Here is a 57671-nt window from a genome sequence, read left to right as displayed (position 1 = left end):
ATTTGGATGTCTTCAATACTGACTGAACTGAAATCATCCGAGCGGAAATTCACCGATGCACCATTCAGGTTGGATACCTCAACACCATTGACTTGTACTACCGCACCTTCTTGGAAGTTAGTAATGTCACGGTTTTGCGTAAACGTTACACCAGAGAATGCTTCATTGAATTGCGCAAGCAATTGTTCCAGCTGCCCTTGGCTGTCGAAAGTTGTAACCGTGCCACCACCAACGTTCAAGGTAAAGCTACCGCCAACAGAATTCCCAAACTCATCTGCACCAGTGAAGACCAGTGGAATAACTGCAGGATCAACAATATCCGTAACATTGGTCGTATAGGTAATGTTACCAACTTTGAGTTGGAATGTTGCAGTATCGGTTGCAGTATAGGTGCCAGTAAATATCCCTAGCTTACCAGTACCAAGCTTGCCGATAAAATCAGCATTATCCTCAATCGTAGTGGTGATTATTGCAGGGCCAGCAAGCGCTGCAGTAGTATCGCCATTGGCAAATAGAGTGCCCTTTACCGCACCGACTGCACGCACACGGTCTACTGATAAACCATCACCTGATGTACCAGCAGCGATTGTACGATCTGCTGCAGTGCCAAGCGTAATGTTTGTCGCAGTACCTAGCGATGCTTCTAGTATATACGCACCATCCAGAGCACCACCTCCCCAGTTGGCAGTGATATTCGCACCTGTTGCCACAAAACTCAGATTCGACAAACGTGGGTCTGAATTTTCGTTGAGGAAACGTGCAAGGTTTGCGGCGGTTTCAGCAGGCGCGGCGCCTACCACCACTCTACCTGCGGCACCGGCAGTGCCAACTGCCGAAGTTGTAAAGGTAACCGTAACACCATTAACGGAGATGGTTTCTCCGTTACCTACAGCACCAGTGAATTGAAACACATCCGCCGCTGTTGTCGCAGAAGTGTTAGTGCCTAGTTGGACGTTACTTACCAGCGACTCCGCACCCGACAAGGTACCATCCAAAAGCGTCACAGAACCGAACTTGGTCGATTTTGCGATACGGTTAATCTCATCCGCCAAGGCTTGAAATTCTTGGTTGATGAATGAGCGATCCATGTCACTGACTGAACCAGAGCCTGCTTGCGCCGATAGTGCTTTCTGACGTTGTAGAATGTCCATCACTTGGCTCAATGCACCGTCCGCAATCTGTAGCAAACTCGTACCTTGCGAAGTGTTGAGCAATGCTTGACGCAGCACCGTAACACTACCGCGTAGCGCACCACCTGTTGCAGTAGCGGCCACATCGTCGCCTGCGCGAACAATGCGGTTACCACTTGAAAGACGTGTAATCGAATCTGCTGTATTTTGCGAAGCAGCCCCAATGCTGCGTTGCGCCGAATAAGCAGGAATATTAGAATTAATTGAACTAATAGACATGAGACTCTCCTATGCTGTGATATCGAGGCGATCACTCACCAAATGCACATACATCTGGGTCGGCAAATCACCGGGGTTAAACGTGGTTGAAAGATTGGAAACTTCTGTTGCCGCAGCATTACCGTCATTGTGGTCGGCCGCCTCACCCCACGGCTCTTTATTTTGACTTTCTTGACGTAGGTTAAATTCCATACTGCCCGCATCGGCGCGCACGCCGGCTTCTTGCAGCATGCGCTCAAGCGCACGTGCATCACGTTGCAGCAAATCAAAGGTATCGGCTTTATCGACGAGGAACGAAATCTGCGACATACCATCAGCCGCGATGTCCATCTTTACTTCGACACGACCTAAGTCCTGAGGGTTAAGCTGAATGGTGATACGATCCACACCATCACTAATTGCTTGCGTCACACCTACTTTTACCTGATCCATTACCTCGCTACGCAAATAGGCAAAATTTGCATGATGAATACGCACATTATCATGCACACGGTGCTCAGCACTTGTCGCGCTAGGCTGGTGTGCAAGACCATTAATGCTTGTTGGTTCGCCTTCTTTTGATGATGGAGAAACAGCTAAATCTTCAATAGCCACATCACTGGATGGCTCCATCGAGAGATCGGCAATCATTGCCTCAAACACATCTGGCTTGTTTTGGCCATGCGCGTGCTGATGTGGAGTATTTTGTTTAGTGGCCACAAGAACAAGCGCGTCATCGGCGGTGATTCCCTGTTCAACAGGGGCCGCTTCTGCAGTTCGAGTGTCAGGTAAATCAACCTCTGGCAACGTTGCAAAAGGTGCGTTACTAGCCATGGGCGATAAGATCTTTTCTGCTACGTTGGACACCACACGTGCTGGAGCAGACGTAGATTGAGAGGTTTCATCTGTAGGCACACTAATCTGACGAACCCAGTGCGGAATCATTTTCGCAACTTCTTCTGTTCCTTGCGTTTCTTTTCTTCGCTCTGACGCAGGAGTCGTAATTTCCGGAAAGGTAGCACCAGCGCTCATCGCCGCCAGCGCTTCCATAGGTGCAGGATTAGAGGTGAGTGCTTGTTGCAGCCATTGCAGGGCTCGCTGTAGTGTGGTCGCACGCTGCTCTGTTATTTCATCAGGTTGGCCTGCAGCTACTTGGCTAAGAATATCTTGTACGGTGCTTACTTCACCTGAAGCTTCAATCTGCTCTAGTGCTTCTTTAAGTGCTTCCGGTGGCTTCTCACCGTTAGAATTGCCACTGAATTGCTGTAATAATTCATGGGCCGTCTCCGGAGAAATTTTACGATCAAGAATATTTTGAATATGCGCTGCATGTGGATTCGTTACGCCTGATACAACGTGCCCATCTTCTTGGGCAACCATGATATTTGCAACGAGCTCGCGGACAAGATCGCCGCCGCTTGCCTGCTGCTGACCTTGCTGCGAATCGCTTTGCTGAGGGTTTGCACTTACCAATAACTCAGAAAACGCAGTCCCCTCTGATTCGGTGCCTTGCTTACCTTCTTGAGGTACAGCAGCACCAACCGCCGCAAGCTGCTGCGGCTGAATGCCTAAAAGACTTAGCAATGAAAATTGCATAAGATGCCCCGAGTTAATACGGGTCTATCTTTGCAATCACTATGCCAAGACAGTATAAGCCACTGAATCTAATGAATTATGCGGAAATCGTGACAGGTTCTTCAGGTGGTTGTGGTGGCACTTCCTGCTCATCTGCAACTTCTGGTGCAGCATCCTTTTCAGGCAAGCCGCGATCAATACGGTTCCACACGTCGCGCATTTCTTTGAGGTCTGCAATGATGCGATCGCAATCGGCGATATCATTGGTACGGTGCAGCGAGATAATGCGCATATCAATCGTTGAATAGAATCCATAAAGCACACGCGCCGCATCACCACCATTGTCAAAATCAAGGCTGGATTGCAGCCCCATAATAATCTCACCCGCCTTGATAAGCTTATTATAGCGTCCTTCGATATCGCGGCTTTCCATACAATCGCGCGCCTGCTTCAAGAAACGAATCATCCCGTCATACAGCATCACGACCTGCCGCGTCTTTGCAACGGTATGGCTAGCACGATGATAGGCTTTGACGTTCTGATAGTTACTAGGCGACATAAAGATTACCGCACATTATGCAGAGTTACGCGCATCCGCTTGCGCACCAAGTAGTTGTAACAGGTTATTGGCTTTCGACAACGCCTCTTCTAAACGACTATATTGCGCGATGAGTTGCTCGCGGTAACGTGCAATGAATGTATCAATATCGGTGATTTCCTCTTCATTGTTCGTCACCACGTCTTCTAAGCGGTTTTGCTCGCCAGTCAGCAAGCCTTCTTCATCATCAATGATGGATTCAATCGCATTGAAGAGACGATCACCAATGCCTTGCGTGAAGCTGACATCGAATGTTTCGTCGGTTGTTGCCGAGAAGATCAGCTCCAACCCCTCCAACACCGTACCGTTTTGCCCTTTGAGGAACACACCACCCGTTGATGTAATATCCGTACCATCTAGGTTCACTGTCACCGAACCCAATAGCGGGTCATTATACGTTGCCGTATAAATAGGCGTGACGGGGTCGCGATCGATCGTCAGCGTAATATCATTTACAGCAAGTGAGTTGTTGCGTTTGAATACCGCCAAGTTGGCGTTCTGCGAATTCATCTGAAATTCAAATACTGCGCGTACTCCGTCATAATTCGATTCAAGTGCCGACTTCAGTTTATCCGAATCCAACACGATAATGTTGCGAGTAAAGGGATTATCCTCGTCCCCTTCAAAATCTTGGAACTTAATACCAAGGTCCGCAAGTTGTGATGGGTTGCCACCAGTAATGCCAGATACCGTGCTTGAAACTTCGCTACTCAGCGTATTCATGATCGAACGCAACGTCGAGTTATTGGCCAGAACCGCCGTCTCAAGTGGCAGACCATCTTTGCCAACCTCGGATTGCTTGGATACAAACAAACGCAGTTCGTTATACACGTCTGCAAGCTGTGTAATCGCATTGGTAACAATTTCTGTATCAGGCTCGATCGTGAGCGCAACAGACGTTAGTGCAGGCGTAACCTGCTTGAGGTTAAAGGTGATACCATCAATCGCATCCGCCACCGAGTTGGTTTGGCGTTGAATCGCCACACCATCCAGTGTGAATTGTGAGTTGAGGGCTGACTGCGTGGTCGCAAAATTGAGGTTGGAAAGCACACCCGATGGATCAGAGGTAACGGTGGCCGCATTCTCTAAATCAAACGCCGTATCAAGACCTGTTTTCGTTGCCGTAAATACCAGCGTATAGGTATTATTCGGCACACCATCCGCTACCTTCAAGACAGTCGCTTGAATACCTGTAGCGCTCTTCACTTCATTAAATTTATTGGCCACTGTTTGCAATGAATCGCCTGCATCAAGCGTAATCGGCGTGCTGCCGCCACCAAGACGGCGCAAGTTAAACGTTCCTGCCGTGAATGTACCAGGCGTTGATACAGCAGATACTACCGAGCTAGTAATAGCATCAGGCAGCAAAAAGTTATCACTTTGCTGTTTCGTTTCACGCGCCAGTTGGTCTACTGAGTCAACCGTAAAGGTCTGCGTCGCAGCCCCCGGCTCTACGGTTGCGGTGACATAGTTACTTGCGGCAACACCCGTATTCGTGGTCAGCGTTGCTACACGATATTGGAAAATATTTTGCGCGGCATTGCCAACACCAGGAGGATTCCTGAGCGTATCCACCGCGCTTTTGAAGCGCGACATCAAACCGCGTAGATCGGTCAATGCTTCTTGCTGCTTACCGATGGTCTCGTTCTTCTTCTCAAGCGTCACCGCAGGAAGACGCTTCGCCTCAACAAGGCTGTTAATGATAGACTCGGTGTCGAACGCGGTTTGGCCACCCCCAACAACAGTCCTACCGTTTTGCTGGAACAAATTGCCCAGCTGTATCTGCGTTACCATGACGTATCTCCTACCGTTTCAGGCGCTGGGCACTTGCGCACCCAGCTCCCAAACTTCTTAAGCGATGCAAGCTCTATGCCAGAGCTTACACCACCTAAGCCTGAATTTCTATCAGCGATCCACCACCGCCACTGCTATGTTGCAGCAGCTGAGGCTCGGGAATGTAGGTGACCCTACCATCCCGAAGACTCGTGAACCGCGTAATATACTGACCCGACGCATCTTTATAGATTGAGAATGTATGGTCATTGACCGCGTAGACATCCTTGAAGAATGACTCAGCGGCTTTCTTGACCTGCTCAAAACGACGAACTTCTGCGGATGCAACATCATTCGCTTGGTTCGCGCCAGGCAGCGCACTCTCAACGTTCTGTGACGTTTTGACGACGGGAATCTCAGTGCCGCCTCTGGCGGCTGGAAGAGATTGGGGTAACTTGATACCCCCTCTTAGATTGATCTCCATTGTCCTTACTCCTTCTTGCCTCGGCCGCTGATCCGGTGGGGGTACTTAACCCAAAGTCCCCCACCTTTAATCAGCGCTAGGTAAACCCTAGACTCCCAGGCTCATTAATTACCCAATGAGCTTGAGCAGGTTCTGCGGCAGTAGGTTCGCTTGCGCGAGTACCGCAATACCAGCTTGGAGTTGCACCTGAGCCGTAGCGTAGGCTGTCGATTCGGCCGTTACATCCGTATCAAGCAATACGCCACGTGCTGCGTCTTGGTTTTGGACGTTCACTTCTAGAATCGAAGCAGCAAAGTCGAAGCGAGACTGCAAGGCACCCACACTCGCACGAATCGCCGTAACGCGGTTCAATGCAGCGTCAATCGCCGTACCAGCTGCCGAAGCATTGGCTTGGGTATCGACGCTCAAGGTAGCACCAGCATAAATGTTCTTAGTCTCAACGCTATCGATGCGTACCCCAAGCGATTCCGAAGAGGTGTTACCCACCTGGAACGTAAGAGCAGCACTACCAGCCTTAATACCAAACGCATCTTTCAAAGCAGACTCAATAGCATCTGCATTAGTCTGTGTTGAAAGGTTTAAGGCAGTTGTACCAGTTACAGCGACTGTACCCGTCATGAAGTTGAATGACTTGGTGGGGTCTTTCACGTTCTGCAAGGCAATCTGGGTGTTGGTGGCAATCTGGTTACCAATACCCGAGAAGCTAACGTAATCCTCACCATTGATACGTACCGTAATCTTCGCATCCGTTGAACCAAATGGAGGCGCTTCAATCTGAATATCTTCGATATTCATGCTGGTGAAGTTGCCCGACACAAAGTTCGCGCGCATGTTGTTGAAGTTAGCAACCTGAACGCCACCCACATTAACAATCGCACCTTCTTGGAAGGTGGTGATGTCGCGGTTTTGAACGAATGTTACACCAGCAAGGGAATCATTCATCTGCTCGGCAATCGAGTCGAACTCCGCCTGACTGTTCGCATCGGCAGCAGCAATAGCACCACCCGCGACGTTCAGTGTGAAAGTACCACCAGTGTTGACACCCAACGAGTTACGACCCTGGAAGACCAGAGGAACCACCGCAGCGTTCACCACATCCGTCGCCGGAGTGGTATAGGTGATGTCGCCCACTTGCAGTGAGAAGATGGCCGTGTCCGCAACACCTGTGTAGGTAGCCGTAATTTTACCCAGCTTACCCTCACCAAGCTTGCCGATGAAATCAGCATTGCCTTGGATACCAGTGTTCGCACCAGCAAAGAACGTGGTGATAGCTGGACCAGCCAATGCAGCGGTTGTACCACCAGTTGCGAAGATTGAACCAGTCACTGCACCAAGCGCTTTCGTGCTGTTCACGCTCAGACCATCTGCCGTCGTACCCACCGCAATCGTGCGGTTGGCAGCCGTGCCAACGGTAAGGTTGGTCGCTGTACCAGCGGCCACATCCAACACAGCAGCACCACTCAATGTGCCACCAGCCCACACAGCAACAACGTTCCCCGCGTTGGCGATAAACTGGTAGTTTTGCAAGCGCGCATCGGTGTTCTCGTTCAGGAACTTAGCAAGGTTAGCAGACGTTTGTGCTACAGCAGCACCCACGACCACTTTACCCGCCGCATCGGCTGAACCAAGCGCCGAAGTGGTAAAGGTAACCGTTACGCCGTTAACTGTGATGGTGCCACCGTTCGCTGGAGCACCCGTAATAGTAATGGCGTTGGCCGCGGTTTGGTTGTTGGTCGCAACACCCAAAGTCGTGTTGACACCGAAAGCTTCTGAACCAGAGAGTGCACCGTTAAGCAGATTGACCGAGCTAAACTTAGTCTGCGTAGCAATACGGTTAATCTCGTCTGAGAGGGCTTGGAACTCTTGGTTAAGGAATGAGCGGTCCGTATCGCTGAGCGAACCCGAACCCGCTTGTACCGCAAGTGCCTTTTGACGTTGCAGAATGTCAACCACTTGACCGAGCGCGCCATCAGCGATCTGCAGTAAGCTTGAACCCTGCGAGGTGTTGAGCAGCGCTTGTTTCAACGTGGTCACGCTGGTGCGCAGCGAAGTACCAGTTGAAAGGGCCGCCACGTCATCCGAGGCTTTTACAATGCGGTTACCGCTCGACAAGCGAGCGATCGACGCACCAGCACTATCCGACGCAGCGCCAATATTGCGCTGGGCTGAATATGCCGCAATGTTAGTATTAATGGAACTCAAAGACATGATGTTCTCCTACTTGGACGTTAATGTTACTAGGGCTACTTGCCCACTACATGGTCAGATGAAACTCCTTCTTGGAGTAACAGATTCCCACCACATAGCTCACCAATAACAGATCTTCGTTAAGAAACCGTTAATGGCTTAACCAATGCACACACATAGTTCGAAATTTTTTCGGGTCACTACATGAACCCATCAAAATTGCGGCTACGTGCCTGCATCTGGACAATCCGCGCTACTGCACAGACTACTCCCATAGATGTGACATTGGCATATTTTTGACGCTTTGTCATCAGGAATTTTATACATCACCTACTAGCGCTCTAAGGCGCGCTTCGCGTGTCCAGCCTGTCTCTTCATAGATGGAGAGGGAGAGTTGCGAATCCGCAAGGTGGTCCTGAAAGCGTGAAAGGCTTTGCACGATACGTACGACTTCCGTTTCAGGAATAGCGCCCTGCGCTTCAAAACACGCGGCCATCAGTGCTAGTTTCACGGTTGCGAAACGCACCGCAATAATGGTCACGCGTTCTGAAAGTGTCTTACCAAGCCCCGCAAAGGGGAAGAGATTCAAGCGCAATTGTGCTTGCAGATAACGCCGCAATATCGGCTGATACTGCGCACCATGCTCGCGCCACCAGGCCTGCATATTCACTACACGCTGCGTACCATCGGGGTGCAAATCTAGAATCAGCTTTTCCCAATTGAGCGTCACCCCAAGCGCACGCGCGGTCATCTCAATCACATTCATCAAGCGCTCGCGTGGTGATGCAGGCGCAGAATGCACAAGTCCCTGCAATGCGTTAAGCAGCATAAAGGGGTCAGTGGCTTTCAGTTCTGCCGCAGGAATTCGCCCTTCTGCCATGCGGAAATAAAACGGCACGGCTGCTTCCCACTGGTCTTTTGGCTGTGGCTCCAGCCCGCGCACCATCGCGCTCAGCCGCATCAGATTGCGTTCTGCGCTATGAGCTTCATTACCCATTTCATTCACGCATATTTCATGAATATTCAAGGCTGCTTCGGCTGAAAGCTCTTGCGGTGCATAGTTTCTTAGTGAGTGCGGCACGCGCTCAAATGTCGTTTCATGATAGGCAAAGGCACCATCTTCCGTAAGCATCAATCGCGTCGACTCAGGGCATGAAAGCGCCATCGTCATCACGGTAATGTCACCCAACGCGCGGGTTGAGCGCGGAAAAAAATGACACGCGTCCCCCAGATAATCACTGCCATACTTCTTGTGAACGCCACACCAGCCCGCCTGAAACTCGACACAATAATCGGTTTTCTCATCGCGCCGCATGATGAATTCAGCCTCACCACTCGTCACGCTTTGCATGAGCTCAGGAGCTTTAGATTGATAGAGATCGACCGTTTCCTTCGTAAGCTGCATGCCCCAGCCTTTGCAGCACGTATCCTCACACGCATCACCCAGACAGTTGAACTTCTGAGTCGCCACTGTCTGTAAATGCGTTGCCACCGCGTTAGAAGGCCAGCATATGGCGGATATTATATTTGCTCGACGCAAATACGTGCTGAACAGCCGTACGTTTCATCGCATTCACCAATAACGGCGCGCGCGCATTCACTGATAAACGTACACCGCTTGATTCACGATGTACGGATACAATCAGCAGCACGGTAAGCTCCGCAGCAGGAATATTTAATTCCTGTGCTGCTTGCGCTAAATCGGCAGCGTCAAAAATTGGATTGTTGTTATCAATCGGCAGCGTGATGAATGAAAGCGCATCATCCTCCAGCGATTGAAGCATTTTGAAACGTGCCATTTTAGGCGAAGGAAAATTCGTCAGACAGAATTCGCTACGATCTGGCATACCAAGAATGCCATTCGGGAATAAGATAGGGTTTTTGCGATAAACCGTCACCTTACCAAAGCGAGTGTCAATAACATCCGTCTCTGGCTTCGCATCCGTTGGTGCCATGGGCGGCATTGCCGGTGACCCACTACCCTTCATTACCATTTCTCCTTGCAACATATCGCCTCCCCTTTTTAATTCTTTGTCATATACTTCGCATGACGTAACACAGTAAAAAGGCTGGCTTTCTGCACTTTACCATAGTCACGCACGCTTGCAAGTATTCCGCTCATTTTTTCACTCAACCTATAAGTAATCCGACAATCGCAACTGGCTCAGTCGCGCATATACCTGAAACGTTGCCTGTAGCACTGCCTCATGGTTTGCAACTTCTGTCGCTGCTGCAACCGTATCTGTTTTTGACACTTGCTCCGTCACACCTTTGAGATATACGCGCATCTGGTCCAGACGTGCGCCCGTTTGGTCAATATTTACAATGGCGGTATTCACGCGCGAACGCGCCGCAACTAGCTGTTCCTGACCTCTTTGAATCAAGTCGAGGGCTTGGCCCAATTGCTGGTCCCCATCGGCTGCATCGGCTTGCAGCGCGAGATGATATCCCGCAATAATATTCTGAAATGCAACATCATCAGCACGCGCAGGGAATTCATCTTCAAGTCGATCATCAATACGGTACGTGATGTTCGTGTCCGAACCAAGGTAGTAATTCTTATCTGGAACCCCAACTTCGGTAGGATTCGGCAGCGGCTCCTCAACAGGTGGATTTGCCGTGTCGATTCCGCCAAAAATATAGCGCCCTTCAAATTGGGTATTCATCGAATTAGTGAGGCGTGCCATCAAATCTTCCAACTGCTGCGCAAAGGCCATGTTTCCTTCTAAACCCGCCGCACTTCTACGCAGGACAACCAGATTTTCAATATCATCTGCGGTTGCCACCATTTGGTCGAGCGCTTGGTCGGCCGTGCGCAAGCGCGCTTCGGTGACGGCGTTATTTTGTTTGAATTGCTCAATCTTACGCAGGCGTGCTTCTAGCAGCGTGAATTGCTCCACTTGCCCATTTAGTCCTTTAAAATTATCCGACTTGAAGCCGCTAGAAAGCTGTCCTTGCAGCTCAGCAAGATTGCTGAACGTGTTGCCGATATCGCGCTGTGTGCGATTAAACAACGAAAGGGTACTTACCCGACTAACTGCCATGACTGACTCCTATTATCCAAATGCGCCGATCAAATCTTCGAACAGCTGATTCACTAAACTAATGACCCGCGCATTCGCTGCGTAGGCGTTCTGAAAAGTAATGGTATTTGCAAGTTCTTCATCAAGGTTCACGCCACTGACTGACTGCTGACGTTCCGACAATCCGTTGAATAGAACTTGCTGGTTTTCAAATGCGCTCGTGGCAGACACTGCTTCTGATGCGACATAGCCGAGCAATTCACTTACATAGCCGCCAACCGTAAGTGTCGATGAGGCAGTACCACCTGCAGCATCGAACCCAACGGCTTTCGTTGAGAATGCTGCCATTGCCATGGCTGTTTGGTTATCACCGCTATAGCGCACATACGTATATTGCGGAATATCGTTCGGGTTACTTGGCTGGCGTTGCAAGACCATTTTGCCTGTAGCAATCAGATTGGGGTCACTGACAATCGCATCCTCAACCTCTAAATCAATTGCAGAGTTTTTGAGGTTTGTAGCTTCACGATAATCCAGATTGTCTTTGAATAGATTATTCAATCCAAAAAAGTGCGAGAACCCACGATTCGTGGCCATTGTCGTCGGCACGACATTGAAATCACCAAGCTGCTTAGAGTTCATCTCGTCGATCGAAATACTGAGGCCATCGCGCGCAACAAACTTCAAATATCCCGTATCTGCACCAATATAGCGGCCATTAATTTTCGGCAGCTCCATACCATCAGCATCCACAAGAATGGCGCTCATAAATTCTTGCGAATTATTCGGTATAACACGCTGCCCATTGCCGCCCACCGCCGTATTATCAAAGCGATCATTGAGCATATTGGTTTGATTGTTATTCACACGATAAGTGATCGTAGAGGTCACTAATGCACCTTGCTCATCGACCACCGCAACATCGAGCGTGATATCGTAGTAGGCCGAGCCAAAATTACCCGATAGATCGAGTGCAAATTGCCCACCCGAATCACGTGTGCGGCGCTTTTCACCTGCATCAATCGTATCATAGGCAGACTGCGCATAAACCGTCGCATCACTCACTGGGCCACCTGGGCCAGCAGGTGCGCCTGTCACCTGAATTTCGACTTGATTGCCTACCACACTGATTACTTGGAAATAACCCGTCAACTGTGCAGGCGTTAAGCCATTGACAGCGCCCGCAGGTGGCGAGAGATATATAGTGTCACCCACATTAACCGTAGGCGTGCTATTGAATGCCACTTGTACGTTATTAGTGCCCACAGTGGTCGTATAGGTGCCAACAGGGTTAAGCGTAATTTGCGGCGCACCCGTGGTTACGCTGGTGATGTTGGTCGCCGTATCATCCAGCACCGTAAATCCCGTAACGAAAATATTGGCATCGGTTTTTGAGATGTTATCGATATCCAAATCGAAGCGAAAATTCGGGCTAGCAACATTGGGTATAAAGTCGGTTGTTGAGACAAGCTGAATATTATTCGCATTGCCCACTTTGGCTTTCACTGGCGGTGCACGAAAGTGATTATTGATTTCATCAATAATCGTTTGCATGTTGGGACGACTCGTACCCTGCCCTGAATCAAGGAATGTCAAATCCAGATTGAGCGGTCGTGCCCCTGTATAGGCTTCATCCAAATAGCCTGCTGGCGCAGGTTCGCCATTCGCACTGAGCACACCAATGCGTACACTGCCTGTCCAGTTATACTGGTCAGCGCTGCTAACAAGGCGTGTACCCGTTAAGCTGGCGCGGCCAGGAAATGCTGACCCATTATTATGAATCGCATTCACCTCATCACGCAGGCGTGATGACAGCATATCCAGCATATCGAGCACATCCGGCAAGACCGTATCACGTAATTCTTGAAGGCCTTTCAATGTACCACCCGTCAACTGCGTAGTAACCGCGCTAGACTGGCCTGCTGAGATTAATGTCTGGGGGTTAGGCAGTAAATTGCCATTGCTATCTAACGTCGCAACCGAAAGGCTATTGAAGCTCGCATCATCAATAAAACTCTGCGCTGAGCCTTGCACCGAATACTGCAGGCGTTTTGGCGTTCCATCCACCAAAGAGATGCCCGACGAGGTCAGCACGCTCACCCTGCCCGATTCTTCGAAGAAGGTGGTGATATCCATGTAGCTGGCCATATCATTGAGAATAATATCACGCTGATCCAGCAAGTCTGGCGTCGATTGCCCAAGCGTGTAGCTACGTGAAATCGCTGTGTTTAATACATCAAGACGGCTCATCAAATCATTCACCGCAGTCACGGCCTGACCAATTTCGCGGTCCGCTTCATAGCGCAGATTTTCAATTTGAAATGCCAACTCAGAAATCTGGCTCGCAAGCGTTATCGCCGAGTCCACTGCACCTGTACGAAACGAGGTGCGCTCTGGCGTTTCTGCTAATTGCTGCAAACTGTTGAAGAATGTCGAGACATACTCATCCAACGAGTTACTGGCGCCAGGTTCACCAAACAGAATCTGTAAGCGATCATGGAATTCATCAATCACGTCAGTACGAGATAATGACGATTGTTGTGTCGTAATGGAGCGCTGCAAATAGCGATCAATATTGCGCACTACATCATTAATGCGTACACCACTGCCGACACCTCCAACCACCTGCGCTTCTTGGTTAACAATCTGGCGCGAATATCCAGGCGTGCTCACATTGGCGATGTTATGAGACAGCACGGCGATATTGCGCTGGGTGGCACGCAATCCCGTCAATGCATTATTCATACTGAGGCCAAGACTGCTCACACTATGCCTGCTGGTTAAGGTTAATCGACACGCCAGACATCTCCGCACCTGCGCGGAACTGCCCACCATTCTTGGTATAGACCGTCAAATGCTGCTGCTCGGCAATCGAGTCCGTGATGGCTTTCACCACCGTCTGATTGACGCTGCGCGCTGCCGCCACATGGCGGAAATTATGTTCCATGATTTTTCCAAATCCCGTGACAACGCTCACCAAACGTTCGCGTGTTTCAGCAGGCACTTCTTCAATGATATCGGGGCGCGCACGCAGCAAGGATTGGTATGACTCCAGCATCTGCGTCAGCTTCAATTTTTCTTGGTGCAACTCGGCCATTCCGCGCACATTCATTTGTGTCAGCAGCTCTGTTTCCTCATTCAGAATCTCCGCCATACGCACAGCAATCGCGATGAACTCTTCTGCATCAAAATGCAAAAGCATGTTGGGCGAAGGCTTCATTGTTGGTGATAGGTGGTCCATTATTCTACCTCCTGCATACGAATCATTTCGCGCTTCACGTGGTCAGCAACACCCACACCGCCAGCGCGTGAAATCAGCTTGCCATATTCATCGACCAGCAGAGACTTATACATCTCCTCACCTTCGCCACCGCCGAGCGCCTCATTGGTACCAACGGTTGAGAACATGCTACCCAGCATCTGCGAGAGAAACTGTGCCTCGAATTCCTGTGCAACCTCATCCAGCTTCGCTTCGCTCATACCGCGCGCTGCCGCTTTTGCTTTATTCATCTGCGCCAGTTTCGACTGGCTACTGGTAATTCTCATGGTCTCTACATCCACTGGACTGGTTAGGTCACTCATGGCCTCTACCTCGTTTCAATGTCGGCTTGCAGAGCGCCCGCCGCTTTGATGGTTTGTAAAATGGTAATCAAATCGCGTGGACCCACACCAAGTGCGTTCAAGCCAGTCACTAAATCTCTGAGTGTTGCGCCCTCTTGCAGCACCGCAATCTGATTGCCCGCTTCTTCATCCACCGTCACATCGGTACGCGGTACGAGCAGCGTCTGCGCACCTTCGGGTGCAAATGGGTTGGGCTGCGATACTTGGGGTGTTTCTTCAACTTTCACCACCAAATTACCTTGCGCTACCGCCACCGTTGAGATGCGAACATTCTCACCCATCACAATAGTACCCGTTGCCTCATCCACGACGATGCGTGCGGGTTGGTCGGTTTCCACTTGTAGGGTTTCAATATCGGCCAGCAGCCCTGTAACGTCACCATTATACGCTGCGGGAACAGTTACATTCACTGTACCAGGGTCCTCAACGCGTGAAGTGCCTGGGCCTACTTGTAAGTTAATCGCTTTAGCGATGCTATGCGCCGTAGAGATATCAGGGTTACGCAATGCTAAGCGCACGGATGGCAAATCGTTCAAGCGGAAATCAATCTCGCGCTCCACCAGTGCACCGTTAGGAATAAAGCCATTCGTCGGCACACCTTTTGTAATCGCCGTGCCTGATTGGCCAGATGCTTCAAATCCACCCACCGTTACAGGGCCCTGTGCCACCGCATAGACATTACCATCTGCACCAACGAGCGGCGTAGCCAGCAACGTACCGCCTAGCAAACTCTTCGCATCACCCATCGCGCTGATATTGACGTCCATCGTCGCACCCGCTCTAGCGAATGCAGGCAAGCGCGCGGTAATCGTCACGGCAGCAACGTTTTTCGATTTAAGTTCTAAGCCGCGCGTATTCACACCTTGGCGTTCTAAAAACGCAATCAAGCTTTGCTCGGTGAACGCGTTGTTTTGTAATTTATCGCCCGAGCCATTCAGACCAACGACAAGACCATACCCCATCAGCATGTTGTCGCGAACACCTTCGAAGGCCACCACATCTTTCACACGCGCTGCATGAGCTGGCGTTGCCGACATTACCAAGGCAATCGCCACCGTTGCCAACGACATCAACCACACGCCGCCACCAATCCGATCCTTGATTCGTTCGCCCATGGTCATCGCATCTTTCTGCTGCATCGTCCGCTCCTGACGGTTTCACGCTTATTAGACGTACGTATCTATGCGACTTTCGTGCCAACTATGAGCCAGCCAATAATTGCTTTTAATACAGCATGTTAGATATCGGTCGACTAGGGTCCGAAGGCCCAATCATCGCCCGTTGGCGCAAAGGGGCAAAATTTGCCGCCATACACATGGGTAACCACGATGTTTGCCTGATGGCTTCACCTTCGTTATAGTACTCGAATGATTAATAAAATTGGCTACACCAACCCCACGAATCCGACACAACGTACCAACAATGTTCGCCGTACCAGCAAAACTGGTAGCAGCAGTTTCGTTGATGCGTTGGACGGTGTCGGCGAAGTTGAAGAAGCACAAGCGACCACCCCCGTCGCTGCAATGAGCGGTATTGGCGTATTGCTCGGCGCGCAAGAAGTCAGCGAAGAAGAAGTGCGCCGCCGAAAGGCATTCAAGCAAGGCAAACTCACGCTCGATGCACTGGCAGAGCTGCGCGACGCGCTCATCATCGGCAACTTGCCGCTAAGCACCATCCGCAATCTTGAATCCATCGTCGCACAAGAGCGGGGCACCACCAATGATCCCGTGCTCAACGGCATCTTAGACGAAATCGAATTACGTGCTGCCGTGGAAATCGCCAAACTTGAAGCGGCAGGCGTGAGATTATGAGCGAAGGTAAAATTCGCCTCATCTCTACCAAGCAATGCAAACGCGCTCGCGCGCTGCTTAAATGGAACCCGCTCGACTTAGCCAGTCGTACACGTATTCCCATTCGCCATTTGGAAAAATTCGAGCGCAATCAAGCGCGACTCACCAAACCAGAGAATGACGAAATCGTGAAAGTATTTGACCGCCACGGCATCGAATTCCTGCCAGATGGCGAGGTCATTCTGCATGCTGGTATCTCCGAATTCGATACGCATGAGACAACCAAAGAATTCAAACATTATAATCTGGATAGCGGCGATGCTACGGAATCAGATAAAGACACCGCCAGCAAAGAAGCTGAGGAAGCCAAGCGTAAACGCGAGCGCGAAGAGGCTGAGCGCCGCAAAAAGCAAGGATAAAATCGTGTGCATAGCCACAATTTGTGGCTTGCAGCCCCCTTCCACGAGAGTAGAATCGACCCTCGTACCTTAAAGGTGCGGAAGTGACGTTTTTACTAACTAATCGCAAGGAAACTATCCTATGGCAAAAGCATCGGCAAAGAAAAAACCCGCTAAACCGGCAGCCAAAAAGTCGGTAAAACCAGCCGCTAAGAAACCTGCTCCTGCAAAGAAACCGCTTAAAAAAGCCGCTGCAAAGCCAGTAGCAAAAAAACCTGCCCCAGCAAAAAAAGTGGCCGCAAAGCCAGCCGCCAAGGCAGCACCAGTTAAAAAAATTACCCCTAAAATGGCCGCGCCAGCTAAGCCTTTAGTGAAGGCTAAGCCACGCAACAGCTACAAGCCAGCCAAGCTACCTCAGGGGTATAAGCCAAGCGAAAAAGAAGAATACATGAATGCGCTTCAGTTGGAGTATTTCCGTCAGAAATTGCTCAAATGGCGTGCAGACCTTCTTTCTGAATCACGCGAAACACTCGAACATCTGCATGAAGAAAACTGGCATCAGGCCGATATTGCAGACCGAGCTTCCTTGGAAACCGAGGCGGGCGTAGAATTGCGCACCCGCAATCGCTACCTGAAGCTCATCTCGAAGATCGATGCGGCGATTACCCGTATCGAAACAGGCGAGTATGGCTATTGCGAAGATTCAGGTGAGCCTATTGGCCTCAAACGTCTTGAGGCACGCCCTGTGGCCACCCTTTCTATCGAGGCACAAGAGCGCCACGAAAAGATGGAACGCCAATACACCGACGAAGAATAGCCAACCAGCAACGCTCTCTATTTAGTTTTGCTAGACGTCCGAGGCGTTTTTACGTGCGCGTAGGCCTCCTGCGTGAGCAAAAATGACCGCAGGACAACAGCACAAATGACAAAATATAGCGCGTTAACGTTCTTTTAACTTTTAGGGTCTATACACTCCCCATCAACACCACCACGCATTCAAAAACATCCGGTGGGCATAACAGGGAGAATCGGCATGGAAGCGTTACAAAGTTACAGTACTAGTCCGTCAACCGAACCATTCGCGACGTTCGTTGCAGCCTTCAAGCGCGATCGCCACGACCCAGAAACAGCGTTGCAAGAGGCGCTGCGTGAAATGGCCGCGAGCCTTAACAGTGACATGGGAAATGCACCCGTGCTCTACACGCCTGAGTCTATCTTGCAACAAGAAGCCATTCGTCATGGGTTTGATAACGCCCGCCATTTCCGCGAAGCGCTATTACCCGCGATCGAGCACCGTGCCTTGCAATTCTGCGCCCAAGATCTTTTCGCACACTAAAAAAACCCCAGGCCTTCCTCGCACAGGAAGATTGCAAGCACGACGACAAAGCGTTAGGTTAATTGGCAATGTTCTTGCCATCTAACATTACGCTTCAGTTCGGCGATACAGGTGAATTTGTTGCCGAGCTACAGCGCCGCCTAAGTCTCATTAATCTGTTTAATGAAGCCTTCATCAATGCGACCTTTGATGGCAATACCGTCAATGCGGTTAAAAGCTTCCAATCCATGCAAGGCCTACGCGTAGATGGCATTGCAGGGCCAGAGACACTTCGCCGCCTTAACGGCATGATTTCTGGGGATACGAGCAGCACCACCTCCTCCAGCAGCAATCAGGAAGAAGAGCAAAATAAAGTACGCGCCACCGCTTTGATGGTAGACGCCATCTTTGCCGACGCACAGCAGCAACCCATCGACCCCACTTTAATGGCTGCGCCAGAAGAAAAACGCGAAGCACCCGCCGCAGAAAAGCCATCTGTGCCTGTCCCGCCGCCACGTAATGACCTTGCACAAGCACAAGACACGCAGGCGCAACAGCAAAATATGGAGTTGCTCAAGCAGCAAGAAATGGCGCGCCAACAGCAGCAGCCTCCACAGCCTACTGCTGAAGAATTGCAAGCGCGACTCATGCAACAGCAAGCTGAAATGGCACGACTGCAAGAGCAGCTTAATCAACAACAAGCACCTAAGCTGGAACAAGCAGCCAAACCAAAAGAAGAGCCTAAAGCCAAAGAAGAGCAAGCCGTTGTAGAGCGTAAGCCGCTTAGCGCCATGCTGCAAAAACTGGTCGATTATATTGAATCGAAATTACCACGCTCTGTGGTCGATGAGGTAAAATCTATCGGGCTCGCCATGGCTCGCGCAGGTGTGCGCGAAGCCGCTATGCCTACTGAAGCCGTCGCCCGCGCCCCAGAGCTCGAAGCAGGTCGTGGCGCACAACAGCAGCAACAACGCGGCTAGTATTTTTTTAGAATAAGCACCGACCAGCGCCCGCGCCTAATACGCTTCGTAAGCCTCAATCCGTGATAGCGGTGCGCAGCAAGCACCATGTTTTCTTGATGATTTAGCAAACCCGATAAAATCAATGTGCCATTCGGCGCAACCGACTGGCTGGCTGCACGCGCCATGCGCATCAGTGGCCGCGCCAGAATATTGGCCACCACGACATCGTGTTTGCCTTCGCGCTTTACGCGCTGAGTCTTGTAACCATCACTGACATGCGCATGCATCCGTCGCAGACGGTTACATGCGAAGTTCTCGCGCGAGGTGCGCACTGCGCCCGCATCATTATCATAGGCGCTGATTCTCGCACCGCGCCAAAGCTTCGCTGCTGCAATCGCCAAAATCGCCGTGCCACACCCCATATCCAGCACGTGCCGCACATGCTTTTGTTTTTTCTTCAACCATTGCAACGCTAACAAACACCCCGCCGTCGTGTCATGCTCGCCCGTGCCAAATGCCGCCGCCGCATCAATCTTCAGTGGAATCGAATTGGCGGGAATAGGCTGCGTAGCGTGCGAACCATAAATATAGCACCTGCCCACCATGAACGGCGGAAAGTCCTTTTGCACCTTCGTCACCCAGTCAATATCACGCAGCATCGCGCCATGGATTTTCGCAGACTGCGCCTGCTGTTTCGCGATATCGTGAATACGCGTTTCAATCGCTTTCTGATGTGCGTCTTCAATCAAAAGTATCAGTTGCGGCGTATGCGTATCAATCGGCCGCGTGATTGAAAGCACCTCGTCTTCCAGCACCAACTCCACGATATCGAGGGTCTCTTTCGGTGCTTCAATGGTGAGCTGCATTGGCAGCTTCGGTTGTGCGAATGGGTTTTTCATCGTCCTATCAACGCAAACCACTCATCTTCCGTCAACACTTTCACGCCATACTTCTCGGCGTCCTTCAATTTGCTGCCCGCCTCTGCTCCCGCGACCACATAATCCGTCTTTTTGGAAACACTCCCCGCCACTTTCGCACCGATTGACTCTGCCTGCGCTTTCGCCTCCGCACGGCCAATGCTTTGCAGTGTTCCCGTGAATACCACGGTTTTTCCAGCCACGGGCGAATCCGTGCGCGCTGCAGCTTCTGGTGTAAATTCCATGAACGACTGCAATTCATTCAGTAACGTTTGGTTATGCTCTTCATGCACAAAATCAATGAGTGCTTGGGCAACCTTCGCGCCAATCCCATCAATCGCCAGCAATTCCTTATAGGCATCGCTCTCATGGTCATGCGCGGCTATCAGCGCATCGAATAGCGCCTCATACGTGCCATAATTCTTAGCGAGCAGCTTCGCGGTCTCTTCGCCAATATGGCGGATTCCAAGCGCGTAGATATAACGCGAGAGCGTCGTGCGCCGTGCCTTTTGAATCGCCGCAAACAAATTGGTGGCCGACTTCTCGCCCCAACCTTCACGATTTTTCAAGCGGCTCAGGTTCTGCGTATCCCGCGCTTCGAGCGTAAAAATATCGGCAGGGGTTTTCACCAAACCTTCGGCAAAAAACGCTTCAATTTGCTTGGCGCCCAGCCCGTCAATATCCAGCGCATTGCGCGCCACGAAATGCCGCAATCGCTCCACCGCCTGCGCTTCGCACACCAACCCACCCGTGCAGCGCTTGGCGACTTCACCTTCTTCCCTCACCGCTTCACTACCGCAGACAGGGCAGTGATTCGGGAATACATAAGGCGCACCATCACCACGCGTCTTGACCTCAACAACCTGCGGGATCACATCCCCCGCGCGTTGAATCACCACCATGTCACCAATCCGTACATCTTTCCGCGCAATCTCGTCTTCGTTGTGCAGCGTGGCGTTGCTCACCATCACCCCACCCACATTCACGGGCGTCAGGCGCGCCACAGGCGTCAGCACACCCGTGCGCCCGACCTGAATATCAATCGCTTCGAGCTTTGTAACCGCCTGCTCCGCCGGAAACTTATGCGCAATCGCCCAACGTGGTGCACGTGCTACCTGCCCTAACCGCTTTTGCCAATCAAGGCGGTTGATTTTAATCACCATCCCATCGATTTCGTAATCCAACAGTGCTCTATTCTCTTTAAGATCATCATATGCATTCATGGATTCAGGAAGATTAAAGCAACATTGCATCCGTGGATTAATATGAAATCCCATAAGCCCTAGACGCGTTACAGCATCAAAATGTGTATCCGCTATTGGCTCACTAACTTCACCCCAACCATATACAAAATAACTCAGTCTGCGTTTAGCAGTAATAGCTGGATCTAGTTGTCTTAGTGAACCCGCAGCAGCGTTACGTGGATTGGCAAATTTTTCAGATTCCTCACGTTCGCTGTTGAGAATTCTAAAATCTTCATTCCTCATGAAGACTTCACCACGCACTTCCAATAGTTCTGGAGCATTCGATAAGTTTTGGGGAAACCCTCTAATAGTCCTTATATTTGCGGTAATATCTTCGCCAACCTCACCATCTCCGCGCGTCACTGCATATTTCAATGCTCCGCGCTCATATCTTGCACTAAATGATAAGCCATCAATTTTAGGCTCACACACAAGTTCTATATTTACGGCGCTATCCAAATCCAAAAATTTTGCTGCACGAACTATAAATTCCTGAACATCAACCTCATCAAACGCATTCGCCAGTGAAAGCATCGGCATGGAATGGCGGATTTTTTTGAAGCCTTCACTGGGTGCAGCACCAACCTTTTGCGTGGCGCTATCGGGCGTTACGAGTTCAGGGAATTGGAATTCCAGCGCCTCTAATTCGCGACGCAGCTTGTCGTAATCAGCATCGGAGATAACAGGCGTGTCTTTTTGGTAGTAATGGGCGTCATGCTCGCGGATTTCCGCGTTCAACTCCGTATGGCGTTTTCTGGCTTCATCGAGCGTCATGACGCCTGCAGCAATTTCTTGGCGGCTTTACGCGCTTCGTCAGAAATCGTCGCGCCCGAAAGCATGCGCGCCAATTCTTCCGCCCGGTCACTCCGTGACAGGGTTTTTACTTTTGTTACGGTAGATCCAGCCTTTGTCTGTTTCTCAATATGCAAATGGTGATTCGCCTGCGCCGCCACTTGCGGTAAATGCGTCACCACCATGACTTGCTGATTCGCCGATAATTCCTTCAAACGCTGGCCAATAGCCTCGGCTACGGCGCCGCCTGTGCCTGCATCAATCTCGTCGAAAATCGCGCTGCTGGCCTCTTGCGTTTCGCGCAGCACCACTTTCATCGCCAACAGTAAGCGCGACAACTCACCGCCCGACGCCACCTTGTTCAGTGCCCCAAATGCCTGGCCTTTATTAGTCGAAACATCGAACTGCACCGTGTGTTTCCCCGCCTCGCCCCACTGCGCTTCGGGCAGCTCGGTCTGCGACACTTTAATGCTCGTCGCCGCCATCATCAGCGCTTTGAGTTCTTTCTCCACTGCCTTGCACAGCTTCTCGCCTGCCGCTGCACGCTTATCAAAAATCTCTGCCGCTGCGGCATCATAGGCCGCACGGGTTTCTTTCAATCGCTTGGCGGCGGCTGCGCGCTCAGCTTGCTGATTATTCAGCGTGGTCAATTGCTGCTGCGCCGTTTTCAATACGGCTTCCAACCCGTCGACCTGACAGTGATATTTCCGCGCGGCGTCACGCAAGGCAAACAACCTATCCTCTTTCGCTTCCAGCGCCGACTCATCCACGTCGCCGCCACTGAGCTTATCAAGCTGCACCAAGGCTTCGTCCACCTCACGGCTGGCATTGGCGAGCGTGGTGGTGAGTGCTTCCAAACCAAGCCTGCCCGCCAATTTCTCGGCCTGCACCAAACGCCCCACAATCGGCTGTCCACCTTCGAGCATCTCGCGCAACTGGTCAAAACTCTCGCGCAATTTCTTCGCTTGTTGTGCTTGCTGGCGCGCATCAGCCAACTCAGCTTCCTCACCCTCAACTGGGTTTAGCGCGCTGAGTTCCTGAACCGTATGGCGCAGATATTCTTCCTCTCGTAACGCCTTCTCAATTTCGGCTTCGACGTTTGCTAATGCAGCTTCAGCCGCTTTCCACGCATGGTAATGCGTGGCGAGTTGCGTCAATAATTTCTCGTAGCCACCGAATGCATCCAGCGCTTTGCGATGTTCTTTCACTTCCAACAAACCGCGCTGATCATGCTGCCCATGACGCGCCACCAGCAGCTCACCAATGCGCTTCAAACCTGTAACACTCACTGCCTCATCATTAACAAAAGCTTTGCTTTTACCGTCTTTAGAAATCGTGCGGCGAATGATGAGTTCATCTTCAACATTCAACCCAAGCTCATCCAGCACGCTCTTCAATAAACGATTCTCCTCGACATGAAATGTCGCGGTGACGGAGGCTTGGTCTTCGCCTGCGCGAATCAGTGCCGCGTCGGAGCGCTCACCGAGTACCAACCCGAGCGCATCAAGCAACATGGATTTACCCGCGCCTGTTTCACCCGTAAGCGTGTTGAGTCCTGTACCAAACTCCACTTCCTGCGAAGTGAATAACAACAAATTACGAATGGAAAGTTGTGAGAGCATTAGAGCACCTTGAGGTACTTATCGAACACATCTTCTTTTTCTTCAGGCGAGAGATTGCCCTTAATCATTTTATAGCTGTACTGGTACCAGTCCGAACCTGGGAAGTTATGTCCCAATACCGCCGCATATTTCTTGGCTTCACCCACCACACCAAGGCGCAAATAACATTCCACTAAGCGGTGCAACGCTTCAGGGATGTGGCTGGTGGTTTCATAGCTATCCACCACATATTTGAAACGACTCACCGCCGCTGCATACTCGTCGCGCTCTAGGTAGTAGCGACCTATTTCCATTTCCTTGCCTGCCAAATGGTCCGAAGTCAGGTCGAGTTTTAGCTTGGCATCTTGCGCATACTCACTGTCGGGATAGCGCGCAATCACGTCTTTGAGGGCTTGGCGAGCTTCTTCTGTCATTTTCTGGTCGCGGCCAACGTCGGTAATCTGGATATAGTAGCACAACGCCTTGAGATAATAGGCATAGGGTGCGGCTTTATGCGTCGGGTGAAGTTTGACGAAACGATCCAGAATCACAATCGCGTCCTCGTAGTAGCCGCCACGATACGCTGAATAGGCCGCCATGACTTGCGCTTGGCTAGCCCACGGCGAATAAGGGTGCTGACGCTCTACCTCTTCGAACTTTTCGATAGCAGGTTTGTATTCTTTTGAATTGAGCGTATTGAAAGCCTTATCATACAGCGCATCCACCGATTCGTTCTTTTCGGCAATCGCCTCATCGTCAATCGGTTCAGCACCACAAGCAGCAAGCACACCCATCACCAACAGTGATGCGCCTAACCGTGTTGTCTTATTAATCATGCTCATGGGAATTTTATAGCGCGCGCCTCACTTGCACGCAATCAGATTGCAGGGTAATACACAAGCTATGCGCACGGCCACCAAATATACCATTCGCGAGCTGAAACCCTCAGAAATGCAGGGCATATTCCCGCTCATCAGCCAACTTAACCCAGCGATGAGCAAGGCACTGTTCACCAAGCGCCTACGCACCATGCTTGCCTGTGGCTACCGCGCCGTTGCCGTATTTGAGGGCAAAAAGATGGTAGCACTTAGCGGTTTTTGGATTCGCACACGCTTTTGGTGCGGCAAACAACTCGATATTGATAACGTAGTTGTGAACGAGACTCATCGTGGCAAAGGGTTGGGAGCATTGATGAATGATTGGCTTGAAGCCCTCGCCAAGCAAGAGTCTATCGAGCTCATCGTGCTTGATTCCTACAACACCGCGCATACAGCGCATGCATTTTATCACCGCCAGGGCTACGGTATCACGGGGTATCATTTTACCAAGGATCCGCGCAGCGGCACGCCCTTCAGGAAGTCAAAATGAAGCCAGCACTACCAAAATCTGAAACACATTTCGGCACCAATTTACTTGGCTTCTTCGTTGCGCTTGCGACTATTTTTCTACTGAAAGATGTGGGATTAACAAAATTTGATACAGCCTTGGCCGTGTTGGCCGCCAGTGTCGTACCTGTATTGCTCATTGAATTCTTTATCTTCAAACGTCACCGCGAACCTAGCGCTTCACTGACAGCATTACGCCCTGCGAGCGTGAAGCGCGTAGCGGTAAAATGTTTCGGTCTATTGGCAATTCTCGGTTTATTTGCGGCACTTTACACGCTGTTCCCAGAATATGATAAGCGATTCTATGATCCAGCATGGCCTTTCTATTTAGCCATGTTACCAGCGGCTATTCTTATTGCGCCATTTTATTTTACATGGTGCGATGCGCGCCAAGATATCCCCGAAGACGGCTACTATCATCTTGGCCGCATGCTACTGAAATATAATGCCTCGGTTGATACGCATGCCATTACGTGTTTGCTGCGAAATTGGCTGGTAAAGGCTTTTTTCTTACCGCTCATGTTCGTTTACACGCTTGAGGCGATTTATCAATTGCAATACATGGATCTCACGCCGAGTACCTTCATAGAGCTATTTCTCATCGCACAAGCCATCATCATGTTCGGTGATCTACTCTATGCAACGCTTGGCTACATCTTCACCTTGCGCATATTTAATGCTCATATCCGCTCCAGCGAGCCAACATTCTTGGGCTGGGCCGTTGCCGTTCTTTGCTACTACCCGTTCTGGCAATTGCTCTTTTATAATTCGTATTTCACCTATCAAGATAGCTACGAATGGATGCAGCTTATCCCCCAAGGCATTTGGCAATATGTTTGGGGCAGCACCATTCTTGTATGCCTAGTGATTTATGTTTCTTCGACCATCAGTTTAGGCGTTCGCTTTTCCAACCTTACCTATCGCGGCCTCGTCACAAACGGCTGCTATCGTTTCTCCAAACACCCAGGCTATGTGGGTAAAAATCTCAGTTGGTGGTTGATTTCTATTCCCTTCATTTCCAACGAAGGTATTGGCACAGCCATTGCGCACAGCGCTGCACTGCTTGGTATTAATGTGATTTATTTCATCCGCGCCCGCACCGAGGAGCGCCACCTCAGCAATTACCCTGAATATGTCGAGTATGCGCTAGCGATGAACGAACGAAGTATCTTCGCGCCACTCGCAAAGCGCGTTCCATTCTTAATCTACAAGAAACCTGAAACTCTACCGAGAGTATAAACTACGCCGCAACGGTGATTGCTGCTTCTTCACGCACAAGCGGTTGTGCCTTAGCAGGCGCTTCAGCTTCAATGATGCGATAATTTGCAGGGTCCGCAAACAAGGCACGCAGCAACTTATTGTTGATGCCATGGCCTGGGCGCAGCGTTTCAATATTACCTTGCAACATGCCACCTGCGAGGAAGTAGTCGCCAACGCAATCAAGTGCCTTGTGACGCACGAACTCGTCATTGTAACGCAAGCCGCCTTCGTTCAGAATACCATCATCCGCTAGCACGATTGCATTATGCAATGAACCACCTAGCGCAAGACCCATGCTGCGCATTTTTTCAACGTCACGTGCGAAACCAAACGTACGCGCGCGGCAGAGCGCTTGCTTGAACGAGGTCGCAGCAAAATCATACACGGCTTGTTGGCGGTTGATGAGCTTGTGTGGGAAATCAATCGTAATATCGAGAGTGAACCCTTCAGCCGGCGAAAGCGTCACGGTCGATTCTTTTTCCTGAACAGTGATAGGCTTCAACACTTCAATCACACGCTTCGCTGCGCTCTGTTCGGTACGACCCGCGCAATCAATCAAGAAAATAAAGGGTTCCGAGCTACCGTCCATAATTGGCACTTCAGGGCCATCCACTTCGATGATGGCGTTATCAATACCCGCACCCCAAAGCGCTGCCATCACATGTTCAATCGTTGAAACAGTCACGCCGAACTCATTCGCAATCGTGGTACCCAAGGTGGTTTCCGTTACGCGATCATACGTGGCAGGCACAACATTGCGGCCTTCTTCCACATCGCGGCGCACGAACACAATACCCGTATTTTCGGCTGCTGGTTTAATCAGCATATCCACCATATCACCTGTATGCAGCGATACACCTGCGCAGCTCACGGGAGCAGCGATGGTATGTTGCATGAGAATGTTGCGTGACTGGGTCATAATTGTGGCCTTTGTTATTTCTGTACGATTGCAACCTAAGCCTTTGACTGTCCAACATCAAATCACGCTTTATGACGGAATATTACATGCTCCGGCCTCGCACACACCGTGCTCGCCTTCGCGCCGCTTCGCGGGCTCATGGCTGACTCGGTCCTGCTGAACCTCGAATAACAAGATTCCTATCGCTCCTGTTCGGAGTTATTTTGGATGAAATGCTAGAGGTTACAACTATACCACTAATGCGTAGCGCCGCAGCTGCGCGAGCCGCGTAGCGGCGGAGGGGGACACGGGGGAACGAAGCGTTCCCCCGAACTTAAAACTAATTCGCTTGGCGACGGAGGAACGCAGGAATATCATAGAATTCCTCTTCCTCAGCGCTTGCTGACGGGGTTTCACGCACCTCAGCCTTGCGAGCCGTGGCCTCGTTTCCTGCGCTCACTTGCACTTCACGTGCACGTGGCTCAGCCTTAACGGTGAATGCTTTTCCCACGCTAGCTAATCTACCAAAAAGCCCACCAGCCGCATTGCTGGTGCTTTCGCTGGTGATTTCCTCATCTTCTAAAATAGGAGATGCGGCGGTATGCACCATGCGTTGTGCTGGCATTTCTGGCTTAGGGCTCATGAAGAGCGGACCTGCATCATCATGAATAGGAGCAGCAGATTTCGCCTGCGCAGCAATACGCATTGCTTCATCAACACGCGCTTGTGCCTGAGCAGCCGCTTGCGCGTCTAGCTTGGCACGCAACTCGTCTTCTGCACGCACATTCTCATCGATAATGCGAACTACGGGCTGTGCAGCAGCAGGTGCTGTTGCCACCGAAGGAACCGTATGCACGCTTGGCGCTGCAGCGCGCGGAACGCTCACCGAGGCCTGACGCACAATCTCAGCAGCCGTACGCTCACGCGTTGGCGCAGGAGGAAGAGTCACTTCTGCTTTTTTGGAACCAAACATCAGCGGCTTTTTAGACGCCTGAGACACGCTCGCTGCGAGCTGCTCAGGCTGCTTAGGGCGCAGCGCTAACTCCGCCGCATCAATTCCCGTCGCTACCACTGATACACGCATTCTACCTTGCAATGCATCCGAGAAGGTCGAACCGAAGATGATATTTGCTTCTGGATCAACTTCATCACGAATACGATTCGCTGCTTCATCTACTTCAAAGAGCGTCATGTCTGGGCCGCCCGTAATGTTGATCAACACCGCACGCGCACCTTTCAGTGATACATCGTCCAGTAGTGGGTTGCTGATTGCCGCTTCCGCCGCTTCAAGTGCACGGCGCTCGCCAACTGCTTCGCCCGTACCCATCATCGCTTTACCCATTTCGCTCATCACGGAACGAATATCCGCGAAGTCGAGATTCACCAAGCCAGGCTTCACCATCAGATCGGTAACGCCGCGAACGCCTGAGTGCAGCACTTCATCCGCGAGGCGGAACGCTTCAGCAAAGGTCGTTTTCTCATTCGCGATACGGAAAAGATTCTGGTTTGGAATCACAATCAGCGTATCAACATATTCTTGCAGTTCTTTAATGCCCGCTTCCGCCATTTTCATGCGGTGCGCACCTTCAAACTGGAATGGCTTGGTAACAATACCAACCGTCAGCACGCCCTGCTCTTTTGCTAAACGCGCAATCACTGGCGCAGCACCCGTACCCGTACCACCGCCCATACCCGCAGCGATGAACACCATGTTCGAACCTTCAATCAACTGCGCGATATCATCGCTTGCTTCTTCTGCTGCTTGACGACCCATATTCGGATTCGCACCCGCACCAAGGCCACGCGTAACACTTGCACCAAGCTGAACGATACGTTCGGTCAACGAACCCTCGAGCGCCTGCGCGTCCGTGTTAGCATTAACGAAATCGACACCCTCAAGGTTCGCAGCGATCATGTTGTTGACCGCGTTACCACCCGCGCCACCTACACCAATCACGGTGATTTTTGGCTTCAGCGTATCAAGTTGGCTTGGCAAATGCAGATTAATAGACATAGGTGTCTCCCCTAGGAATGACGTGTTTTCAACTGCTTACTGCCGGGTGTTTTTCACTAACATATTGGTATATGTAGCGGTTTTTTGAATTTGGATAACACTATATGTAGTGTTAGGCAAATTGTAAAGCCGATTGTGCATAAGTTCACAGATTAAAATCAGAAGTTCTCTCTGATCCAATTCATGATTTTCTCTGGCACGAAACGACGTTTCGACTGCTCCGCCGATAAAATCTCTTCTTCCCATGGGCGTTGCGTCACGTAATTCAACATGCCGATCACCCCTGAAAACGCAGGGCCAGACACTGCATCCGCAAGTCCATTCAGTGGCATAGGTTTACCTTTACGCACTTGTTTGGAAAGCATGCGCGTTGCAAGTTCCGTAACGCCAAGCATTTGGCTTGCGCCACCCGTAATCACGCAACGTCTGCCGACTTTATCCATACCGCTTGCTTCGAGTTTACCACGAATCAATTCAAAAATTTCTTCCATGCGCGGGCGAATCACCCCAATCAACATTGAGCGCGGCATCGTCGTTGGTTCATTTTCGTCTTCACGCTCGCCCAGTTGCGGCACATCAATCATCACCTCGGTGTCTTTTGCTGCATTCACGGCGCTGCCATGCAATGTTTTCAAACGTTCTGCATGATGCAGTGATGTCGAAAGACCTTGCGCAATATCACTCGTTACATGGTTGCCGCCGACGGGAATCGAATCGCTGTAAACACTGCGCCCACCGAAATAAACAGCAAAACTCGTAACACCACCGCCCATATCAATCAGCAACACACCAAGATTCATTTCATCTGGCTCAAGCACTGCCAAAGCACTTGCATGCACACTCATCACATATTCGGAAATGTTGAGGTGCGAACGCGCAATACATTGCGATAGATTGCGTAAATACGAAGGCTTCGCCGTAATGATCTGCAATTCGGCACCAAGCTTACTGCCCACCATGCCGCGCGGATCGCGCAAGCCCTTTACTCCATCCAACATATAATTGGTTGGGAAGCAGTGAATAATCGTCGCATCATCACTTTGCAGCGAAGCGCAACCTTCATGAATAATGTCAGAGATATCATTATCACTTACACCATCCGCGAGTACATCCAGCTCTACCGATACTTGGCGCGATTTAAGGCTCGTGCCATTCACATTCACAATCACTTCTTCCACTGCATCCACGCCTGCCATTTGCTCAGCCGTATGTACCGCCGCAACGATAGAAGTCTCCACCTCACTTACATCGGTAATCACCCCAGACTTAATGCCTTTCGCCAGTTGATGACCAACGCCGGCCACAGTTAGTTGCCCATGCTCGTCTTTTCTAGCGATGATACAGGCGACTTTTGTTGTGCCAACATCCAGCGCGGTGATGATTTGTGTCTTGTTCGTAGCCTTACTCATGTATCTCTCGCAGTCGCAGTCGTTAAAGTGATGGGGGATTGATTCTGTTCTAGCGGCGTGATGAATACGCGGTCGTCCATGCGCATATCCACTTGGCGCACTGCCTTGCTCAGTAAGGCTTCATTTTTCACAAGCCCCGCAAAACGCTGCCATGCTTTATCTGGCGCATTCTCTGGCAACATAACCGTCACACCGTTGGCGAGCTTAACATTCCATCTGCGCTGGCCAACACGCACCACCGCTTGCACATCAGGCTTCATTTCTGGTGCCACATTCAGCAACGCAAGAAGCTCACTCAAATGCTCTGGCGCACCTTCGCCCACCACCACGGGTAGCGGCTCAGTAAGCGTATATTTCTTGCGGTCAAGCACGTGGCCCTCTTTATCCATCAGCACCTGCTTACCGCCCGATTGCCACACCACCGCAGGTATGCGCTCGTTCAGCGTAATGCGCAGCGCGTTCGGCAATTCACGAGCCACGCGCGCATGGTGCACTTCAGGAATTTTCTCAAGTCGGGTTTGAATCTCCGTCAATGAGAGGGCGAGAATTGGCATACCAACCTTCACATTTACCGCCGAGTTAACCGCCTGCTTGTCTGCATGCATGCGCCCTTCGAGATAGACCTGCTCCAACTTGAAGCCTGCTTCGGCCAAGCCGCGATACATTCCATTCTGCGTGTTGCGAATCGCATTATCCAACTTATGCTCGCCAAAATATCCCGCCACCGCAAAGGTGAGATATGCAATCATGCAGCTACCCAACCCAAATGAAATACGCTGCTGCAATTGCCTGCGTTTGGCGCGCGCTTTCTTGCGCGTCACCTCCGCCTGCATTTCACTGCGGGTCGTTGCTTTCTTCGTTACGCGTGCGCGGCGTTTAGCCATCGAGTTGTGCTCCGTCGAGTAAACGCTTCACCAGTTCATTAAAACTGATACCGCGCATGGCCGCCAGCTCTGGCGAAAGCGAAAGCGGTGTCATGCCTGGTTGCGTATTGGTCTCTAATATATAGATCTTGCCATCGCCTTTTTCATCATAGCGGAAGTCACTGCGCGAAAGACCACGGCAACCCAATGCCTTATGCGCGACAAGCGCCATGCGCATCGCCTCGTCATAGATAGGCTTTGGCAAATCCGCAGGGCAAATATGGGTCGAACCCCCTGCCGTATATTTATTGTCGTAATCGTAAAAACCGCTTTTGGTCGTTATCTCCGTCACGCCAAGCGGCTCATCATCGAGCACCGCCACGGTCAATTCGCGACCGGGGATATATTTTTCCACCATCACTGCGTAACCATAAGGCCAGTTATCTTTTGTGAATGGCTTATCACCCTCAAACATGAGTTTCACGCCAACGCTCGAGCCTTCATTATGCGGCTTAATCACGTACGGGCGCGGCAATACATCACGCGCGATCACCTCATCACGACACGCCATACGGCTTTCAGCTACATTGAGCCCTGCGGCTGCGAATACCTTAATTGCCATGGGCTTATCCATCGCCAATGCCGAAGCAAGCACACCCGAATGTGTGTAGGGAATTTTCAGAATCTCCAAAATGCCTTGAATGCAGCCATCTTCACCGAAGCGACCATGCAATGCATTAAACACCTTATCAGGCTTTACCTGCGCCAGCACTGCAGCAATGTCAGACTGCACATCAATCTCGGTGACGTCATAACCAAGTTCACGACACGCCTTTGCACACGCAGCGCCAGAGCTAAGCGATACCTCGCGCTCCGCCGACAACCCGCCCTTTAATACCGCAACACGCATACGCCGCGCACCTTATGATGAACGTTGAGTTACACTTGCCGATAGGGATTTTTTGATTTGCACTAAGTCTAGCCTAGGATTTTCGCAGGTGCAACGAGGATTTAACGACGACCTATGCGTTTGATTTCCCACTCAAGCTCAACCCCCGAATGGGCTTTCACCCGCTTGCGCACTTCGTCGCCCAAGGCTTCGAGCGCGGCGGCGGTCGCATTGCCCGTATTAATCATGAAATTACAGTGCATAGGCGACATTTGCGCGCCATCAATCGTCAGCCCGCGGCAGCCTGCCCCGTCCACCAATTGCCATGCTTTATGGCCTTCGGGGTTCTTAAAGGTGCTGCCGCCAGTACGTTCACGCACGGGTTGCGTCGCCTCGCGCTTGGTCGTAATTTCGGTGATGCGTGTGTGAATAGCCGCACTTTCGCCCGCCGAAGTCTTAAACCACGCCTTGGTGAATATGAGCCCCTCTTGGCCACCAAAATGGCGGTACGTATAGTTGCAATCCTCCACGCTGAGCGTGTGAATCTTCCCTGCCCTATCGACTGCCTCGGCCTTAATCAGAACGTCTTTGGTTTCGCCCTCATAAGCGCCTGCATTCATGGCGAGCGCACCACCAATCGTGCCCGGAATACCCGCATAAAACTCTAACCCTGCACGGCCATGATCAGCGGCGAAGCGCGCCACGTTCACATCTAGCACCGCAGCACCTGCGACCAGCACATCGCCTTCAATCGTGATATCCGTAAATCCGCGACCAAGGCGAATCACTACACCTTCCAACCCACCATCACGAATAATGAGGTTCGAACCCACACCAATCACCGTAACGGGAACGGAAGCGGGCACTGCCCGCAGAAAATCCGCCAAGTCTTGTGCATCCGCAGGCTTGAATAAAACATCCGCCACGCCACCCACACGAAACCAGTTCGTCGGCGCAAGCGGCACGTCAAAGCGATAGCTGCCTCGCACCGTCGGCAAATCATATTTCGAAGATTGGGCGGCAGGCTGCGCCATTATGCACGCGCCTTTGTTTTCATGAGCGGCTCAAGTTGCGCTGGCAATGCATAGGCCCATTTCGAAATGCTACCCGCACCCAAACAAATCACGAAGTCATTTGGCTGCGCAATCTCCGCAATCATAGCGGCTAACTCAGCCTCGCTCGGTAATGCCAGCACATGCTTGTGGCCGTGCTGTTTCATGCCTGCGACAAGCGCATCACGGTTCGCACCTTCAATCGGGTCTTCACCCGCCGTATAAACATCCGCCACCAGCACGGTGTCGGCTTGGTCGGCGCAGGTGCAGAAATCTTTGAACAGGTTCGAAAAGCGCGTGTAACGATGCGGCTGAATCACCGCAATCACCTTGCCCTTCTTCGCTTCCACCGCCTGACGCGCCGATGACAGCGTCGCCATAATCTCCACCGGGTGGTGACCATAATCGTCAATAATCGTCACGCCATTCACTTCACCCGTTTTGGTGAAGCGTCGCTTCACGCCACCAAATTCTTTGAGCGTTTTTTTGATGGTCGTTTCGCTCATTCCCAACTCACGCGCCACCGCAATCGCCGCCAGCGTATTGCGCACGTTATGCAGCCCATACATCGGCAATTCGATAGCCTTGAGTGTCTGCACTTTCTCGGTTGCGCGATCGGTAATTTCCACATCGAACGTTTGGCCGCCCGACACTTGCGTAATATTCACCGCGCGCACATCCGCCTGCGGGCTGGTTCCATAGCTAATGATGCGGCGATCCGTGATTTTCGCAATCAGCGCCTGCACTTCAGGGTGGTCAATGCACAGCACACCGAAACCATAGAATGGCAGTTGCGTAATGAATTGATGGAACGCTGCCTTAAGCGCCTCAAAGTCGCCATAATGATCGAGATGTTCAGGGTCGATATTGGTAATCACCGCCACGGTCGAGGGGATACGAATAAACGTCCCGTCCGACTCGTCGGCCTCTACCACCATCCACTCCCCTTCGCCAAGGAAAGCATTGGTTCCGAACGCATTGATGATACCACCATTAATCACGGTGGGGTTCATATCCGCACCTTTCAGCAAGGTCGAAATTAGCGACGTCGTCGTGGTCTTTCCATGCGTGCCCGCAACCGAAATCGTTGCCTTTAGGCGCATCAACTCAGCCAGCATTTCCGCTCTGCGCACCACCGGAATACGCTGCGCGCGTGCCTCGACCACTTCTGGGTTATCTTGCTTCACAGCCGAAGAAATCACCACCACCGACGCACCTTTAATATGCTTCGCATCATGCGCGCCGATATTCACCGTCATGCCCAATTTGCGCAAACGATCAATCGTGTAGCTCTCTGCAATGTCCGAACCCTGCACCGTATAACCCAGATTATGCAGCACCTCGGCAATGCCGCTCATGCCAATGCCACCAATGCCCACAAAATGCAGCGTGCCGATATTGAGCGGCATCGTCTTTGCAATCGGGAAAATTTTCATACTACTCATTTTTACCACATAACTTTTTATAGATTATATCCAACCATATGCACACTAGCGAGAAACCAAAGAAAACCGCCATTCCAACATAATTTGCGCCACCCGCAATTAATAAACCAAGAAAAAAGATTATAACTACAAGTTTCTGGATAAACGTCATGCCGCATTCTCCAACTTCTCACGTTCACTGGCGACGTTTTCGACGCCAGCCACATTCAATACCAAGTTCGCCAACCCATCAGCCGCATCCGGCTGGCCAAGTGGCTTCATGTTCGCCGCTGCTTCGGCAAGCGTTTTGGGTACACGCAAAAATGTCTCCAGCTTCGCTGCTAGCGCATCCGCGGTGAACCCGTCTTGTGCCATCACCCAACCACCGCCCGCATCTTCTACCGCCTCGGCGTTGAAATATTGGTGGTTGTCAGTCGCAGCAGGTAGCGGCACCAAAATCGCAGGGCGACCCGCCGCCGTCAATTCCGCCACGCTCGATGCACCCGCGCGGCTAATCACCAGATGCGCACCCGCAAGTCGTGCTGCCACGTCGGCAAAGAATGGTGCAATATCCACCTGCATACCCATCGCCTGATAAGCAGCTTTCGCGTGTTCGATTTCACGCACGCGGCATTGCTGGTCGAGTCGCACACGCGCGCGCAGTTGTGGCGAAAGTTTTTCAAATGCCTTCGGTACGACATCACTAAATACGCTCGCACCTTGCGAGCCACCAATCACCAGAATCTTGAGCATGCCGTCCAACTCAACATGCGGATACTCAATTTTCGCGAGCGCCTGAATCGCCGAACGCACGGGGTTGCCCGTACGCGTCGTTTTAAGCCCCGCCTTAACTGGCATGAATTGCGTATTGCGATAACTCACCGCAATGTGATTCACGAATCGTGCGGCAAGACGATTGACGCGCCCCAGCACCGAATTCTGTTCATGGATAATGGTTGTCTTACGCAGCAAGATTGCCGCCACCATTGTCGGGAAGGAAGGGTAGCCACCAAAGCCCACCACCGCCACAGGCCTGATACGGCGCAGGTGATTCACCGCCTGCACGATACCAACTAGCAAACCCACACCATTCAAAATGATTTTAAGTATGCCACCGCTCGGCGAGCCCGCGCGAATCGTATGGATGGGGATACGCGACAGCACCGCATCCGCATTCAGCTTGTTATAATCATGAAAGCGATGGTCGGTAATAAGCTCAGGCGTGTATCCACGCGCCAAGAGCACCTCGGCCAGCGCTTCCGCAGGGAAAATATGGCCGCCTGTACCGCCAGCAGCGAGGATGATTGTCTTGCTCATGGACGGAATCTAGCCCCAGACGCTGGGATTATCAAGCAAAGCGCGTATTTTTGCTATCGCCTACCCTGCCATAGCGTTTACGGGTCAACGCCAGCATCATACCCATGCCGCCTGCCATGGCGATTAACGAGGAACCACCGTAGCTTAGAAACGGCAGCGTCATACCCTTAGCGGGCAACATATTCACGGCAACCCCCATATTCACGATCGCTTGAATGCCAAACTGGGCGAGCAACCCGCCTACCGCAATCACGGTGAACATGTCCTCTTCTTCCCAAAGCTTCACAAGGCCACGCACCACGATAAATGCGAATAGCGCAATAATCAGCACACAGAACACCAAGCCAAATTCTTCGCCTGCCACTGCAAAAATAAAGTCTGTATGTGAGTCAGGGATATGTTGTTTCACCACGCCTTCACCTGGCCCAGCACCCAGCAACCCACCATGTTTGAAGGCCTCCAAGGATTTGGCAACCTGATAGTTATCGCCTGAGCTTGGATCAAGAAAACTGGTAATGCGCTTTTCCACATGCGGGAACGCATGGTATGCGCCAACCACTCCCGCAACGCCTGCGAATATCATTAAAATCACCCACAAGAACGGCATACCCGCCAAGAAAAACTGTACCGCAAACATGCCCGAAACCGTTACCACCATCCCGAAGTCTGGCTGAATAATCAGCAAGAACGCAGCAATCATATACATCGCCGTTGCCAAACGATAACTTGGGAAATCCGCACTACGGAAGCGCTGTGCAAAAATCCAAGCCACCACAACCGCAAAACACGGTTTCATAAATTCGGAAGGCTGAATTGACATGCCACCAAGGCGAATCCAGCGAATCGCCCCTTTATTCTCAAAACCAATGAATGGCAGCAATATCATGAGTATTAGGCTCGCCGCCAAGCCAACTAACGCCAATCTACGGACTTGCGGAATCGGCAGACAGGAAACCGCAATCAACGTCGCCACTGATATCGCCAAGAATATCTGGTGGCGCGTTACAAAATAAAAATCCGAAAGACCGATACGATTAGCCACCGCAGGGCTTGCCGCCGCAACAAGAAAAATTCCGATCGATACCAGCACCATCATTGCAAAGAATGCAGGGCGGTCCACTGTCCACCACCAACGACCAAGCATCGTTGTATTTCGCCTGTCTAGATGCAAATTCAGTTTAAGCGACATCCTTGAGCTCCTCGAATAACTTCATAAACACCTCGCCACGGTGCTCGAAATTCCTGAACTGATCGAACGATGCGCAAGCAGGCGACAGCACCACTGATTCACCAAGCTGCGCGTTCGCACGTGCCGCAGCAAATGCGCGCTCAAGTGTTACACATTGAGTATGCGGAACCGTATCACCTAACGTTGCAGCAAATGCCTCTGCAGCTTCACCGATCAAATACGCATGTTTGATTTTATGAAAATAATGCTGCAGCGTTTCAATGCCACCCTCTTTGGGCACACCGCCAATAATCCAGTGCATCTTATCATAGGTTTTGAGTGCTTTCTCCGTCGCATCCGCATTGGTTGCCTTGGAGTCATTCACATACTGCACACCATTCACTTCGCCCAACCACTGCATACGGTGCGCCAGACCAGGGAAGCTATGCATAGCGCTCATAATCTGTTCATGTGATAAACCATGCACAAAACATGCAGCATAGGCTGCCGCAGCATTCTGCCAATTATGTTCACCTTGTAGAGATTTAATGGCAGCAATATCAGCCGTCACTTCTGCATCACCCAATCGATTATGCAGCACTGCATCACGCACAAAAACCCCCTTCTCCAACACCTGCGTGGTGCTGATGGGAATCACGCGTTGCTTTTGCGCCGCTAGCATCTCACGGCACATGGCTTCGCTATAGGGCTCATCCACCCCTAGAATTGCGATATCGCTTGGTTGCTGGCGGTCAAAGATATGGCGTTTTGCTTCAATATATCCTGCCATGTCGCCATGCCTGTCCAAATGGTCAGGGCTGAAATTCAACAATACGGCAATGCCAAAACGTGTCGTCTCCAACAAGTCGAGTTGATACGAAGATAGCTCCAGAACATAGTTCTCCGAAACATCAAAATTCAGTACCGCACGGCCGAGATTACCACCCACATCCACCAACTTGCCGGCCGTCTTCATGATGTGTCCAACAAGGCTTGTGGTGGTTGATTTTCCGTTGGTTCCGGTGATCGCAATATAGCGCGCATGTGGCTGCGCGCGATAGAGCAATTCAATATCACCAATAATTGGGCGCTGATGTTGCTCGGCGAGCTCGACGACCAAATGCGGTACAGGGTGCGTAAGCGGCACACCTGGGCTTAACACCAGCGATTCGATTTTCTCCCATGGCCACGCTTCAGGTGGTGCAACATTGACTGCAGCAATTTCTGCTTTTAGCAGCTCAGTGTTTTCCTGCTTATCGTCCCATGCATAGACGTCTCCGCCTCCTGCAAGAATGGCGCGAGCAGTGGCGTTTCCGGTTTTCCCCAACCCGAACAGCCCGTAGGTTTTGCCTGCAGCAAAGTCGAGTTTCATTAGCGCAACTTCAAGGTGGATAAGCCAATAAGCGCAAGAATCACCGCGATGATCCAAAACCGAATCACAATGGTGGGTTCCTTCCAACCGAGCTTCTCGAAATGATGGTGAATCGGCGCCATGCGGAACACGCGCTTGCCCGTAAGCTTAAAGCTCGCCACCTGAATCATTACCGACACCGCCTCCAGCACAAAGAGGCCACCAATTATCGCGAGCACTATTTCGTTCTTGGTAATCACACTAATGGTGCCGAGTGACCCACCAAATGCAAGGCTGCCCGTATCGCCCATGAATACCATCGCGGGTGGAGCATTGTACCACAAGAAGCCCAGACCAGCGCCAATCATCGCTGCACAGAATACCGCAAGCTCACCCGTACCCTTCACCGCCGTAATTTGCAGATACGATGAGAATACTGCGTTACCTACAAGGTAGCTGATAAGCGCAAAGCACCCCGCAGCAATCATGATGGGCACAATGGCTAAGCCATCCAGACCATCCGTTAAATTCACGGCGTTGGAGGCACCAATCATCACCAAAATTGCAAACGGGATATAGAGAATACCGAGGTCAACCAACAAATCCTTAAAGAAAGGCAATGCTAAATGCTGCGCGATATTGGGCGATGTCACATGCGAAATCCATAGTACAGCCACCAGTGCAATCACAAACTGCGCCAGCAGCTTTTTCTTACCTGAAAGCCCCTTCACATTCTTTTTAGAAACCTTGAGATAGTCATCTGCGAAACCAATTACGCCGAATCCAAGCGTTACGAACAGAACGATCCAAACATATGCGCTCTGAATATCTGCCCACAGAATGGTTGAAACACTCACGGCAAAGAGCATCATCAAACCACCCATGGTTGGCGTACCCTTTTTGGTAAGCAGATGCGTTTCTGGGCCATCATCGCGGATTGGCTGGCCACCGTGCTGCTTGCTTTTGAGCCAACGAATTAGGCGTGGTCCAATAATAAAACTAATAATAAGCGCGGTAATAATCGCGCCGCCACTTCTGAACGTCAAATAGCGAAAGAGGTTGAAGAACTGGAATTCATCTGCAAGCGGGAAAAGCAGTTGATAGAGCATTTCTATTCTCCTATTTTTTCAATCGCATCGACGACAACATCCATACGTGAGCCGCGCGAACCCTTAACCAGCACCAAGTCACGTGCCTGTAATGCAGAAACCACTTTTGGCGCTAGCGCAACACTATTAGCTTCGTATGCGCCCTTCATTTGCTCTGGCAATGCCTCGAACAAATGGCGCATGAATGCACCTGCAGCAAATACCAAATCAATCTGATTATTCACCAGCGTTGGCGCCAATCCAACATGCAAATCACGGCTATGTTCACCCAACTCTAACATGTCGCCGAGTACCACTACCGTACGCAACGGCTCTTTCGACGCAGCACGCAGTTCCGATACTTTCTCGATAGCGCCTTTCACAGCAATTGGGCTAGCGTTATAGGCATCATCAATCAGGCGCAGATGTCCGCCTTTTACTGACAATTTGCGAATCTGGCCTCTGCCTTTTGGCTCGCTGAATACTGCAAGCGCTGCAGCAGATTTTGCCAAATCCGCGCCCAACGCATCCACCGCCGAAAGTACCGCAACGGACATCAGCGCCCAATGTTTTCCGATCGTGCCAATGCGGTAGCTGATGTGCGTTCCAGCAATCGTTGCCTCAACAATCGAGTGCATATCTTCAATCTGATAACTGAGCATGCGCGACAATGCATTATCACCGCTACCAAAAGATATAATGCGATCCAAATCCTGCTTCACCGCATAGGCGCTAAGACGATCATAATGCGCGTTATCAGCATTGAGAATCGCCGTACCTTTACCACCCATGCCATCAAAAATTGTCGCCTTCTCATCGGCGATGCCTTCAACACCATTTTCAAAAAACTCGATATGTACCGCATCCACCGTGGTTATGATCGATACATCTGGCTTTGCCCAGTGCGAAAGCTTGGCAATTTCACCAGGGTGATTCATGCCCATTTCCAACACGACATACTGCGCATCAAGCGGCATGTTGACTAAGCTTAACGGCACACCCAGATGGTTATTCAAGTTACCCTTGGTAGCGTGAGTTTTCCCAATCGCCGAAAGCGCTGCTGCCAGCATTTCTTTGCAACCCGTTTTGCCAACACTGCCTGTAACGCCAATATATTTCGCAGCACTGCGTGATCGTGCAGCAATTCCCAAATTCTGCAGTGCGATTTCTGTATCATTCACCATTACTAATTGTGCAGCATCCACACCATCAATCGGCGCACTAACAACGGCAGCAACCGCCCCTTTAGCAAGCGCTTCACGCACAAAATGATGACCATCCATATTTGCACCTTTAAGTGCAACATAAAGCGCGCCACTTTCTATAGAGCGTGTATCAATGCTGACGCTCGTCGCCACCCACTGGCCACTGCATTGGCCATTCGTGGCCTTTGCTACTTCTTTGCTTTCCCATTGTGTCGTCATAGCGCCCTCACTGCGTTTTGAATCTCTTCCGCATCATCAAAATGATGGGTTTGCCCGCCGACGATTTGGGTGGTTTCATGTCCTTTGCCTGCAACGACTAGAACATCTCCCTCTTGTAGATTTTTAACTGCATGGGCAATCGCTTGCTTGCGATCGCCAATTTCGGTAGCGCCCTTTGCTGCAGCCATAATTGCTGCGCGAATAGCATCAGGGTTTTCACTGCGCGGATTATCATCCGTTACGATAACATGGTCTGCAAACTGGCTAGCAGCCTTACCCATTTCTGGGCGCTTGCCTGCATCACGATCACCACCGCAGCCAAACACAACATTCAGTTTTTTTGCGGTGTGGTGGCGCAAGGTCTTTAAGATGTTCTCAAGCGCTGCGGGCGTGTGCGCATAATCAACAAAGATAGGCGCACCATTGGGATGCATCGCCGCACGTTCTAATCTGCCGCGCACACCTTGTAGTTTAGCGAATAAGGGCAAGAGGTCATTTTGCGCAATTCCCGTCGCGCGCAACAGCCCATACGCAGCAAGAATATTGTAAAGCTGGAATGCACCATAAAGCGGCAGAGAAACATGGGCTTCAGAACCTTCCAGATGCAGCACAGCATCCAACCCACCCGCATGTGGGGTGAGCGAAACAATGCGATAATCCGCACCTGATTTTCCAAAGGTTTTGAACTGTAATTTGCGCTGCTTGGCAATGTCCTGCAACTGCGCAACATAGGGATCATCTGCATTGATGATAGCAGTACCCTGCTCAGGCAACAGCGTATCAAACAAGCGGGCTTTTGCTGCAAAATAATTTTCTAACGTACCGTGATAATCTAGGTGATCACGTGTTAAATTAGTAAATGCGGCCGCCGTTAATTTGAGCCCATCCAAACGCTTCTGGTCAAGCCCATGGCTTGATGCCTCAATCGAAATATACTCAACACCTGATTTGCTCAATTGCTGCAAAGTCTTATGCAGCAAGACTGGTTCAGGCGATGTATTATTAGGCGGGAATGCTGCGTTCATCTGCGCATCAGGTGAACGCAAACCCAACGTACCCATCGACGCTGCCTTATGCCCCAAAAGCGAAGCCATTTGGCGCACGAAATCTGCGGTAGAAGTCTTGCCATCTGTACCCGTCACCGCAAGACAATAACGTGGCTGCTCAGGATAGAATGCTGCAGCCAGAGCACTCACCGCCGCGCGTACGTCTGCCACACGAATGACAGGCACGGTAGCAATCACATCGCTCTTCGTTTTTTGCGGAAGCAATAGCGCCGCCGCACCCTTCTTGAGTGCATCGGGAACGTATTGCGTACCATCCGCCGTGACGCCAGGGATAGCGATAAACAACGCATTTTTTTCCATTGCGCGTGAATCAGTAACCACAGAAGAAATAGCAACATTGCTGTCGCCTGTTACCGCAACATTGGCCATGTTCGCACGCGCAAGTAACTCAGTAAGTGGCAGCATGAATTGCCCTTTCCTGAAGTTTTTGCATGCGACGTGTATTGATTTGCTGCACGCGGTTTTCTGCGTCCGCCCACCAGCCATCAATCTCGGCGTCGTCATAAGTAAAGTCTGGCGCCATGCCAAATAGCGGGGCCATGCGTTGTACCACGCGTCCTACTGCTGGCGCAGCAACCCAGCCGCCTGTCGCATACCCATACGTCGCCTTTGTGCCCTTCGGTTCATCCACCATGATAAGAATTACATACTGCGGATCGTTTGCCGGGAAGGCTGCAACAAATGAGGCTAGCTTTGCGTTTGCATTATAAGCACCACCCGTGTTCTTCTCGGCCGTTCCCGTTTTTCCGCCAACTACATAGCCTGGCGCATCACCCGATTTGCCCGTGCCATGCTCCACCACAAGGCGCAGCAATTTACGAATCTTTGTCGATGTCTCAGCAGTTACAACACGCTCGGCCTGCGGCTTATCTTTATTACCGTCCTTCATCAAAGTGAGCGTGCGCTTTGTGCCGTCACCCACAAGCGATGCAATGGCCTGCACCACATGCAACGGCGAGACGGAAATGCCATGACCGAAGGAAATAGTCATCGTATTAATCTTGCGCCAGTCGCTTGGCACTAGCGGCTTTGCGCGCTCTGGCAATTCGATGGATACAGGATCCAGAAGCCCTAGCTTTCTCAAATATTCCTGCTGACTTTCGGTGCCCAAATCGAGCGCCATTTTCACCATGCCAATATTCGAGGAATGCGCAAAAATTTCGCCGACAGAAAGCCAGCGATTCTCAGGGTGCGAATCATTAATCGTAAAGCTCGCCACCTTAATGGGATGACTAGCATCATACCCACCCGTCACATCCACTGTCCCCTTATCAAGCGCGGCAGCCAGCGTGAAGGTTTTGAAGGTCGAACCCATTTCATAAGCGCCAAGACTTGCACGGTTAAACGTCGCGCTTGGATTGGCGTTTGGATATTGCGGGTTGAATTCTGGCAAGTTCGCCATCGCAATAATTTCGCCACTCTTCACATCCGCAATCACGCCCGTTGCACCAATAGCGCTAAAGGTTTTTACCGCCTGCGCCATTTCATCACGCAATATGGACTGCGCACGCAAATCAAGCGACAACACCAACGGCTCACGCTCAATCGGATGCTGCAACTTCGCATCGAAAAACTTCTCGATGCCCGCAATGCCTTTATTGTCCGTATCAACATACCCCAATACATGCGCAAACAGCCCACCATAGGGATAAACGCGGCGCGTGTCGGTCTCGAAGAACAAGCCGGGAATTCCCAAATTATTCACTGCTTCTTGCTGCGCAGGCGTTAAGTGACGACGCATGTAAATGAAGCTGCGCTTCTTATTTTCGAGCTTATCCAGCAGCACCTGTAATGACTGGTCAGGAAAAATCCGCTGCAACTGCATAGCAACATCCGACTCATGACGAATGATAGTAGGGTTCGCAACCAGCGATGCCGTTTTAATGGAAGTCGCAAGCACATACCCATTACGATCCGTAATCTCACGACGCACGATATGCTGCGTGTCCGCCGCTTTCGAAATGTCGATTTCTTCCTCACGCTGAAGCAATAATTGCGGCTCACTCACCAAACGCTTGAAGGGCAAATCACCACCGCCCACCAACGTTACCTCAAGTAGTCTCAAGCCCAATGCTGCAAATGAGAGTGCAAAAAAGACTGCAACACAAATCAAGCGCAGGCGTGATTGCTCAAGCGCTTTATGCGAACGCGATTCACCGCGAACAACACGCTGAGCAGGACGATGAGAGGAAAGACGCTGGTATTTGCGCACTAAAACCCTCCCACCGGCTGAAAGAGCTGAGATCTTTCGCGTACCGATGGGATAGTTTCTTGTTCTTGTATACGGACAGGCAGTGCCTGAATATTGGTCATTTTGCGCGTATCAAATGGCGCAAGCGTTAAATGCTTTTCTGCCATCGCGCGCAGGCGCTCAGGACGATTCAAATACGCCCACTCGGCATTGAGTAAATGCAGCGATTCTTCTTCCTGCTTTAATTCCGCAGCTAAGCGATTCACTTCTTTTTGCATGTCCTGCACCGTGTATTTGACGAGGTATAAACCAAATGCCGCCACCGCAAACATGCCCACACCCACCAACCACGACATCATGCGCTGCTTCATCATGCGGCCACTCCCGAACGAATAGCCGAGCGCAATGTTGCAGAACGTGCCCGTGCATTTTGCGCTATCTCGTCATCGCTTGGCAGCACGCGTGATACGCTGCTGAATGCTGCATTCTGCTGAGGCGCGACAAGCGCTAGCGGCATGTGGCGCGACGAGCCCTGCGCCTTATCGCTATTGCTTTGCATGAATTGTTTGACGATGCGGTCTTCGAGTGAATGGAAGGTCACCACCACTAAACGACCACCCGGCTTTAGCAGCGCAAGCGCTGCATCAAGCGCCGCCCGAAGCTCCGCCAACTCCTGATTCACTTCGATTCGAATCGCTTGGAAAGTGCGGGTTGCAGGGTGAATTTTAACATGCCCGCGCTTGAAGCTCACGCGATCAACAATGGTTGCAAGCTGCTTGGTCGTAGTGATTTTACCAATGCTGCGCTCCATCATGATTTCATGAGCAATGCGCTTAGCATTTTTTTCTTCGCCATACTCGCGCAGAATGCGCACAAGCTCGCTCTCAGAGTAGGAGTTTACCACGTCATAGGCGCTGATGCCCGAGCGCTCCATGCGCATATCAAGCGGCGCATCCGCACGGAAACTGAAGCCGCGATCCCCCTGATCGAGCTGCATCGAGGAAACCCCGATATCGAGCACAATCGCGTCCACCTTCTCAATACCAGCCTGATTCAGCAGCGACACCATCGCGCCGAATCGGCCAGGCAGGAATAAAAAATGCCCAAGGGTTTCCCGGGCAAGCGCATCGGCAAGTAACTGAACATCAGGGTCGCGATCCATTGCAACCACACGGCACTTCGCAGCACCTAAAATTCCTCGACTATAGCCGCCCGCACCAAAGGTGCCGTCCACGACCACGTCGCCATCTTTCGCATCAACCGCTTGCAAAACTTCGCGCAACATGACGGGAACATGGCTCATTGCGCACCCCCCGATTTAAGCGTTGCACGCTTTGCTTTCGCGGTATCACGCGCCGCCGTTTCATGTTTCGCAAATGCAGCGGGCGCCCAAATCTCAAACGTTGCACCCTTACCGATGAAGGTCGCATGCTCCGTAATACCCGCACGCTTGAGCAGCGATTCAGGCAACACCACGCGGCCCTCATTATCGAAAGCAAGTTGCACAGCCGAACCCAAAATCGCCGTAGTGAACGCATCACGCTCCTCACTGAACGGATCGAGCGACTCGATTTGCGCATAAAGTTTTTCCATACGGTCCATGCCGCAGGCCTCTAGGCACTCATGCACAAAGGATGGATAAACGATGATGCCGTTAAAATTCTGATGGGAAAGCACAGCACGGAAGGTTGGCGGCACACTCACGCGCCCCTTCTTGTCGATCTGTTTTTCAAAGGTCGATAAAAACAGCGCCATGGCTGCGACCCCTTCCCTCTATTCGGTGCCCCCGCAGCCTGCAATCTGGCTTTGGGCGCGGTTGGTGACTATCCCCTGTCGTGCTCGCCCGCTTGAACAGACGTCCACATTTTCCAAATAAATCTTTGTTTTTAATTCAATCGGTTAAAAGAAGAATGCACCGACCAAACGTTTCGTTCATGACGAAGCCCAAATTGGTAAGTTTTGGGGTTATTTGGAATATTTTGGGAGATTATGGGTAAAACTTGGGCTGGTCAAGGGGTTTATTGGGATTTTTATGAATTGGCGAAAAACCCCCTGAACTGTCACGAAAATGCCATGGTTTTGGGGTAGGTTAAGCGAATGCCAATCTACCCCGATAGCGCCCTATTACGCCGCACCCAGTTCGCCAACGACGCGGGCAAAACGGGTATCATTTCGATTGCGGCTTACAGGACTTCAGAGGGCGATGTATCGATCCAGATTCGCCTAGCGGCGGATGTTCCCAGTATAGGCTGGGACGAATTAATGCCTAGACTAGAAGCAAAAGTGAGAAATATTACAGGTCACAGTAATGCCATTCAATACGACCCCAACATGCTTGCGCAGCACGAACATCCCATCGATCGTTTCGATTTTAACGGCGATGTTATGACCATCAAACATATCCCGTTAGAGAAACTCGATGAAGGCTTGGCCGCCATTGTCGGCGCATTATCGAGCGGTGTAAGCGTGCGCGATGGGCAAGGAATCAGCGCACCATTACTGACAGATGCTGCCGCCACAAAAGCCGTTCATGAGTTAGGGTTGAAACCGTTTGTAGAGGCGTTGCGCACACAAGGTTACGGCGGTGCTTCACGTCGTGAAACACCATAATACGGCCCTGAAGCTTAGCATTCGAGGATTTACTGGATTTTCGCCGCCATTTAGCGTATATCCCCTCTTGCCAGATGGCTGGATGACCGCGGGGTTATCGTATGTCGCAGCGAGGCTAAACCTCTAACGCGGCCCAATCAATCCCGAGGAAAGTCCGGACTCCAGGGAAACGGTGGCGGGTAACGCCCGCCGAGCGTGAGCTTAGGGAAAGTGCCACAGAGAACAAACCGCCAACTTCGGTTGGTAAGGGTGAAAAGGTGCGGTAAGAGCGCACCGCGTTGCTGGTAACAGTGACGGCATGGTAAACCCCACCGGGAGCAAGACCAAATAGGCGCACATCAAGGCTGTCCCGGCCGTGCGCGGGTAGGTTGCTTGAGCGTATGAGCAATCATACGCCTAGATGAATGGTCATCGACAACAGAATCCGGCTTACGGGCCATCTGGCGAGTTTTTTAATGCTTCGCAGCTCACTACTGAATCTCGAATAGCGGGAATGGAACGCCGCAGGATAACAAAGCGCTATCTCAATTTTGATTGGATACTAGGAGTTCAAGGCGAGGAAGGTTGAGCGTAGCAGCGCTACATGAACGCCTGACGAGACCGATGAACGACGACGTAGGCAACAAAATTCAGATAGCGCCATGCAGTGCGGCTAATATGCTTGCACACTCACCATCCCACACACCATCGACCTTGTCTTGACGCCAGTGGCGCTGAAACGCGATGACGCATTTTTCCGTCTTCTCGCCATACTCGCCGTCGGTCTTCAGGCCATAACCCCAGTTATTGAGCGATTGCTGCAAGCGCATCACGGGCGTGCCCGTCTCACCGCGCTTCATCTCAATTCCCACCATTGGCTTCACATCCTCTGGGAAAATGCCAACACCGTTTTGTGCCAACCATTTCCAGTCAAACAACTCACCCGGGTCCATTTTGCGAAGGAACGCAATGTCCGAGTGCCCCACCACGTTTTGCGCGGGGATGCTGTGCCGCGCTAGAATTTCTTGGCTCAATTTCAGCACGGCATCCATCTGCACCTTTGGAAACGGCGTATAACCTTCCGTGTGGCCAGGGTTGGAAATTTCGATGCCGATCGAACGCGAATTGATATTACTCACGCCACGCCAATGGCTTTCGCCAGCGTGCCACGCACGCTCCGACTCCTCGACCAATCGAAACACCTCACCTTCACGCGAAATCACATAATGCGCCGAGACTTTTGCTGCAGGGTCGCACAAGCGCTTCACCGCATCAAGGCACGTATGCATATCGGTGTAATGCATCACCAGCATATCGATATGCTGCTCATGGCGGGAATCATGATTGGGTGAGGTAAAATCTGTACGCATTTGCGCGGTTTAGTCCATATTCACTCGATTGCAAGCAATCTTAACTGTATCGTAACGATTATCGATTACTCATAGAGCAATATGACTGGTAATCTAACACCATTAACTCAAGTTTCAGGTGCTGTAGCCTACAGCTCAGCACCTGAAACACAGCAAGCATTTAAGAATTTCAAAAAAGAATTGCTGGATATTCTATTAGACTCTGACGACGACATGGCCGAATTGGCACGTTTCCATGGCTATGAAGCAGAACACCCCTCCTCTGTAAGTATTAGGACGGATGAAGATGCAATCCAAATGCTCCTCAAAAAATATGGTCTGGACTATTCAGATACCACTGGCGAGTTATTGTTATTCGCATTGAACCAAATCTCTGCGGCCATGCATCTAGCTTATCACAAAGGAACGGCGGTTGGAAAAACAAATGACGCCCTATTTTATCCTGGATGTGGAGAGATAGACCCTGAAAATGAAGACCTGAACGCACAAAGGATCTGGATTTATCATCAAAGCTCCGAGGAACAGGCCATTGGCGATCCAGAAGACGAGGAAGTGCTTGGACTGCAAGAGCGGCCTGAGAGGCCGTTGGATGCGTTTGATGTGCTCCGCCTACCCGAGCACAGAGCCGAAATGAAAGCGCTGATTGATAAAGGCGAAGACGTAAAGCTAGAGAGTGCGCGCACTGCTGTTGGCAGGTGCTAAACCCGTTCCAGCTCCGCCAACTTTGGCCTTCTCAGTGTAATGATAGCAACACCCGCAACCGTCAATAGCGCACCGACGACAAGCTCCATTGTCATGCTTTCACCAAAGAACACCATGCCGCAACTAATACCAAATACAGGCACGAGCAACGAATAAGGCACGACCTGATTCACCGCATAGCGCGCCAGCAACCATGTCCATAATCCGTACCCAACAATCGACGACATGAGCGCGCTATATGTCACGCCTGCCCACGCAGTCCACGCCGCATTTTCAAGCGCTGCCACCTGCCCACTTTCAAACAGCAGCGACAATATCGCCATTTGTGGAATCGCAAAAACACCTGGCCAGAAAAGCGTCGCCGTCACGCTCGCAGGCGCCATGCGCTTCATGTGAATATTACTCGCTGCCCAACCCAACGCACCCACAAGGCCGATACCAAATGCGAGCGAATGATCTTGAACATCTGGTGCACCTGTGACCACAACGACCCCAGCAAATGCAAGCGCCAAACCCGCCGTTCGCCACGGCCCAAGATAGTCTTTGAAAAAAATTGCCGCCAACATCGAGCTAAACGGCACACCAAGCTGCGTAGCAATAATCGCACTCGTCACCGAAAGCCCTAAATACATGGCGAAGAAAATCATCGCGAAGTGGCCAGTGATATACAGCAACGAAAGAATCAGCATGTCTTTCAAGTTCGGAAGCTTCTGTCGCACAATAAATGGCAGCAACAAAATGCTCAGCCCAACAAAGCGAATTAGTATGGTAAGAAATGGCGGGAAATACTCCATCGCAAATTTGCTGGCGGTGAAATTTGCACCCCAACAAAATGAAACGAGTATCGCAGCAAGTATGGCGTGAATGGGCATGCGCTGCCTGTAGGCGAATCCATAGAACAAAGCAAGTAAACGCGTAGCGCCGCAGTTGCGCGAGCCGCGAAGCGGCGGAGGGAGTTACGAGGGAACGAAGGGTTCCCTCGTACCCAAAATAATCCACTGGATTTCTGAACGGGATTTTACTATTATCCACATCCCCGAGCAAAAAAGAGGGCCTGAGATTACTCTCAAGCCCCAAGTCGCTCGGCAAGCAACTGTTTTCGGCAAGCCTCAGCAATGAGGGGGCCGAATTCCGTACGTAAAAGGCATCAGGTGTAACAACCTTGGTGCCTTTTTCATTTCTTGGGCAACAACTGCCCTACACACACTATATATAGAGATGCCGGTAAGCCCGCAACAAGATTTTGTTTGCCCTGTGTATTTCTCTAAACCACTAAGCAATATGTGTTTTTTGCGTCACATATTGTTATATCTACGTATAGCTTCTTGGGGATAGTAAATCTAGCTATGGTAGGTCGCTGTGACTTATTTGCCTTCCATTACTTGCTGGCGTGCAACAGGTTCTAATTTGGCAATTTCATTAACAATATCAGACTCTTTCAGGCCAATTCCTGCCGCCGATAAATCGCTAAGTACCTTATGTATCACATCGGCATCGCCTGGTAGCTCAAAATCGCTCATCACCACCTCTTTGGCATAGGCCTCTGCTGCATCACCAGCCTTACCCAGTTGCTCAGCAGCCCAAAGCCCCAATAATTTATTGCGACGGTTGGTGATTTTGAATTTTAACTCTTCGTCTAAGGCATATTTATTCTCAAAGTTTTTCTCGCGGTTATCGAACGTGCTCATAAATCCCTCTAAATACTAGACGTGAATCAAAAATCGCCCTATGCACATAGTAGTATTTCCACAAAACTCAAGCGCGATAGATCCATGAGCAAACAACCCATCTACGAAGGCAAGGCCAAAAAACTCTTTGAGGGGCCAGAGCCAGGCACATTAATTCAACATTTCAAAGACGACGCTACCGCGTTCAACAACAAGAAGCGCGGCACGATTGAAGGCAAAGGCGTCATCAATAATAAGGTTTCCGAGTTTCTCATGTCACGCCTGAATGAAATGGGTATCCCTACCCACTTTATTCGCGGCCTAAATATGCGTGAGCAACTCGTACGTGCGGTCGATATCATCCCGCTAGAAATTATTGTTCGCAACTACGCTGCTGGTTCATTCGCTGAGCGCTTTGGCGCTATCGAGGGCGAACCACTTGGCTCACCACTCATTGAGTTCTGCCTGAAGGACGACCGTCTGGGCGATCCATTTATCGCCGAAGATCACGTTTATGCATTCGGTCTCGCCGAGCCAGAAGAGATCGACGAAGTGCGTCACTATGCATTGCGTGTGAATGATTTTGTGAGCGGCCTGTTCTACGGTGTTGGCATTCGTCTTATCGACCTCAAGTTAGAGTTTGGTCGCTTCTATGATGGCGAAATGGTGCAAGTCATGCTGGCCGACGAAATCTCGCCAGATACCTGCCGTTTGTGGGACATCACCACCAACGACAAGATGGATAAAGACCGCTTCCGTCGCGACCTTGGCAAAACTGAAGAAGCCTATCGTGAAGTAGCGCGCCGCTTAGGTGTCCTACCAACGGGTAGCGTGGTTGAAAGCAATGTGTTCGCAGGCAAAGCGAAAGCCAAAGCAAAACCTGCCGCTAAACCTAAGAAGAAGTAAGCCATGAAAGCAAAAGTACATGTGACGCTGAAAAACGGCGTGCTTGATCCTCAAGGAAAAGCGATCGAAACCGCACTCGACCATCTTGGATTCTCGGGCGTTGCGGGCGTGCGCGTTGGTAAATACATTGAGGTAGACCTGCAAGGCGCTGACAAAAAATCAGCACAGGAAGCGGTCAGCCAAATGTGTGAAAAGCTACTAGCCAACACCGTCGTTGAAAAATACGCTGTAGAGATTGCCGAATAATGAAATCCGCCGTCGTCGTATTCCCTGGTTCCAATTGCGATCGCGATGCCTACACCACCCTGCGTGATGTTGGCCTCAATCCTTCTTACGTTTGGCACGGTGATTCTTCCCTACCCGATGGTCTGGATGTCATAGTCCTGCCAGGTGGTTTTTCGTATGGCGACTATCTGCGTTGCGGCGCTATGGCGGCACGCTCACCTATCATGCGCGAGGTCATTGCTTACGCCACTAAAGGCGGCCACGTCATCGGCATTTGCAATGGGTTTCAGGTGTTGTGCGAAACGGGCTTGGTTCCTGGCACGCTGATGCGCAATCGCCATCTCAAATTTAATTGCCACAATACGAATTTGCGCGTTGAGTCAAATGATTCCGCGTTCCTTTCGGGCTACAAAAAAGGTCAGGTGGTGAACTTCCCAGTGGCGCATGCCGAGGGTAATTACTTCGCCGATGCGGACACTTTAAAGCGCCTTAATGATAACGGCCAAGTCGCCCTGCGTTACGTCGATGCGGCGGGCAAACCTAGTGACGAAGGTAATCCAAATGGTGCGGTTGAAAATATCGCGGGTATTACCAACGAAAAGAAAAACGTATTGGGCCTCATGCCCCACCCAGAGCGCCATGCCGACCCCGAACTTGGCGGCTCGGACGGCCGTATTTTATTCGAAAGCGTCCTTAAAAAGTTCGCCGCCTAAACTACCCGTTATATGAGGCCAGTAGGCCGAATCAGCCTTGAGCACGCTTCATGGCGAGGCCAGTAGGCCGAATCAGCCTTGAGCACGCTTCATGGCGAGGCCAGTAGGCCGAGCTGGAAGCATTCATAAAATCTCCTTAAAATGCCCGCCTAAGTTAACCTTCCGTTAACTCTCTTTTGTTATTCTGCTTGATGACGCGGAGACAATACCGCATCGGCAAACATAAGAGGATTAGGAATGGGCGCGGCATCGACAAGCAGTAACTATACAGAGCTACCGCCTGCATACTTATCAGCGGTTAGTTACGGAATTGAATCTCAAATAGATTTGACTGACCCTAGCGCAAGTACACTGGTAGGCAATACTGCAAAATTTGCCTTCAGAGATGGTGGCGGCATTCAAACGCCAACAGCAAGAACATTTGCAGCGTTGCAGGAAGAAATTAGCGCAGGTCGATTCGCTTAAACAGTTTCATACGTGGTTTGCCATACACTCATCGGCCCTTAAAAAAGGCCGATTTTTTTTGCCCCAAAATTCTATTCGATAGATTAGTGAGCCAGATGCTAGGAGCACTTGCCACGCTTGAGGAGACGATTGTAGCCGCGCTACATGAGGATTCGCAAACGTGGATGCGACGACGCAGATGGTTCGCTGGACTATCGAACCTTTGTTTCCACAGCGAGTGCATGAAGCGTCGTGCCCATATCTTTGCCAAAGGCCGCATAAACCATTTGGTGCTGCGCTACGCGTGACTTGCCCGCGAATGCTGCGCTCGTCACCATCACTTTCCAGTGGTCGTTGTCACCCGCTAAATCTTCGAGCACAATCTGCGCGTCAGGAATCGCTGCTTGAATACGTTTGGTAATTTCTTCACCACTCATGGGCATTGGGCTTTTCCTATCTTATTGATTTTTAATAACTTAGATTGTCCCTAACGCAAGCATTTTCACACAATCTTCACACAAATACCTATGTAACATTCTAAAATAATGGAATGGAATTAGATAAACAAACACGTTCAAAAGTCTGGTGGGGTGGCGCTATCAGTAGCGCGCTCAAAGGCATTCCGCAAGGCTTGCTACTTGGCGCAATTGGCGCTGGTGTATTATTCGGCGGCATTTACCTGCTTGGTCTTAGCGGCATTTCCATATTTGGTTTCTCGGGAGCAGGTCTCGCGCAGGCATTTGGCTCCTTCCTTTATACCGTGCCTGCAGGTGGCGTCGCAACGACCACGAGCATGATCTCTCCGTGGCCGGTCATTGCACTTAACACAGTGCTGACTGCGGTCGGCAATTTCCTGACCGGCGGCGATCTGGCGGTAGCGCAGTACAAACAGCAGGTCGATCACGAGCATAATAATCAGCGTATTCGCGCGATTGAAGGCCGCGAGCAACAGATGGAACAGATCGTAGCGCGCCATTTGAACGACGCAAATCACCACACGCATGAAACACCAAAGACATCACAGCGCGTACAAAATATTTTGGAAGAAGGCCCGCGCGTGAAGGTCGATAAACCACGTGATTCACACGCTGAAGACGCTATCACCAGCCGCCTTGAAGCAGCCGAGCGCACGATTCATTAGGCGGCCATAAAGCCTGGCAACCATGTTTCGTTGACATCATGTAAATGCTGCACAGGCGCACGCAACACATCTTCTACAATCAACAAATCAGCAATTGTTGTACCCAAATCAGTGAATGGAATTTTTGCCTGATTAAGCTTCAGTAGCAGTGCGTCTTTCTTCTCGGCGTTCGCGGCAACGACATAGCGCGCCTGATCTTCGGCAAAGCCGTAAACATGCGCAGGAAGATTGTTCGGGAATCTCAGTTGTGCGCCGATACGGTTTGGCAGGCACATTTCTGCGATAGCAACGAGCAACCCACCGTCCGACAAATCGTGACATGCCGTAAGGAGATTCACTCGAATGAGATCGCGCACAAAATCACCAATACGTTTTTCTTGTGCTAAATCGACTGGTGGTGGCGGGCCTTCTTCACTACCTAAAATCTCACGCAGGTAGAGCGAGCTGCCCATATGCCCCTTCGTTTCACCAATCAGCAAGATCGAGTCACCCACATGCTTGAAAGCGCTACCAACGCGCTTGCTTGCATCCTTGAGTAAGCCAACACCACCAATCGCAGGCGTCGGTAATACGCCCTGCCCGTTCGTCTCGTTATAAAGCGACACATTGCCCGAAACGACAGGGTAAGAAAGCGCACGGCACGCTTCCGCCATGCCTTGAATACTACCCACAATCTGACCCATGATTTCAGGTTTTTGCGGGTTACCAAAATTCAAACAATCCGTAATCGCCAATGGTTCTGCACCCACTGCTGTCAGGTTGCGCCATGTTTCCGCAATGACTTGTTTGCCACCTTCATACGGGTCGGCATAGACATAGCGCGGTGTGCAATCCGTCGTAATCGCAATGGCTTTTTTCGTACCATGCACACGCACAATCGCCGCATCACCACCTGGGCGCGCAATCGTATCATTCATCACCATGTGATCATATTGCTGCCAGATCCAACGCTTGCTCGCAATGTCTGGGCACGCCATCAGTTGCGCCAATGCTTGGCCAACATCGGCGGGGGCTCTCACCTCGCCCAGTGCTGGTCGCTGCGGCGTAATCACGTACGGTCTGTCATAGACTGGCGCAGCATCCGACAAGGGAGCTACGGGAATGTCGCACACGGTTTGACCGTCCATCTTCAGCACCATACGGCCCGTGTCGGTCAGCACACCGATCGTGCCGTATGAAATTTCCCATTTCTTGAAAATCGCTTCGGCAACTTCCACCTTGTCTGGCTTCACCACCATCAACATACGCTCTTGCGATTCGCTGAGCATAATCTCATAAGGCGTCATGCCTTCTTCGCGCATTGGCACATCATTGAGGTTCAGCTCGATGCCCAAATCACCTTTGCTCGCCATCTCAAGTGATGAACAGGTAAGGCCCGCCGCACCCATATCCTGAATCGAGACAATCGCATCCGTCTGCATCAACTCAAGGCATGCTTCAATCAATAGCTTCTCGGCGAACGGGTCACCCACTTGCACGGTTGGGCGCATCTCTTCCGTATCCTCATTGAATTCCGCGCTCGACATGGTCGCGCCGTGAATACCGTCGCGTCCCGTTTTCGCACCAAAGTAGATAACAGGGTTGCCCACGCCTGAAGCGGTCGAATAAAAAATCTTATCCGTATCAGCTAGGCCCACACACATCGCATTGACGAGCGGATTGCCATTATAGGATTTGTGGAAAATCGTTTCACCGCCAACCGTCGGCACGCCCACACAGTTACCGTAATGCGAAATGCCCGCCACCACACCATCGACAATATGGCGCGTTTTCGAATTCTGCGGATCACCAAAACGTAGCGCATTCATCATCGCAATTGGGCGCGCACCCATGGTGAACACGTCGCGCAAAATGCCGCCAACACCCGTTGCTGCGCCTTGGAAGGGTTCGATGAAGCTTGGGTGGTTATGCGATTCCATTTTGAAAATCACCGCCTGCCCATCACCAATATCGACTACTCCTGCGTTCTCGCCAGGGCCGCAAATCACCTGCGGGCCTGTAGTTGGAAAGGTCTTAAGCCATTTACGTGTGGTTTTGTAAGAGCAATGCTCGCTCCACATCACCGAGAAAATACCGAGTTCAACCAAGTTCGGCGCACGCCCCAGAATATCCACCACGCGTTCATATTCGTCATGAGTCATGCCATGCGATTCGATGATTTCTTTCGTGATAACAGGAGATTGTTCTTTGATTTTCTGGGCAACAGCCATGGGAACCTCGTTTGTTGGCCGTAACACACCATTATGTGCGGCTTTGGTCAAGCGCAGTTGCAAGCTGTACGCATTTGTTTTAACCTGCTAAAAAGTAGCCACTATGATCCCACGCACCATCACAACAGTTCTCGCACTCTGCTTTGCGCACCCAGCCTCGGCTACCCCTGCTAATGCGATAGAAAGTCTGCTGAACCATTCTACAATGGGCCCTTCGGCACTAGCCAAGATGCAAATGCTCGCCAAAGATGACTATTACAAAGTCTGCCTGCAAAAAGCGAAGCAATACACCGCAGAGGGCCGTAAGCATAACTTAACTGACGATTTCTGTCGCTGTGTCTCCAATAATGTAAATCTAAGCAAAGACGATTTTATTGCCCTTTCCAAGAATCAGGCACCTACTAGTCCAGGCTCAAATATGGGCAATGCCATAAGTATTTGTAATAAAAATTTCGGTATTGCACCCAAGTAGCATAGGCTCTAGGTAGCCCTCTTTAGTAGAGTTTATGATCGAAAACCCACCATTATGTACGGCTTTGGTCAAGCATAGGCTTGCAAAAATCCACGGATAGACTATACAAAATCGTCCATTTCACCTAAAAAGCTTTATGTCACGCAAGCGCCTGTATGTTTTAATTTCAGTCGCCGCAATCCTGCTTGTCTATTATCTGATTAGCACGGCGGCCACAAATCAGATTCGACTAAGTCTGAAACAGACTTGCATCGAAGATGCAAAACGCAACCATCAATTCGACACAGCACTTTCCGATGATGCACCCGCCGCATTCTCATATTGTCTATGTATTTATGATGGCATCCATTTTACAACCAGCGAAGTTGCTGCTTTGTTTTTTTTACATGAGATTCCAAAAGGTCTTGACGTTTATGGTCTAAAGCGTCGCCAAGCCTGCATGCAATGGATGGGTAATATGGGACGACCCATCCCGATTGCTACTGCTCCAACATCCGCAGAGGGCAAACAACACGTTGAAATATGCATGCTAAGCGTTGAAAAATCACAGAAAACAGATAAGCAGCTTTTTATGTTTGAAAATTACGAACACCTGAGCCGCAATATGTGTAATTGCGTTGCAGACGACACGTTGTTCTCACCTGAAGAGCATATTTCCATCGCAAATGATCGAGCAACGTCTGAGACAAAGCAAAAGATGCAATATCAAGTGAAAGAGTGTTTTAGGAGCTATGGCGGGTTGCACTGGATTGACGATGTAGTAT

55 protein-coding genes and 1 other RNA gene (1 of these 56 running past the window's edge) are annotated in these 57671 nt (G+C 50.9%); 17 read left to right on the top strand and 39 right to left on the bottom strand.

What is annotated here, in order from left to right:
* The 13 genes from J0M34_00280 to J0M34_00220 all read right to left on the bottom strand — a co-directional run.
* A protein-coding gene (locus J0M34_00280) for a hypothetical protein (protein ID MBN8542685.1) crosses the window boundary here: on the bottom strand, positions 1 to 1409 show its 5' portion. 670 nt of this gene lie to the left of the window's left edge; 1409 of the gene's 2079 nt are visible here — the first part of the coding sequence; the start codon lies at positions 1407 to 1409; the stop codon falls past the left edge of the window.
* 9 nt (positions 1410 to 1418) lie between these two features.
* Entirely contained in the window at positions 1419 to 2984 is a 1566-nt protein-coding gene (locus tag J0M34_00275; protein ID MBN8542684.1) for a flagellar hook-length control protein FliK, read from the bottom strand.
* A gap of 76 nt (positions 2985 to 3060) precedes the next feature.
* On the bottom strand, positions 3061 to 3522 hold the full coding sequence (gene fliS, locus J0M34_00270; GenBank protein MBN8542683.1) for a flagellar export chaperone FliS: 462 nt from the start codon (positions 3520 to 3522) through the stop codon (positions 3061 to 3063).
* A gap of 15 nt (positions 3523 to 3537) precedes the next feature.
* On the bottom strand, positions 3538 to 5355 hold the full coding sequence (gene fliD / locus J0M34_00265; protein MBN8542682.1) for a flagellar filament capping protein FliD: 1818 nt from the start codon (positions 5353 to 5355) through the stop codon (positions 3538 to 3540).
* 94 nt (positions 5356 to 5449) lie between these two features.
* Complete coding sequence (locus J0M34_00260) at positions 5450 to 5818, bottom strand: hypothetical protein (protein MBN8542681.1); 369 nt, start codon at positions 5816 to 5818, stop codon at positions 5450 to 5452.
* 108 nt (positions 5819 to 5926) lie between these two features.
* Entirely contained in the window at positions 5927 to 8026 is a 2100-nt protein-coding gene (locus J0M34_00255; protein ID MBN8542680.1) for a hypothetical protein, read from the bottom strand.
* Between the two features lie 298 nt (positions 8027 to 8324).
* Positions 8325 to 9497 (bottom strand): flagellin lysine-N-methylase, encoded by a 1173-nt coding sequence (fliB, locus tag J0M34_00250; GenBank protein ID MBN8542679.1) that lies wholly within the window; start codon positions 9495 to 9497, stop codon positions 8325 to 8327.
* Positions 9498 to 9501: 4 nt separating this feature from the next.
* A complete protein-coding gene (gene fliW, locus J0M34_00245; GenBank protein MBN8542678.1) occupies positions 9502 to 9993 on the bottom strand; it encodes a flagellar assembly protein FliW in 492 nt (163 codons plus the stop codon).
* 147 nt (positions 9994 to 10140) lie between these two features.
* Positions 10141 to 11049, bottom strand: coding sequence for a hypothetical protein (locus J0M34_00240; protein MBN8542677.1), 909 nt, complete (start codon positions 11047 to 11049; stop codon positions 10141 to 10143).
* 12 nt (positions 11050 to 11061) lie between these two features.
* Positions 11062 to 13794: a flagellar hook-associated protein FlgK gene (gene flgK / locus J0M34_00235; protein ID MBN8542676.1), complete on the bottom strand. Its 2733-nt coding sequence runs from the start codon at positions 13792 to 13794 to the stop codon at positions 11062 to 11064.
* Position 13795: 1 nt separating this feature from the next.
* A complete protein-coding gene (locus tag J0M34_00230; protein ID MBN8542675.1) occupies positions 13796 to 14269 on the bottom strand; it encodes a hypothetical protein in 474 nt (157 codons plus the stop codon).
* Positions 14269 to 14610 carry a rod-binding protein gene (locus tag J0M34_00225; protein ID MBN8542674.1) on the bottom strand — a complete coding sequence of 114 codons (342 nt, stop codon included), beginning with the start codon at positions 14608 to 14610 and terminating at the stop codon, positions 14269 to 14271. The genes J0M34_00230 and J0M34_00225 overlap by 1 nt, the downstream gene beginning before the upstream one ends.
* Before the next feature lie 5 nt (positions 14611 to 14615).
* The gene (locus J0M34_00220; protein ID MBN8542673.1) at positions 14616 to 15770 is read right to left on the bottom strand and encodes a flagellar basal body P-ring protein FlgI; all 1155 of its coding nucleotides are present in this window, start codon (positions 15768 to 15770) and stop codon (positions 14616 to 14618) included.
* Positions 15771 to 16016: 246 nt separating this feature from the next.
* Here J0M34_00220 and J0M34_00215 point away from each other — a divergent pair, with 246 nt between their 5' ends.
* The 5 genes from J0M34_00215 to J0M34_00195 all read left to right on the top strand — a co-directional run bounded on the left by J0M34_00215 (position 16017) and on the right by J0M34_00195 (position 19132).
* Entirely contained in the window at positions 16017 to 16460 is a 444-nt protein-coding gene (locus tag J0M34_00215) for a flagellar assembly protein FliX (GenBank protein MBN8542672.1), read from the top strand.
* Entirely contained in the window at positions 16457 to 16858 is a 402-nt protein-coding gene (locus J0M34_00210) for a hypothetical protein (protein MBN8542671.1), read from the top strand. Before J0M34_00215 ends, J0M34_00210 begins: the two co-directional genes overlap by 4 nt.
* A 121-nt stretch (positions 16859 to 16979) precedes the next feature.
* Positions 16980 to 17654 (top strand): RNA polymerase-binding protein DksA, encoded by a 675-nt coding sequence (gene dksA, locus J0M34_00205; GenBank protein ID MBN8542670.1) that lies wholly within the window; start codon positions 16980 to 16982, stop codon positions 17652 to 17654.
* 216 nt (positions 17655 to 17870) lie between these two features.
* Positions 17871 to 18173, top strand: a complete 303-nt coding sequence (locus tag J0M34_00200; protein ID MBN8542669.1) for a hypothetical protein — start codon at positions 17871 to 17873, stop codon at positions 18171 to 18173.
* Between the two features lie 68 nt (positions 18174 to 18241).
* Complete coding sequence (locus tag J0M34_00195) at positions 18242 to 19132, top strand: peptidoglycan-binding protein (GenBank protein ID MBN8542668.1); 891 nt, start codon at positions 18242 to 18244, stop codon at positions 19130 to 19132.
* Here the strand turns inward: J0M34_00195 and J0M34_00190 are convergent.
* Genes J0M34_00190 through J0M34_00175 form a run of 4 tightly spaced genes read right to left on the bottom strand, consistent with a single transcriptional unit; the run spans position 19129 to position 24504 of the window.
* Entirely contained in the window at positions 19129 to 20013 is an 885-nt protein-coding gene (locus tag J0M34_00190; protein ID MBN8542667.1) for a 50S ribosomal protein L11 methyltransferase, read from the bottom strand. The genes J0M34_00195 and J0M34_00190 overlap by 4 nt on opposite strands.
* Positions 20010 to 22049: an NAD-dependent DNA ligase LigA gene (gene ligA, locus J0M34_00185; GenBank protein ID MBN8542666.1), complete on the bottom strand. Its 2040-nt coding sequence runs from the start codon at positions 22047 to 22049 to the stop codon at positions 20010 to 20012. Before ligA ends, J0M34_00190 begins: the two co-directional genes overlap by 4 nt.
* Entirely contained in the window at positions 22046 to 23689 is a 1644-nt protein-coding gene (gene recN, locus J0M34_00180; protein MBN8542665.1) for a DNA repair protein RecN, read from the bottom strand. The genes ligA and recN overlap by 4 nt, the downstream gene beginning before the upstream one ends.
* Entirely contained in the window at positions 23689 to 24504 is an 816-nt protein-coding gene (locus tag J0M34_00175) for an outer membrane protein assembly factor BamD (protein MBN8542664.1), read from the bottom strand. Before J0M34_00175 ends, recN begins: the two co-directional genes overlap by 1 nt.
* A 67-nt stretch (positions 24505 to 24571) precedes the next feature.
* Here J0M34_00175 and J0M34_00170 point away from each other — a divergent pair, with 67 nt between their 5' ends.
* Entirely contained in the window at positions 24572 to 25036 is a 465-nt protein-coding gene (locus J0M34_00170) for a GNAT family N-acetyltransferase (protein MBN8542663.1), read from the top strand.
* Positions 25033 to 26292 carry a DUF1295 domain-containing protein gene (locus J0M34_00165; protein MBN8542662.1) on the top strand — a complete coding sequence of 420 codons (1260 nt, stop codon included), beginning with the start codon at positions 25033 to 25035 and terminating at the stop codon, positions 26290 to 26292. Before J0M34_00170 ends, J0M34_00165 begins: the two co-directional genes overlap by 4 nt.
* Before the next feature lies 1 nt (position 26293).
* Here the strand turns inward: J0M34_00165 and J0M34_00160 are convergent, their stop codons facing one another.
* The 17 genes from J0M34_00160 to mraZ form a co-directional block, all read right to left on the bottom strand.
* Positions 26294 to 27232 carry a UDP-3-O-acyl-N-acetylglucosamine deacetylase gene (locus J0M34_00160; protein MBN8542661.1) on the bottom strand — a complete coding sequence of 313 codons (939 nt, stop codon included), beginning with the start codon at positions 27230 to 27232 and terminating at the stop codon, positions 26294 to 26296.
* 319 nt (positions 27233 to 27551) lie between these two features.
* Positions 27552 to 29225, bottom strand: coding sequence for a cell division protein FtsZ (gene ftsZ, locus J0M34_00155; protein ID MBN8542660.1), 1674 nt, complete (start codon positions 29223 to 29225; stop codon positions 27552 to 27554).
* A 158-nt stretch (positions 29226 to 29383) separates the two neighbouring features.
* Positions 29384 to 30634, bottom strand: a complete 1251-nt coding sequence (gene ftsA, locus J0M34_00150; protein ID MBN8542659.1) for a cell division protein FtsA — start codon at positions 30632 to 30634, stop codon at positions 29384 to 29386.
* Positions 30631 to 31518 carry a cell division protein FtsQ/DivIB gene (locus J0M34_00145; GenBank protein ID MBN8542658.1) on the bottom strand — a complete coding sequence of 296 codons (888 nt, stop codon included), beginning with the start codon at positions 31516 to 31518 and terminating at the stop codon, positions 30631 to 30633. Before J0M34_00145 ends, ftsA begins: the two co-directional genes overlap by 4 nt.
* On the bottom strand, positions 31511 to 32407 hold the full coding sequence (locus tag J0M34_00140; protein ID MBN8542657.1) for a D-alanine--D-alanine ligase: 897 nt from the start codon (positions 32405 to 32407) through the stop codon (positions 31511 to 31513). The genes J0M34_00145 and J0M34_00140 overlap by 8 nt, the downstream gene beginning before the upstream one ends.
* A 101-nt stretch (positions 32408 to 32508) precedes the next feature.
* Positions 32509 to 33420 (bottom strand): UDP-N-acetylmuramate dehydrogenase, encoded by a 912-nt coding sequence (gene murB / locus J0M34_00135; GenBank protein MBN8542656.1) that lies wholly within the window; start codon positions 33418 to 33420, stop codon positions 32509 to 32511.
* On the bottom strand, positions 33420 to 34874 hold the full coding sequence (locus tag J0M34_00130; protein MBN8542655.1) for a UDP-N-acetylmuramate--L-alanine ligase: 1455 nt from the start codon (positions 34872 to 34874) through the stop codon (positions 33420 to 33422). The genes murB and J0M34_00130 overlap by 1 nt, the downstream gene beginning before the upstream one ends.
* Before the next feature lie 156 nt (positions 34875 to 35030).
* Positions 35031 to 36179, bottom strand: a complete 1149-nt coding sequence (murG, locus tag J0M34_00125) for an undecaprenyldiphospho-muramoylpentapeptide beta-N-acetylglucosaminyltransferase (protein ID MBN8542654.1) — start codon at positions 36177 to 36179, stop codon at positions 35031 to 35033.
* A 31-nt stretch (positions 36180 to 36210) separates the two neighbouring features.
* Positions 36211 to 37368, bottom strand: a complete 1158-nt coding sequence (gene ftsW / locus J0M34_00120) for a putative lipid II flippase FtsW (GenBank protein MBN8542653.1) — start codon at positions 37366 to 37368, stop codon at positions 36211 to 36213.
* A complete protein-coding gene (locus J0M34_00115; GenBank protein ID MBN8542652.1) occupies positions 37358 to 38719 on the bottom strand; it encodes a UDP-N-acetylmuramoyl-L-alanine--D-glutamate ligase in 1362 nt (453 codons plus the stop codon). The genes ftsW and J0M34_00115 overlap by 11 nt, the downstream gene beginning before the upstream one ends.
* Positions 38719 to 39807, bottom strand: coding sequence for a phospho-N-acetylmuramoyl-pentapeptide-transferase (locus J0M34_00110; protein MBN8542651.1), 1089 nt, complete (start codon positions 39805 to 39807; stop codon positions 38719 to 38721). Before J0M34_00110 ends, J0M34_00115 begins: the two co-directional genes overlap by 1 nt.
* A gap of 2 nt (positions 39808 to 39809) precedes the next feature.
* Positions 39810 to 41210: a UDP-N-acetylmuramoyl-tripeptide--D-alanyl-D-alanine ligase gene (gene murF / locus J0M34_00105; GenBank protein ID MBN8542650.1), complete on the bottom strand. Its 1401-nt coding sequence runs from the start codon at positions 41208 to 41210 to the stop codon at positions 39810 to 39812.
* The gene (locus J0M34_00100) at positions 41207 to 42682 is read right to left on the bottom strand and encodes a UDP-N-acetylmuramoyl-L-alanyl-D-glutamate--2,6-diaminopimelate ligase (GenBank protein ID MBN8542649.1); all 1476 of its coding nucleotides are present in this window, start codon (positions 42680 to 42682) and stop codon (positions 41207 to 41209) included. Before J0M34_00100 ends, murF begins: the two co-directional genes overlap by 4 nt.
* Positions 42666 to 44489, bottom strand: coding sequence for a penicillin-binding protein 2 (locus tag J0M34_00095; protein MBN8542648.1), 1824 nt, complete (start codon positions 44487 to 44489; stop codon positions 42666 to 42668). Before J0M34_00095 ends, J0M34_00100 begins: the two co-directional genes overlap by 17 nt.
* Complete coding sequence (locus J0M34_00090) at positions 44489 to 44842, bottom strand: hypothetical protein (GenBank protein MBN8542647.1); 354 nt, start codon at positions 44840 to 44842, stop codon at positions 44489 to 44491. Before J0M34_00090 ends, J0M34_00095 begins: the two co-directional genes overlap by 1 nt.
* On the bottom strand, positions 44839 to 45771 hold the full coding sequence (gene rsmH, locus J0M34_00085) for a 16S rRNA (cytosine(1402)-N(4))-methyltransferase RsmH (protein MBN8542646.1): 933 nt from the start codon (positions 45769 to 45771) through the stop codon (positions 44839 to 44841). The genes J0M34_00090 and rsmH overlap by 4 nt, the downstream gene beginning before the upstream one ends.
* Entirely contained in the window at positions 45768 to 46223 is a 456-nt protein-coding gene (mraZ, locus tag J0M34_00080; protein ID MBN8542645.1) for a division/cell wall cluster transcriptional repressor MraZ, read from the bottom strand. Before mraZ ends, rsmH begins: the two co-directional genes overlap by 4 nt.
* Before the next feature lie 342 nt (positions 46224 to 46565).
* Here mraZ and J0M34_00075 point away from each other — a divergent pair, with 342 nt between their 5' ends.
* The gene (locus tag J0M34_00075) at positions 46566 to 47078 is read left to right on the top strand and encodes a hypothetical protein (GenBank protein ID MBN8542644.1); all 513 of its coding nucleotides are present in this window, start codon (positions 46566 to 46568) and stop codon (positions 47076 to 47078) included.
* A gap of 70 nt (positions 47079 to 47148) precedes the next feature.
* Positions 47149 to 47526, top strand: an RNA gene (rnpB, locus tag J0M34_00070) — RNase P RNA component class A.
* 181 nt (positions 47527 to 47707) lie between these two features.
* Here the strand turns inward: rnpB and J0M34_00065 are convergent.
* Positions 47708 to 48427, bottom strand: a complete 720-nt coding sequence (locus J0M34_00065) for an N-acetylmuramoyl-L-alanine amidase (GenBank protein ID MBN8542643.1) — start codon at positions 48425 to 48427, stop codon at positions 47708 to 47710.
* Between the two features lie 81 nt (positions 48428 to 48508).
* On the opposite strand from J0M34_00065, the gene J0M34_00060 reads away from it, so the two are divergent.
* Positions 48509 to 49129, top strand: coding sequence for a hypothetical protein (locus tag J0M34_00060; protein ID MBN8542642.1), 621 nt, complete (start codon positions 48509 to 48511; stop codon positions 49127 to 49129).
* On the opposite strand, the gene J0M34_00055 is transcribed toward J0M34_00060, so the two are convergent.
* The gene (locus tag J0M34_00055) at positions 49126 to 50001 is read right to left on the bottom strand and encodes an EamA family transporter (GenBank protein ID MBN8542641.1); all 876 of its coding nucleotides are present in this window, start codon (positions 49999 to 50001) and stop codon (positions 49126 to 49128) included. The genes J0M34_00060 and J0M34_00055 overlap by 4 nt on opposite strands.
* A gap of 492 nt (positions 50002 to 50493) precedes the next feature.
* A complete protein-coding gene (locus tag J0M34_00050; GenBank protein MBN8542640.1) occupies positions 50494 to 50817 on the bottom strand; it encodes a DUF1476 domain-containing protein in 324 nt (107 codons plus the stop codon).
* 84 nt (positions 50818 to 50901) lie between these two features.
* On the opposite strand from J0M34_00050, the gene J0M34_00045 reads away from it, so the two are divergent.
* From J0M34_00045 to J0M34_00030, 4 genes are all read left to right on the top strand, one after another.
* Positions 50902 to 51702, top strand: a complete 801-nt coding sequence (locus tag J0M34_00045; GenBank protein MBN8542639.1) for a phosphoribosylaminoimidazolesuccinocarboxamide synthase — start codon at positions 50902 to 50904, stop codon at positions 51700 to 51702.
* A 3-nt stretch (positions 51703 to 51705) separates the two neighbouring features.
* Complete coding sequence (gene purS, locus J0M34_00040) at positions 51706 to 51948, top strand: phosphoribosylformylglycinamidine synthase subunit PurS (GenBank protein MBN8542638.1); 243 nt, start codon at positions 51706 to 51708, stop codon at positions 51946 to 51948.
* The gene (gene purQ / locus J0M34_00035) at positions 51948 to 52640 is read left to right on the top strand and encodes a phosphoribosylformylglycinamidine synthase subunit PurQ (protein ID MBN8542637.1); all 693 of its coding nucleotides are present in this window, start codon (positions 51948 to 51950) and stop codon (positions 52638 to 52640) included. Before purS ends, purQ begins: the two co-directional genes overlap by 1 nt.
* A gap of 237 nt (positions 52641 to 52877) precedes the next feature.
* Positions 52878 to 53105, top strand: coding sequence for a hypothetical protein (locus J0M34_00030; protein ID MBN8542636.1), 228 nt, complete (start codon positions 52878 to 52880; stop codon positions 53103 to 53105).
* Between the two features lie 191 nt (positions 53106 to 53296).
* Here the strand turns inward: J0M34_00030 and J0M34_00025 are convergent, their stop codons facing one another.
* Positions 53297 to 53527 (bottom strand): BolA family transcriptional regulator, encoded by a 231-nt coding sequence (locus J0M34_00025; protein MBN8542635.1) that lies wholly within the window; start codon positions 53525 to 53527, stop codon positions 53297 to 53299.
* A 107-nt stretch (positions 53528 to 53634) separates the two neighbouring features.
* On the opposite strand from J0M34_00025, the gene J0M34_00020 reads away from it, so the two are divergent.
* The gene (locus J0M34_00020) at positions 53635 to 54225 is read left to right on the top strand and encodes a hypothetical protein (GenBank protein MBN8542634.1); all 591 of its coding nucleotides are present in this window, start codon (positions 53635 to 53637) and stop codon (positions 54223 to 54225) included.
* Here J0M34_00020 and purL read toward each other — a convergent pair.
* Positions 54222 to 56435: a phosphoribosylformylglycinamidine synthase subunit PurL gene (gene purL / locus J0M34_00015; GenBank protein MBN8542633.1), complete on the bottom strand. Its 2214-nt coding sequence runs from the start codon at positions 56433 to 56435 to the stop codon at positions 54222 to 54224. The two genes, J0M34_00020 and purL, sit on opposite strands and share 4 nt — an antisense overlap.
* Before the next feature lie 103 nt (positions 56436 to 56538).
* Between purL and J0M34_00010 the strand changes: the two genes are divergently transcribed.
* Complete coding sequence (locus J0M34_00010; GenBank protein MBN8542632.1) at positions 56539 to 56907, top strand: hypothetical protein; 369 nt, start codon at positions 56539 to 56541, stop codon at positions 56905 to 56907.
* A gap of 136 nt (positions 56908 to 57043) precedes the next feature.
* Positions 57044 to 57671 (top strand): hypothetical protein (locus tag J0M34_00005; GenBank protein MBN8542631.1); only part of this gene is annotated, 628 nt, incomplete at its 3' end.

Source organism: Alphaproteobacteria bacterium (assembly GCA_017302575.1).
GTDB lineage: Bacteria > Pseudomonadota > Alphaproteobacteria > Rickettsiales > UBA3002 > JAFLDD01.
This window is presented reverse-complemented; position numbering and strand designations above follow the sequence as displayed.

What these genes read in the sequence shown, in the direction of transcription:
- J0M34_00275 (MBN8542684.1), bottom strand. Translation starts at nt 2,984, where the DNA reads ATGCAATTTTCATTGCTAAGTCTTTTAGGCATTCAGCCGCAGCAGCTT.
- fliS (MBN8542683.1), bottom strand. Translation starts at nt 3,522, where the DNA reads ATGTCGCCTAGTAACTATCAGAACGTCAAAGCCTATCATCGTGCTAGC.
- fliD (MBN8542682.1), bottom strand. Translation starts at nt 5,355, where the DNA reads ATGGTAACGCAGATACAGCTGGGCAATTTGTTCCAGCAAAACGGTAGG.
- J0M34_00260 (MBN8542681.1), bottom strand. Translation starts at nt 5,818, where the DNA reads ATGGAGATCAATCTAAGAGGGGGTATCAAGTTACCCCAATCTCTTCCA.
- J0M34_00255 (MBN8542680.1), bottom strand. Translation starts at nt 8,026, where the DNA reads ATGTCTTTGAGTTCCATTAATACTAACATTGCGGCATATTCAGCCCAG.
- fliW (MBN8542678.1), bottom strand. Translation starts at nt 9,993, where the DNA reads ATGAAGGGTAGTGGGTCACCGGCAATGCCGCCCATGGCACCAACGGAT.
- J0M34_00240 (MBN8542677.1), bottom strand. Translation starts at nt 11,049, where the DNA reads ATGGCAGTTAGTCGGGTAAGTACCCTTTCGTTGTTTAATCGCACACAG.
- J0M34_00230 (MBN8542675.1), bottom strand. Translation starts at nt 14,269, where the DNA reads ATGGACCACCTATCACCAACAATGAAGCCTTCGCCCAACATGCTTTTG.
- J0M34_00225 (MBN8542674.1), bottom strand. Translation starts at nt 14,610, where the DNA reads ATGAGTGACCTAACCAGTCCAGTGGATGTAGAGACCATGAGAATTACC.
- J0M34_00220 (MBN8542673.1), bottom strand. Translation starts at nt 15,770, where the DNA reads ATGACCATGGGCGAACGAATCAAGGATCGGATTGGTGGCGGCGTGTGG.
- J0M34_00215 (MBN8542672.1), top strand. Translation starts at nt 16,017, where the DNA reads ATGATTAATAAAATTGGCTACACCAACCCCACGAATCCGACACAACGT.
- J0M34_00210 (MBN8542671.1), top strand. Translation starts at nt 16,457, where the DNA reads ATGAGCGAAGGTAAAATTCGCCTCATCTCTACCAAGCAATGCAAACGC.
- dksA (MBN8542670.1), top strand. Translation starts at nt 16,980, where the DNA reads ATGGCAAAAGCATCGGCAAAGAAAAAACCCGCTAAACCGGCAGCCAAA.
- J0M34_00200 (MBN8542669.1), top strand. Translation starts at nt 17,871, where the DNA reads ATGGAAGCGTTACAAAGTTACAGTACTAGTCCGTCAACCGAACCATTC.
- J0M34_00195 (MBN8542668.1), top strand. Translation starts at nt 18,242, where the DNA reads ATGTTCTTGCCATCTAACATTACGCTTCAGTTCGGCGATACAGGTGAA.
- J0M34_00190 (MBN8542667.1), bottom strand. Translation starts at nt 20,013, where the DNA reads ATGAAAAACCCATTCGCACAACCGAAGCTGCCAATGCAGCTCACCATT.
- ligA (MBN8542666.1), bottom strand. Translation starts at nt 22,049, where the DNA reads ATGACGCTCGATGAAGCCAGAAAACGCCATACGGAGTTGAACGCGGAA.
- recN (MBN8542665.1), bottom strand. Translation starts at nt 23,689, where the DNA reads ATGCTCTCACAACTTTCCATTCGTAATTTGTTGTTATTCACTTCGCAG.
- J0M34_00175 (MBN8542664.1), bottom strand. Translation starts at nt 24,504, where the DNA reads ATGATTAATAAGACAACACGGTTAGGCGCATCACTGTTGGTGATGGGT.
- J0M34_00170 (MBN8542663.1), top strand. Translation starts at nt 24,572, where the DNA reads ATGCGCACGGCCACCAAATATACCATTCGCGAGCTGAAACCCTCAGAA.
- J0M34_00165 (MBN8542662.1), top strand. Translation starts at nt 25,033, where the DNA reads ATGAAGCCAGCACTACCAAAATCTGAAACACATTTCGGCACCAATTTA.
- J0M34_00160 (MBN8542661.1), bottom strand. Translation starts at nt 27,232, where the DNA reads ATGACCCAGTCACGCAACATTCTCATGCAACATACCATCGCTGCTCCC.
- ftsZ (MBN8542660.1), bottom strand. Translation starts at nt 29,225, where the DNA reads ATGTCTATTAATCTGCATTTGCCAAGCCAACTTGATACGCTGAAGCCA.
- ftsA (MBN8542659.1), bottom strand. Translation starts at nt 30,634, where the DNA reads ATGAGTAAGGCTACGAACAAGACACAAATCATCACCGCGCTGGATGTT.
- J0M34_00145 (MBN8542658.1), bottom strand. Translation starts at nt 31,518, where the DNA reads ATGGCTAAACGCCGCGCACGCGTAACGAAGAAAGCAACGACCCGCAGT.
- J0M34_00140 (MBN8542657.1), bottom strand. Translation starts at nt 32,407, where the DNA reads ATGCGTGTTGCGGTATTAAAGGGCGGGTTGTCGGCGGAGCGCGAGGTA.
- murB (MBN8542656.1), bottom strand. Translation starts at nt 33,420, where the DNA reads ATGGCGCAGCCTGCCGCCCAATCTTCGAAATATGATTTGCCGACGGTG.
- J0M34_00130 (MBN8542655.1), bottom strand. Translation starts at nt 34,874, where the DNA reads ATGAAAATTTTCCCGATTGCAAAGACGATGCCGCTCAATATCGGCACG.
- murG (MBN8542654.1), bottom strand. Translation starts at nt 36,179, where the DNA reads ATGAGCAAGACAATCATCCTCGCTGCTGGCGGTACAGGCGGCCATATT.
- ftsW (MBN8542653.1), bottom strand. Translation starts at nt 37,368, where the DNA reads ATGTCGCTTAAACTGAATTTGCATCTAGACAGGCGAAATACAACGATG.
- J0M34_00115 (MBN8542652.1), bottom strand. Translation starts at nt 38,719, where the DNA reads ATGAAACTCGACTTTGCTGCAGGCAAAACCTACGGGCTGTTCGGGTTG.
- J0M34_00110 (MBN8542651.1), bottom strand. Translation starts at nt 39,807, where the DNA reads ATGCTCTATCAACTGCTTTTCCCGCTTGCAGATGAATTCCAGTTCTTC.
- murF (MBN8542650.1), bottom strand. Translation starts at nt 41,210, where the DNA reads ATGACGACACAATGGGAAAGCAAAGAAGTAGCAAAGGCCACGAATGGC.
- J0M34_00100 (MBN8542649.1), bottom strand. Translation starts at nt 42,682, where the DNA reads ATGCTGCCACTTACTGAGTTACTTGCGCGTGCGAACATGGCCAATGTT.
- J0M34_00090 (MBN8542647.1), bottom strand. Translation starts at nt 44,842, where the DNA reads ATGATGAAGCAGCGCATGATGTCGTGGTTGGTGGGTGTGGGCATGTTT.
- rsmH (MBN8542646.1), bottom strand. Translation starts at nt 45,771, where the DNA reads ATGAGCCATGTTCCCGTCATGTTGCGCGAAGTTTTGCAAGCGGTTGAT.
- mraZ (MBN8542645.1), bottom strand. Translation starts at nt 46,223, where the DNA reads ATGGCGCTGTTTTTATCGACCTTTGAAAAACAGATCGACAAGAAGGGG.
- J0M34_00075 (MBN8542644.1), top strand. Translation starts at nt 46,566, where the DNA reads ATGCCAATCTACCCCGATAGCGCCCTATTACGCCGCACCCAGTTCGCC.
- J0M34_00065 (MBN8542643.1), bottom strand. Translation starts at nt 48,427, where the DNA reads ATGCGTACAGATTTTACCTCACCCAATCATGATTCCCGCCATGAGCAG.
- J0M34_00060 (MBN8542642.1), top strand. Translation starts at nt 48,509, where the DNA reads ATGACTGGTAATCTAACACCATTAACTCAAGTTTCAGGTGCTGTAGCC.
- J0M34_00055 (MBN8542641.1), bottom strand. Translation starts at nt 50,001, where the DNA reads ATGCCCATTCACGCCATACTTGCTGCGATACTCGTTTCATTTTGTTGG.
- J0M34_00050 (MBN8542640.1), bottom strand. Translation starts at nt 50,817, where the DNA reads ATGAGCACGTTCGATAACCGCGAGAAAAACTTTGAGAATAAATATGCC.
- J0M34_00045 (MBN8542639.1), top strand. Translation starts at nt 50,902, where the DNA reads ATGAGCAAACAACCCATCTACGAAGGCAAGGCCAAAAAACTCTTTGAG.
- purS (MBN8542638.1), top strand. Translation starts at nt 51,706, where the DNA reads ATGAAAGCAAAAGTACATGTGACGCTGAAAAACGGCGTGCTTGATCCT.
- purQ (MBN8542637.1), top strand. Translation starts at nt 51,948, where the DNA reads ATGAAATCCGCCGTCGTCGTATTCCCTGGTTCCAATTGCGATCGCGAT.
- J0M34_00030 (MBN8542636.1), top strand. Translation starts at nt 52,878, where the DNA reads ATGGGCGCGGCATCGACAAGCAGTAACTATACAGAGCTACCGCCTGCA.
- J0M34_00025 (MBN8542635.1), bottom strand. Translation starts at nt 53,527, where the DNA reads ATGCCCATGAGTGGTGAAGAAATTACCAAACGTATTCAAGCAGCGATT.
- J0M34_00020 (MBN8542634.1), top strand. Translation starts at nt 53,635, where the DNA reads ATGGAATTAGATAAACAAACACGTTCAAAAGTCTGGTGGGGTGGCGCT.
- purL (MBN8542633.1), bottom strand. Translation starts at nt 56,435, where the DNA reads ATGGCTGTTGCCCAGAAAATCAAAGAACAATCTCCTGTTATCACGAAA.
- J0M34_00010 (MBN8542632.1), top strand. Translation starts at nt 56,539, where the DNA reads ATGATCCCACGCACCATCACAACAGTTCTCGCACTCTGCTTTGCGCAC.